49 protein-coding genes (2 of these 49 running past the window's edge) are annotated in these 57,671 nt (G+C 35.8%); 26 read left to right on the top strand and 23 right to left on the bottom strand.

What is annotated here, in order from left to right; translation table 11 throughout:
• A protein-coding gene (locus tag BHE19_RS14910) for a TonB-dependent receptor domain-containing protein (RefSeq protein ID WP_070907960.1) crosses the window boundary here: on the bottom strand, window positions 1-970 show its start. The gene continues 1,445 nt to the left of window position 1, outside the view; only the first 970 of its 2,415 coding nucleotides appear in the window; the start codon lies at window positions 968-970; the stop codon falls past the left edge of the window.
• A gap of 383 nt (window positions 971-1,353) precedes the next feature.
• The gene (locus BHE19_RS14905) at window positions 1,354-3,768 is read right to left on the bottom strand and encodes an outer membrane beta-barrel family protein (protein ID WP_070907800.1); all 2,415 of its coding nucleotides are present in this window, start codon (window positions 3,766-3,768) and stop codon (window positions 1,354-1,356) included.
• Between the two features lie 315 nt (window positions 3,769-4,083).
• Between BHE19_RS14905 and argS the strand changes: the two genes are divergently transcribed.
• Both argS and BHE19_RS14895 read left to right on the top strand, forming a co-directional pair.
• A complete protein-coding gene (gene argS, locus BHE19_RS14900) occupies window positions 4,084-5,862 on the top strand; it encodes an arginine--tRNA ligase (protein WP_070907799.1) in 1,779 nt (592 codons plus the stop codon).
• A 400-nt stretch (window positions 5,863-6,262) separates the two neighbouring features.
• On the top strand, window positions 6,263-6,973 hold the full coding sequence (locus BHE19_RS14895) for a hypothetical protein (RefSeq protein ID WP_123923463.1): 711 nt from the start codon (window positions 6,263-6,265) through the stop codon (window positions 6,971-6,973).
• 507 nt (window positions 6,974-7,480) lie between these two features.
• Here the strand turns inward: BHE19_RS14895 and BHE19_RS14890 are convergent.
• The gene (locus BHE19_RS14890) at window positions 7,481-8,383 is read right to left on the bottom strand and encodes a DUF6607 family protein (RefSeq protein WP_017494888.1); all 903 of its coding nucleotides are present in this window, start codon (window positions 8,381-8,383) and stop codon (window positions 7,481-7,483) included.
• Window positions 8,384-8,487: 104 nt separating this feature from the next.
• Here BHE19_RS14890 and BHE19_RS14885 point away from each other — a divergent pair, with 104 nt between their 5' ends.
• From BHE19_RS14885 to BHE19_RS14835, 11 genes are all read left to right on the top strand, one after another.
• Window positions 8,488-10,599: a TonB-dependent receptor plug domain-containing protein gene (locus BHE19_RS14885; RefSeq protein ID WP_070907798.1), complete on the top strand. Its 2,112-nt coding sequence runs from the start codon at window positions 8,488-8,490 to the stop codon at window positions 10,597-10,599.
• A 20-nt stretch (window positions 10,600-10,619) separates the two neighbouring features.
• Entirely contained in the window at window positions 10,620-11,702 is a 1,083-nt protein-coding gene (locus BHE19_RS14880; protein WP_017494886.1) for an HmuY family protein, read from the top strand.
• A gap of 292 nt (window positions 11,703-11,994) precedes the next feature.
• Complete coding sequence (locus BHE19_RS14875) at window positions 11,995-13,479, top strand: SGNH/GDSL hydrolase family protein (RefSeq protein WP_070907797.1); 1,485 nt, start codon at window positions 11,995-11,997, stop codon at window positions 13,477-13,479.
• 82 nt (window positions 13,480-13,561) lie between these two features.
• On the top strand, window positions 13,562-14,893 hold the full coding sequence (locus BHE19_RS14870; protein WP_233431382.1) for a GDSL-type esterase/lipase family protein: 1,332 nt from the start codon (window positions 13,562-13,564) through the stop codon (window positions 14,891-14,893).
• A 1-nt stretch (window position 14,894) separates the two neighbouring features.
• Window positions 14,895-16,580: an MBOAT family O-acyltransferase gene (locus tag BHE19_RS14865; protein WP_070907795.1), complete on the top strand. Its 1,686-nt coding sequence runs from the start codon at window positions 14,895-14,897 to the stop codon at window positions 16,578-16,580.
• Between the two features lie 322 nt (window positions 16,581-16,902).
• A complete protein-coding gene (gene ffh, locus BHE19_RS14860; RefSeq protein WP_017494882.1) occupies window positions 16,903-18,255 on the top strand; it encodes a signal recognition particle protein in 1,353 nt (450 codons plus the stop codon).
• A gap of 130 nt (window positions 18,256-18,385) precedes the next feature.
• The gene (locus BHE19_RS14855; protein ID WP_017494881.1) at window positions 18,386-19,270 is read left to right on the top strand and encodes a bifunctional 5,10-methylenetetrahydrofolate dehydrogenase/5,10-methenyltetrahydrofolate cyclohydrolase; all 885 of its coding nucleotides are present in this window, start codon (window positions 18,386-18,388) and stop codon (window positions 19,268-19,270) included.
• 668 nt (window positions 19,271-19,938) lie between these two features.
• Window positions 19,939-20,556: a hypothetical protein gene (locus BHE19_RS14850; protein WP_070907794.1), complete on the top strand. Its 618-nt coding sequence runs from the start codon at window positions 19,939-19,941 to the stop codon at window positions 20,554-20,556.
• A gap of 8 nt (window positions 20,557-20,564) precedes the next feature.
• Window positions 20,565-20,855: a winged helix-turn-helix domain-containing protein gene (locus tag BHE19_RS14845; RefSeq protein WP_017494879.1), complete on the top strand. Its 291-nt coding sequence runs from the start codon at window positions 20,565-20,567 to the stop codon at window positions 20,853-20,855.
• A gap of 122 nt (window positions 20,856-20,977) precedes the next feature.
• Window positions 20,978-22,363: a DUF4153 domain-containing protein gene (locus tag BHE19_RS14840; RefSeq protein ID WP_070907793.1), complete on the top strand. Its 1,386-nt coding sequence runs from the start codon at window positions 20,978-20,980 to the stop codon at window positions 22,361-22,363.
• A gap of 211 nt (window positions 22,364-22,574) precedes the next feature.
• Complete coding sequence (locus BHE19_RS14835) at window positions 22,575-23,501, top strand: magnesium transporter CorA family protein (RefSeq protein ID WP_017494877.1); 927 nt, start codon at window positions 22,575-22,577, stop codon at window positions 23,499-23,501.
• 73 nt (window positions 23,502-23,574) lie between these two features.
• On the opposite strand, the gene rluF is transcribed toward BHE19_RS14835, so the two are convergent.
• The 5 genes from rluF to BHE19_RS14810 all read right to left on the bottom strand — a co-directional run bounded on the left by rluF (window position 23,575) and on the right by BHE19_RS14810 (window position 27,835).
• Window positions 23,575-24,387 carry a 23S rRNA pseudouridine(2604) synthase RluF gene (gene rluF, locus BHE19_RS14830; protein WP_017494876.1) on the bottom strand — a complete coding sequence of 271 codons (813 nt, stop codon included), beginning with the start codon at window positions 24,385-24,387 and terminating at the stop codon, window positions 23,575-23,577.
• Window positions 24,388-24,486: 99 nt separating this feature from the next.
• Window positions 24,487-24,834, bottom strand: a complete 348-nt coding sequence (locus BHE19_RS14825; RefSeq protein ID WP_070907792.1) for an antibiotic biosynthesis monooxygenase family protein — start codon at window positions 24,832-24,834, stop codon at window positions 24,487-24,489.
• A gap of 78 nt (window positions 24,835-24,912) precedes the next feature.
• Window positions 24,913-25,767, bottom strand: coding sequence for an alpha/beta fold hydrolase (locus BHE19_RS14820; protein ID WP_070907791.1), 855 nt, complete (start codon window positions 25,765-25,767; stop codon window positions 24,913-24,915).
• A 189-nt stretch (window positions 25,768-25,956) separates the two neighbouring features.
• Window positions 25,957-26,736 (bottom strand): zinc ribbon domain-containing protein, encoded by a 780-nt coding sequence (locus BHE19_RS14815; protein ID WP_070907959.1) that lies wholly within the window; start codon window positions 26,734-26,736, stop codon window positions 25,957-25,959.
• Between the two features lie 4 nt (window positions 26,737-26,740).
• Window positions 26,741-27,835 carry a Nif3-like dinuclear metal center hexameric protein gene (locus BHE19_RS14810; protein WP_017494872.1) on the bottom strand — a complete coding sequence of 365 codons (1,095 nt, stop codon included), beginning with the start codon at window positions 27,833-27,835 and terminating at the stop codon, window positions 26,741-26,743.
• Window positions 27,836-27,919: 84 nt separating this feature from the next.
• Here BHE19_RS14810 and lpxK point away from each other — a divergent pair, with 84 nt between their 5' ends.
• A complete protein-coding gene (lpxK, locus tag BHE19_RS14805; protein ID WP_070907790.1) occupies window positions 27,920-28,942 on the top strand; it encodes a tetraacyldisaccharide 4'-kinase in 1,023 nt (340 codons plus the stop codon).
• Window positions 28,943-28,965: 23 nt separating this feature from the next.
• Here the strand turns inward: lpxK and BHE19_RS14800 are convergent, their stop codons facing one another.
• From BHE19_RS14800 to lipA, 3 genes are all read right to left on the bottom strand, one after another.
• On the bottom strand, window positions 28,966-31,134 hold the full coding sequence (locus tag BHE19_RS14800; protein WP_070907789.1) for a tetratricopeptide repeat-containing hybrid sensor histidine kinase/response regulator: 2,169 nt from the start codon (window positions 31,132-31,134) through the stop codon (window positions 28,966-28,968).
• Window positions 31,135-31,160: 26 nt separating this feature from the next.
• The gene (gene gap, locus BHE19_RS14795; RefSeq protein ID WP_017494869.1) at window positions 31,161-32,159 is read right to left on the bottom strand and encodes a type I glyceraldehyde-3-phosphate dehydrogenase; all 999 of its coding nucleotides are present in this window, start codon (window positions 32,157-32,159) and stop codon (window positions 31,161-31,163) included.
• A 91-nt stretch (window positions 32,160-32,250) separates the two neighbouring features.
• Window positions 32,251-33,117 (bottom strand): lipoyl synthase, encoded by an 867-nt coding sequence (gene lipA, locus BHE19_RS14790; RefSeq protein WP_070907788.1) that lies wholly within the window; start codon window positions 33,115-33,117, stop codon window positions 32,251-32,253.
• A gap of 331 nt (window positions 33,118-33,448) precedes the next feature.
• Here lipA and BHE19_RS14785 point away from each other — a divergent pair, with 331 nt between their 5' ends.
• Window positions 33,449-34,312 (top strand): M48 family metalloprotease, encoded by an 864-nt coding sequence (locus tag BHE19_RS14785; protein ID WP_070907787.1) that lies wholly within the window; start codon window positions 33,449-33,451, stop codon window positions 34,310-34,312.
• A gap of 67 nt (window positions 34,313-34,379) precedes the next feature.
• Here the strand turns inward: BHE19_RS14785 and BHE19_RS14780 are convergent, their stop codons facing one another.
• The 11 genes from BHE19_RS14780 to recF all read right to left on the bottom strand — a co-directional run bounded on the left by BHE19_RS14780 (window position 34,380) and on the right by recF (window position 44,560).
• A complete protein-coding gene (locus BHE19_RS14780) occupies window positions 34,380-34,760 on the bottom strand; it encodes a PH domain-containing protein (RefSeq protein ID WP_070907786.1) in 381 nt (126 codons plus the stop codon).
• Window positions 34,761-34,925: 165 nt separating this feature from the next.
• Window positions 34,926-35,747, bottom strand: a complete 822-nt coding sequence (locus BHE19_RS14775; protein WP_070907785.1) for an energy transducer TonB — start codon at window positions 35,745-35,747, stop codon at window positions 34,926-34,928.
• 155 nt (window positions 35,748-35,902) lie between these two features.
• Complete coding sequence (locus BHE19_RS14770) at window positions 35,903-36,454, bottom strand: RNA polymerase sigma factor (RefSeq protein WP_017494864.1); 552 nt, start codon at window positions 36,452-36,454, stop codon at window positions 35,903-35,905.
• Entirely contained in the window at window positions 36,445-37,551 is a 1,107-nt protein-coding gene (locus BHE19_RS14765; RefSeq protein WP_070907784.1) for a glycosyltransferase, read from the bottom strand. The genes BHE19_RS14770 and BHE19_RS14765 overlap by 10 nt, the downstream gene beginning before the upstream one ends.
• An 83-nt stretch (window positions 37,552-37,634) precedes the next feature.
• The gene (locus BHE19_RS14760) at window positions 37,635-38,249 is read right to left on the bottom strand and encodes an FMN-binding negative transcriptional regulator (protein ID WP_070907783.1); all 615 of its coding nucleotides are present in this window, start codon (window positions 38,247-38,249) and stop codon (window positions 37,635-37,637) included.
• 122 nt (window positions 38,250-38,371) lie between these two features.
• Complete coding sequence (gene murB, locus BHE19_RS14755; protein WP_070907782.1) at window positions 38,372-39,385, bottom strand: UDP-N-acetylmuramate dehydrogenase; 1,014 nt, start codon at window positions 39,383-39,385, stop codon at window positions 38,372-38,374.
• A gap of 130 nt (window positions 39,386-39,515) precedes the next feature.
• A complete protein-coding gene (gene hisC / locus BHE19_RS14750; RefSeq protein WP_070907781.1) occupies window positions 39,516-40,616 on the bottom strand; it encodes a histidinol-phosphate transaminase in 1,101 nt (366 codons plus the stop codon).
• Between the two features lie 107 nt (window positions 40,617-40,723).
• A complete protein-coding gene (locus tag BHE19_RS14745; protein WP_070907780.1) occupies window positions 40,724-41,782 on the bottom strand; it encodes a glycosyltransferase in 1,059 nt (352 codons plus the stop codon).
• 189 nt (window positions 41,783-41,971) lie between these two features.
• Window positions 41,972-42,649: a DUF2461 domain-containing protein gene (locus BHE19_RS14740; RefSeq protein ID WP_070907779.1), complete on the bottom strand. Its 678-nt coding sequence runs from the start codon at window positions 42,647-42,649 to the stop codon at window positions 41,972-41,974.
• Window positions 42,650-42,659: 10 nt separating this feature from the next.
• A complete protein-coding gene (locus BHE19_RS14735; protein ID WP_070907778.1) occupies window positions 42,660-43,358 on the bottom strand; it encodes a thioredoxin domain-containing protein in 699 nt (232 codons plus the stop codon).
• A gap of 107 nt (window positions 43,359-43,465) precedes the next feature.
• Window positions 43,466-44,560 carry a DNA replication/repair protein RecF gene (gene recF / locus BHE19_RS14730; RefSeq protein ID WP_070907777.1) on the bottom strand — a complete coding sequence of 365 codons (1,095 nt, stop codon included), beginning with the start codon at window positions 44,558-44,560 and terminating at the stop codon, window positions 43,466-43,468.
• Window positions 44,561-44,958: 398 nt separating this feature from the next.
• Here recF and BHE19_RS14720 point away from each other — a divergent pair, with 398 nt between their 5' ends.
• The 6 genes from BHE19_RS14720 to BHE19_RS14695 all read left to right on the top strand — a co-directional run bounded on the left by BHE19_RS14720 (window position 44,959) and on the right by BHE19_RS14695 (window position 51,336).
• Window positions 44,959-45,738, top strand: a complete 780-nt coding sequence (locus BHE19_RS14720; RefSeq protein ID WP_017494854.1) for a tetratricopeptide repeat protein — start codon at window positions 44,959-44,961, stop codon at window positions 45,736-45,738.
• Between the two features lie 76 nt (window positions 45,739-45,814).
• Window positions 45,815-46,387 (top strand): 6,7-dimethyl-8-ribityllumazine synthase, encoded by a 573-nt coding sequence (gene ribH, locus BHE19_RS14715; protein ID WP_017494853.1) that lies wholly within the window; start codon window positions 45,815-45,817, stop codon window positions 46,385-46,387.
• Window positions 46,388-46,605: 218 nt separating this feature from the next.
• Window positions 46,606-48,552, top strand: coding sequence for a DNA mismatch repair endonuclease MutL (gene mutL, locus BHE19_RS14710; protein WP_070907775.1), 1,947 nt, complete (start codon window positions 46,606-46,608; stop codon window positions 48,550-48,552).
• Window positions 48,552-49,364 carry a rhomboid family intramembrane serine protease gene (locus tag BHE19_RS14705; RefSeq protein WP_070907958.1) on the top strand — a complete coding sequence of 271 codons (813 nt, stop codon included), beginning with the start codon at window positions 48,552-48,554 and terminating at the stop codon, window positions 49,362-49,364. Before mutL ends, BHE19_RS14705 begins: the two co-directional genes overlap by 1 nt.
• Window positions 49,365-49,407: 43 nt before the next feature.
• Entirely contained in the window at window positions 49,408-50,271 is an 864-nt protein-coding gene (locus BHE19_RS14700; protein WP_017494850.1) for a rhomboid family intramembrane serine protease, read from the top strand.
• Between the two features lie 48 nt (window positions 50,272-50,319).
• Window positions 50,320-51,336: an endonuclease/exonuclease/phosphatase family protein gene (locus tag BHE19_RS14695; RefSeq protein ID WP_089059949.1), complete on the top strand. Its 1,017-nt coding sequence runs from the start codon at window positions 50,320-50,322 to the stop codon at window positions 51,334-51,336.
• A 190-nt stretch (window positions 51,337-51,526) separates the two neighbouring features.
• Here BHE19_RS14695 and BHE19_RS14690 read toward each other — a convergent pair whose 3' ends face one another.
• Window positions 51,527-52,372: an AraC family transcriptional regulator gene (locus BHE19_RS14690; RefSeq protein ID WP_017494848.1), complete on the bottom strand. Its 846-nt coding sequence runs from the start codon at window positions 52,370-52,372 to the stop codon at window positions 51,527-51,529.
• Between the two features lie 178 nt (window positions 52,373-52,550).
• On the opposite strand from BHE19_RS14690, the gene BHE19_RS14685 reads away from it, so the two are divergent.
• The 5 genes from BHE19_RS14685 to BHE19_RS14665 all read left to right on the top strand — a co-directional run.
• Window positions 52,551-53,465, top strand: a complete 915-nt coding sequence (locus BHE19_RS14685) for a dihydrodipicolinate synthase family protein (protein WP_070907957.1) — start codon at window positions 52,551-52,553, stop codon at window positions 53,463-53,465.
• Window positions 53,466-53,550: 85 nt separating this feature from the next.
• The gene (locus BHE19_RS14680) at window positions 53,551-55,137 is read left to right on the top strand and encodes an aldehyde dehydrogenase (NADP(+)) (RefSeq protein WP_070907773.1); all 1,587 of its coding nucleotides are present in this window, start codon (window positions 53,551-53,553) and stop codon (window positions 55,135-55,137) included.
• The gene (locus tag BHE19_RS14675; protein ID WP_017494845.1) at window positions 55,138-56,148 is read left to right on the top strand and encodes a 4-hydroxyproline epimerase; all 1,011 of its coding nucleotides are present in this window, start codon (window positions 55,138-55,140) and stop codon (window positions 56,146-56,148) included.
• Between the two features lie 72 nt (window positions 56,149-56,220).
• Window positions 56,221-57,456, top strand: coding sequence for an NAD(P)/FAD-dependent oxidoreductase (locus BHE19_RS14670; protein ID WP_070907772.1), 1,236 nt, complete (start codon window positions 56,221-56,223; stop codon window positions 57,454-57,456).
• Between the two features lie 3 nt (window positions 57,457-57,459).
• Window positions 57,460-57,671 carry the 5' end (the start) of an aminopeptidase P family protein gene (locus tag BHE19_RS14665; RefSeq protein WP_070907771.1) on the top strand. The gene runs 1,084 nt beyond the window's last position, so the window shows 212 of its 1,296 coding nt (coding positions 1-212); its start codon is at window positions 57,460-57,462; the stop codon falls past the right edge of the window.

Below are 57,671 nucleotides of genomic sequence, written 5' to 3'. Positions count from 1 at the left end.
TGGATTTACTTTGATTCGTGTAAAAAGAAATAGTGTTTTGCGCGTCAATGAAATAATCCATTCCGATTTTATACAGATGAGAGTCGGCAATCGATTTAAAGTCTATTTTTTGATAAAGATCCTGATCGAATCTTTGAAGAGAACTGTCGAAAAAATAGGTTCCTAAATTTTGACCGGCATTTCCATAAAAATTTACTTTTCCGTTTTTATAATTCAAATTCACGGATTGATTGTGTTTGGTAGCTTCCCCAAAAGTGATTCCTCCGCTGTAACTTCCGTTAAAACCTATATTGGTATTTTTAAGTAAAACGATGTTGATGATTCCCGACATTCCTTCCGGATTGTATTTGGAACTTGGATTGGTGATCAGCTCAATTTTTTTAATAGAGGTTGACGGGATTTGTTTCAACAATTGAGCCGGATCAATATTACTGGGTCTTCCGTCAATCAATACTCGGACATTATCATTTCCGCGAAGCGAAATTTTTCCGTTTTGATCTACATTGACAGATGGAATATTATTCATAATTTCAGAAGCTGTAGCTCCGGCGGTGGTCAGGTCTTTACCGACTGTGATTACTTTTCGATCTAGTTTTTGTTCAATAGTTGAGCGTTCGCTAATAACATTAACTCCTTTAAGTTGTGTCGCTTCTTCTTCAAGAGCAATTTTAATACTAGCCTCTTTTTGATCTTCACTTAAAATAACAGATCCCGTGTATTTCTTAAATCCGATATATTGAATTTCAATCGTGTAATTTTTTAGAGCCAGATTTTTAATGGTAAAATCGCCATTGTCGTCAGTGTTAACTCCTACGATAATTTTTCCATTGTCTTTAAGCGAAACTGTAGCATAAGAAATAGGAGTATGGTTTGATTTTTCGGTAACTTTTCCGGAAACAGTTCCGGAAGTTTGTGCCTGCAGAGTTGTCATTGTGGTCACTAAGACCAGTAAAAGTAATTTTAATTTCATGAACATGTGATTGATTTGATTGATGATTGTTTCTTTTGAAATACTTCAAAATGTATCACTAGAGACCGTCTTTTCAATCCGATGTTACAGTAAAAATTAAAATCAGAAATGCCTTTTTTGTGATGTGCTGTTTTAGAGTAAATTAGTTTTTGAATTTTTGATAATTTTAACAATTTGTAGGTTTAGATTCCGGAAATATTTTTAGCTTCTTCAATAGAATAAGGGGGTAACACAGGAGGCATGTCTTATTATTGTAAGTATGACAGGAATAAAAACAGCGATTCAATTTTAACCAAAGTTGTCAAATATCCATAAAAAAAAGCCCGAAGTTGGCAAACTCCGGGCTTTTAAAAAACTATTAAAATCGATTAGCAAAAGTTGGATTAGAACAATCCGCCTCCACCTTTATTGGTATTGTCTTCTCTTTGTTTACGTTGCAGGTTTTTGATTTTAGCACCTCCAAAGTTGTAAGTTAACCCTAGATAAACAGTTTGGCTTTCCCATGTAAATTGCCCTGAATGTGAATAAGGATACTGAGAATCAAAAGCGTATTTCATGGTGTTAAACACGTCGTTAAAACGTAAACTGATGTTCATTTTATTGTTTAACAAAGTATAACGGGATCCCATATCCATTTTATACATTGCATGGCTGTTATTTTGAAGACCTTCAACTTCACCTCTGTAAAATCCGAATAATAAAAAGCTTAAACGTTTGTTTACTTTAAAGTTAGAATTCATACGTCCGTTGAAAGCACCAACAGTAATTTTTCTTTCCAAAGGACTGCTTTTTTGAGTTACAGGATCGTATACAAACACAATACCTTGTTGGTTAATGCTTGAGAAGTCAATCGATGGTGAAATATCCCACCATTTTGCAATTTTATAAGTGAAAGAAGCTTCAAAACCATAAGAGGTGTTACGGTCAAAGTTGGCATACGTCAGGATTTGCTTGTTACCACTTGGATCTGTATCGTCCGGAAGTAAAACTCTGCTGATTTGGTCGTTGATGCTTCTCACAAAAACACCTGTAGTAAAGCTTCCTTTTTCGAAAGTTTTAGTATAATTTACTTCTACAGAATTCGTAAACTGAGGTCTTAATTCAGGATTTCCTAATGCTGTAATTAAAGGAGTAGAAAACTCACGAATAGGTTTTGTTTGTTCTAAACTCGGACGGTCTACACGACGGCTATAGCTAAACTGTAACGTGTTTTTCTCATTCAGATTGTAAGTCAAATATGCCGATGGGTATAACGTGATGTAATCGTCATTGAATTTGTCAAGACCATGATTTAAATTCGCAACCACTTTATAACTTTCGAAACGAGCACCTAACTGATAACTGAATTTTTTGAATTTCTGTCCGAATGTTACATAAGCAGAATAAATATCAGTATCATAAGTATAATTAGAAACTGGAAGTGCAGCTAACGGATTTCCGGTGATATAATCGTTATCTGTTTTTGTAATTCTGGCTTCGGCACCTGCTTCAAGAGTCGTTTTGTCGTTTAATGGATTTACGTAATCAATGTTTAAAGTACTTAGTTTACGAGTACCTGCAATATAATCGTTATAAGACTGATTGTTTAAAGTATTGTCTTTCTTTCTTATTTGCGTATCAAAACCAGCATTTTGGGTTTCTTTATTGTCACTATAGTTTCCTTCAATATCTAAGGTATGACCTTCTTTTTTAAAGATGTGTTTGTAAGCTAAATTATAAGTTCCTACGTTATCCGGACCAGTATATTTTGATTTCTGTAGCATATTGTTAATATCAGAACTGCTTACATTGCTGTAATCAATATTGGTGTCTACAAAAAACTTACCGTTTGATTTGTTCTGGTTGGTATAAAAAGAGATCGTATTGTGATCATTGATGAAATAATCCATCCCGATTTTATACAAGTAAGAATCATTTTCGTTCACAACATCAATTTTCTGACGAATGTCCTGATCGTATCTGTTGATGAAACCATCATTGTAATAAGTTCCAAAATTTTGTCCCACGTTTCCAAAGAAATTTACTTTTCCTGTCTTGTAGTTCAAATCTAAAGACTGATTGTACTTCGCTACTTCTCCAAAAGTAATTCCCCCGCTATAACTTCCGTTGAAACCGGTATTGGTGTTTTTGTGTAAGATGATGTTGATGATACCAGACATTCCTTCCGGATTGTACTTGGCACTTGGGTTGGTAATCAACTCAATTTTTTTGATTGACGTTGATGGAATTTGTTTCAACAACTGAGCAGGATCAATGTTTGAAGGTCTTCCGTCGATCAATACACGAACGTTATCATTTCCGCGAAGCGAAAGTTTTCCGTCCTGATCTACGTTTACAGATGGAATGTTGTTCATGATGTCAGAGGCAGAAGCACCGGCAGTAGTCAAATCTTTTCCGACAGTAATTACTTTTCGGTCAATTTTTTGCTCGATTGTCGAACGCTCACTTACAATGTTCACTCCTTTAAGCTGAGTAGCTTCTTCTTCAAGCGATACATTAATGGTCGCCGTTTTTTTGTTATCACTTAAAAGTAAAGAGCCTACATATTTTCGAAATCCAATATATTGAATTTCGATAGTATAACTTTTTAAAGCCAGGTTTTTGATAGAGAAATCTCCGTGATCATCAGAATTAACTCCTGCGACTACTTTCCCGTTCTCTTTAATCGAGATGGTTGCGTAAGAAATAGGAGCACTGTTTGATTTTTCAGTAATTTTTCCGGAAACACTTCCTGAATTCTGTGCATTTGCTGTTGTTATTACACCCAGTAATACGAACAGAAAGAATTTTAGTTTCATAATGCAATAATGATTTTTTGATGGATTGATGATGATTGCTATTTTGCTTTTGTTTTTTTGCCCTCAAAACTAATTTGAAGTCTCTATTAAGACTCGTTTGCTAAAGATATGTTACAGAAAAAAGTGAAAAAAAATATTTCTTTCGTAAGATCGTCTGTTTTATAATGGGTTAGGGTTTTGGTTTTTGCATAATTTTAACACTTGAAAGGAGAGGTTTTTTAAGAAATTGGAACTGTTTTATTCGATTTAATATGTTTTTGATTTTCTGTAATTGATGAATAAGCAGTATATTTGCACACTTTAAAATAAGTTTACATGTCATTATCACAAATTCTTACACCTTCTATACAAAAAGCAATACAAGCATTATTTGATGTTACTGTTGAGAAAATCGAATTTCAAACTACCCGAAAGGAATTTGAAGGCGATATCACAATGGTGATTTTTCCTTTGTTGAAAGTGATCAAAAGCAATCCTGTCGAACTGGGAAATAAAATTGGAAATTATCTGGTAGAGAACGTTTCTGAAGTAGCACGCTTTAATGTGGTTTCGGGATTTTTGAATATTGTCATTGCAGACAGTTATTATTTGAATTTCTTCAATGTAATAAAAGACAATACCAAGTTCGGATATGTAACACCAAATCCGGAAGATAAAGCAATCATGGTTGAATATTCTTCGCCAAACACTAATAAACCTTTACACTTAGGTCACGTACGTAACAATTTGTTAGGATATTCTGTAGCTGAAATAATCAAAGCATCAGGGAAAAAAGTATACAAAACACAGATTATCAACGACCGTGGAATCCATATTTGCAAATCGATGCTGGCCTGGCAGAAGTTTGGAAATGGTGAAACTCCGGAAAGTTCCAATCTAAAAGGAGATAAATTAGTAGGGAAGTACTATGTTGAGTTTGATAAAGCTTACAAGGCAGAGATCTCTCAGCTAATGGAAGCCGGAAAAACAGAGGAAGAAGCAAAAAAACAGTCTCCAATCATTATTGAAGCACAAGAGATGCTTAAAAAATGGGAGTCAGGAGACGAAGCGGTAATTTCGCTTTGGAAAATGATGAACCAATGGGTTTACGATGGTTTTGCTATCACTTATAAAAATCTGGGTGTTAATTTTGATAAATACTATTATGAGAGCAATACCTATTTATTAGGAAAAGATGTGGTTCAGGTAGGTCTGGACAAAGGGGTTTTTGAAAAAGATCCTGACGGTTCCGTTTGGATTGATCTTACTGATGAAGGTTTAGATCGTAAAATTGTTTTGCGTTCAGATGGAACTGCTGTATATATGACACAGGATATCGGAACAGCAATTCAACGTGTAAAAGACATGCCGGATGTGGGCGGAATGGTATATACAGTAGGTAACGAACAGGATTACCATTTTAAAGTACTGTTTCTTATTCTGAAAAAACTAGGTTTTGACTGGGCTTCAAGCTTGTATCATTTATCATACGGAATGGTTGATTTGCCTTCAGGAAAAATGAAAAGCCGTGAAGGAACCGTTGTAGATGCCGATGATTTGATGCAGGATATGACCGATACAGCGAAACAAATTTCTGAAGATTTAGGAAAACTGGACAGTTATTCAACCGAAGAAAAAGCCAAATTGTACCAAACCATTGGTCTTGGGGCATTGAAATATTATATCTTAAAAGTAGATCCAAAAAAACGTATTTTGTTTAATCCTGAAGAATCTGTTGATTTTGCCGGAAATACAGGTCCGTTTATTCAGTACACTTATGCGAGAATCCAATCGATAATCCGTAAAGCTGATTTTGAATTTTCTGTAAAGACAAATACGGAAGAATTACACGAAAAAGAAAAAGAGCTGGTAAAACAAATTGAGCTTTTCCCGGAAGTAATTCAAAATGCAGCACACAATCATAGTCCGGCTCTGATTGCTAATTATACTTATGATTTGGTAAAAGAATATAATTCTTTTTATCAGTCGGTACACATATTAGGAGAAGTAGATTTAACTAAAAAAGTATTCAGAGTGCAGCTTTCGCAAAAAGTAGCTGAGGTTATCAAAGCCGCTTTTAGTTTGCTGGGAATCGAAGTTCCGGAGCGCATGTAATTGCTGTACAAAAGATAAAATACAAAGGGTCGATAATTATGAATGTAATTATCGACCCTTTTTTTTGTCCACCCGAAATCTAAAAGTCTATTGCTTTTCGAGAGTAGAAAGGGAAATTTTCTAAAGAGTTACGATCGAAGAGAACTATATTTTATTAGAAAATATAAGGTAATTAACACGAAAAACAGGTAAAGGTTTTTGGGGCGAATTTTCGTGTAAAAAACACAATTTAACATTTGTAAATCTCGTTTTTATAGCTATGTTTACGGTAAGAAAATAATTTATAAAAAAAGTTGGTGAAACCAATAAATATAGGCTGTTAGCTAAAAATTTCCTGTTAAAATAATAATCGAGGAAGCCGAAAATCGCAAGAGTAGGCAAAAAATTAACCAAAAAACAAATGATTAAAAATTCCTTTTTACTATTAGTGTTTCTAGTAGTGTGTTGTTCTGCAAATGCGCAAGATTTGATTTCTCCTTCTTATGGATTTTCTCACAGTAAAACTGCTTACATTACTTTAGCTGATGGTACCGAAATAAATGGTACTATTAAAGATATTGACAGAGACAAAGGTTTAATTGAGTTCATCAAATTACAAGATGGAACGGGTAAAAAACACAAACTAAAACCAGAAGATATTAAATTCATGTACTTGCCACCAAGCGGATTGGATAACTTAGGGAAAAGACTAAATTTTCTTGAAGACTTTAAAAAATGGAATGACGATAAGTTAAACCAGGATTTCTTAAACCAAGGATACGCTTATTTTGAAACTGCTGACGTAAAAATCAAAAAAAGAAACAGCAAATTGTTAATGCAATTACTTAATCCTTCATTCAGTAAAGAATTTAAAGTGTATTGTGATCCTTATGCAAAAGAAACAACTTCATTAGGCGTTGGAGGAGTTAAATTTATTGGGGGTGATGCAAAATCTTACTATGTTGCTAAAAAAGATTCTCCTGCATTTTTATTGAAGAAGAAAGATTATAAAAAAGAATTTGTGCCATTATGGGGAAGCTGTGAAAAAGTAATTGCTGCAAATCCTGAGCCTAAATGGACAGATTTAACGAAACATATCGTTTCTTATTCTGAGTGTACAGAAGCTAAATAATAGTTCATGTAAAACGTATTTTTTATACATAGCATAAATTAAAGGGCTGATAGTTTTATAACTATCAGCCCTTTTTGTTTTTTCTAGATTCTTATTATACGGTCTTGAATAATATAGTCAAAATGCTGGATTTTAGTCTTCTGGAAAAAAGTGCAAAAATAGTCTGTTATTTGCTTGTGTGTTATAAAATAATATATTAATTTTCCTACTTTAATAAAGGAAGTACAACAGGGTACTAATATCCTTATTTACAGACTCTAATATCACTTCAAGAGTTTTTTTTAGCATTTCCGCGAGGATTATTCCAAAATATCTATCATAGAGATTAAAAATACCAACCTTTTATTAGTTGATTTATGCTGTTTTGAATTAGTAAGCTAATAGCTTTATTAAACATAGAAGGTAGCAGACCGTTTGGATTTATTTTCAGACGGTTTTTTTTTATGCATAAAAAAGCCGATAGTGACAAACTATCGGCTTTTAGAATATAAGTAGAAAAAGAATTTCTTATTTTACGAACTTATTAATGATTGCATCAGTTTCTGCTTTTGTAGCAGTTGGTTTCAAATCAAACAGAAGAGAGTAAAGTGCTTTTCTGTCTACTTTAGCTTCTAAGTTTAAGTCCTGGTGTCTGTCAAAAAGAGTTTGCCATTTGTCACGAACATTCTTCCAAAGCGCGTTGTTTTCTTTCCACCATTTTTGAGCAGCGATACATTTAATATCCGGAACTTTAGTGTAAACGTCCAGACCTTTTTCTTGCGCTAATAAAACATCTTTTCCGCTGTCGTCACGTACCAATTTGTCATTGTCTTGCTCATGATTCCATCCTGTAGCTGTAATTTCGTGAATGTTTCTTCTTTTTAAAACATTATAGTCATTACGTTTGGTTTGCTCTCTTCTTGGAAGTGGTGCATCTGCAATGTTTGCCCAGTAGTTTTGCCCGTCTACGTGTACCCATGTCGAAGATCCTTCGTAACGTGGACTATCGTCTACCTGAAATACTTTTTGTGTCCATTGGCCTTTTACTGCTTTTTTGTCCAGTTGTTTGTATTTCCATGAAGTCCCTTTATTAAAGGTATATAAATCAGTGTTTTCATACAACCAGTCTTGTCTCCAGTGTTTGATGATCATGTCATCACTCACTATTAATAAGTGTTGCATTACAATTTTGTTAGGAGTGTCTTCTAATAACTCTACCCATTCTAATGCAGATTCGTGTTTTGTTTCTGATGGTTTATAAGTCGCCGAATCTTTAGCGTATTGAAAAGTTTCTGCGAAATTAAACTTCACTTCGTAGCAACCACACATAGATTTGATGGATTTGATGTCTTGTTGCTTTTTATCCTGACTGAAACCAAGGCTACAAGTCAAAGCCATAACAGCTGAAAAATAGAGGCTTTTTGAAATCATAATGTAATATTTTGTTTTTAAATTTTCGCAAATATATGTATTTAATTTAGAACAAATAAAAATAATTTATACATTTGCGCCATTATTAAGATTGAATAAAAATAATGAAAATCAAATTTATCTTTTTTGCAGCTTTTCTTTTTTGTCAAATATCTTTTGCACAAAAGAAAGATACCACGGCTGTAAATAAACTTTCTGAAGTGGTGGTTACCGGGCAGTTTGAGCCACAGTCTATAAAAAAATCAGTGTTTAATGTTCGTGTGATTTCTAATCAGGACATACAAAATTTAGCAGCAAATAACTTAGCAGACGTTTTAAATCAATATTTAAATATCACCGTTAGACCTAGTGGAACAACCGGGCGCTCAACCGTTTCCTTGTTTGGATTAGATGCACAATACTTTAAAATTTTAGTGGATAATATACCATTAGTTAATGAAGCCGGTCTGGGGAACAATACAGATTTGTCTCAGATTAACCTAAATGATGTGGATCATATTGAAATTGTAGAAGGTTCTATGGGAGTTAGCTACGGAGCCAATGCTGTAAGCGGAGTTCTTAATATTATAACTAAAAAATCATCTAAATATAAGTGGGATATTAATGCCGCAGTGCAAGAGGAGACCGTTGGAAAAGAATACGCTCTTTTTGATAAAGGACGCCATATTCAATCTTTACGTGTAGCGCATACTTTTAATGAGAACTGGTTTGTAAGTGTAGGAGCAAATAGAAATGATTTTCAAGGTTTTTTAAATGGTAAAAAGGGTAAGGATTACTTTCAAACTGATTTTATGCGAGGTTACAGTTGGTTGCCAAAAGATCAGTTAAACGGAAACGCAATGCTATCGTATCGAAAAGACGATTTTCGATTCTTCTATAAATTTGAGTACTTAGATGAAGATGTAGATTTTTATAATAGTACAGTGCAGTCTCTTTTTAATCCTACTTTGGGATCCTATCGTGCTGCTGATGATAAAAGATATTTTACCAACAGGTACTTTCATAATTTAAATGCAACCGGATCGCTGTTCTCACAATTAACGTATAATGTTTCTGTTACACATCAGAAGCAACAGCGAGAAATAGAGAATTTCACGTATTATTTGTTTACTAAAACTGAAGGGGCGAACGAGAAGAAGAAAGATCAGTCGATGGAAGTTCTTTCTTCTACAGGGACATTAAATAATTTTTTCTCAGACAAAAGTATTGATTTGCAGGTGGGATATGAATTTGTAAACAATAAAGGATTCGCACTTGTTCAAAAAAAGAATAATGTGATTGAATCGGTTTATAAAACGATAGAGAACTATGATTTTTTTGTTTCTTCAGAAATTATGGCTACCGATCGGTTTTCTATAAAACCGGGATTGAGATTTTCGGCACAGTCTAAATTTAAAAATCAATATGCTTCTTCAGTTGCATTAAGATATTTGTTTGATAAAGGAGTTGAGTTGAGAGGATCGTATGGTAACGGTTTTAGAACTCCAAATTTTGAGGAATTATATGTGAATCAAATTTTCGATGGGCACTTTTTTGCAGGAAATGAAAACTTGATTCCGGAAACAAGTACTTCTTATGAAACAAGTGTTAAAAAGTTTACTTCTTTTCCTTCAGGACTACAAATATCAAATACAATTGGGGGAAGCTACCTGGATGTTAATGATAGAATTGACATGGTATTTATAGGGAACAATCCAAATACCGGTACGCCTGAAAATCAATACATCAACATTAGTAAATACAGAATGTGGAATTTTTCTACAACGAATCAGTTAAGATTAAATAGCTTGACGATTAATGTTGGAGCTGCATTGGTAGGAGTTTCGCAGCGATTAGACAATCAAAAAATTGTTTCAAACGATGATTTTCTCTATTCGTTTAATTTAAATGCAAGTGTATCTTATAACATTCCAAAGTGGAAAACAATTATTTCGGGTTATTACAAGTACAACGGAAAAACGCAACAGTTTGAGGAAGGTGCGTCAGAATACGTGCTGTCTACTATCGCTGCCAGTAATTGGTTTGATGCATCAATCAGAAAGAATTTCTTCAAAGACAGATTTGAAGTAACGGTCGGAGCAAGAAACATTTTTAATGTAACCGATGTAAACCGAAGTAAAACAAGTGGAGGATCGGCACATGCAACATCTTCGAATTTAATGCTCGCATACGGACGTTCTTACTTTTTTAAATTAGCATATAATCTTAATCTTTAAATACTTAATACATAAATACAATGAAAAAACTTTTATTATTATCATTCGCTTTCTTATCACTTGCATCTTGCTCAAGTGACGACGATACTAAGGTCGAGATCCCGACCGTTGGAGCAACTTTACAGCCGACAGTTGGAGGTCCTAATCAGCCAAATCAGGTTTACCTTGATTTAAGTGCTGCAGAATTTAAAGCAGTAAACAGAGAATCATGGGATTTCGGATTCTCATCAGGAGATGATTTTAGAGTTGTTTTGAACGGATCTGTTAAAATGGCTGTTAAAAAATTAGCTACATCAGATATTACAGTATCTCAAACAATCGACACCAATGTTTCAGTTGGAGCTGGTGAGAACCCTTCATCAAACGGATATGTTGATAATCCAACTGGTGTTTTAGCTGGTGCAGGAGCAGGAGTAGGAACTGCTATTGCTGAAGTTTCTGCAACAGATGCAGACAATAAAGTATATTTAGTGAATCTTGGATTTAAAGTTTCAACAGCAGTACCGGCAAAAGGTTCCGTTAGTGTTGATGGTGATTCAAGAGGATGGAAAAAAGTTAGAATCTTAAGAAGTGGTAATGGATACAAAATCCAATACGCTGATTTGACTTCTACTACATTCACAGAAAAAGTAATTTCTAAAGATGCTGATTTTAATTTTACATTTTTCAGTTTAGCGACAGGAAATACAGTTGCAGTTGAACCGCAAAAAGCAAAATGGGACTTAAACTTTACCGTATTTACCAACTATTTTAATATGGGTAGTGGTGATGTGACTTACGGTTTTTCTGATTTTATCACAACAAATGCAAAATCTGGAACTCAGGTTTATCAGGTTTTAGTTACGGCTGATGTAACTTATGCTGCTTTTGCTAAAGCAAATGTAGTAGAGTCAAATTTCACGCTTTCAAAAACAGACCAGAGAGTTATTGGTTCTAACTGGAGAAGTGGTGGTGGACCAACTACTCTACCAAGCATAAGAGCAGATCGTTTTTATGTGGTTAAAGATGCAGCCGGAAATTATTACAAAGTTAAATTCCTGGCGATGACCAATGAAGCAGGAATTAGAGGTTATGTTACTTTAGAGTACGCAATCCTTAAATAAGAAGAAGATAGAAAACCCGAGTAATTAATTTGTTCGGGTTTTTTTACATCTGTAGTCTATCACATTCAACTTATTTCAAATTTTAGTTAATAATTGACTTTGTTTTTTTTATTTTTTTTTGATCAAGAGGCTGGATTCGTTCAGCCTCTTTTTTTTGTATTATTTTAATGTTAAAAAGAACCTAGAAATTAATTGTTTAATTCTATCTTTGCCCGTACTTTTTTATAAGGAATTAGTAGGAATTTTGAAATGAAATTTTTAGTGAATCCTTTCTTCAAATTTATTATTACGAGTGAATACAAAATCTTATTTCTTTCAGTCTTTTGCCATTGTGGCACTGGCATTTATAGCTTTCATCGGATTTAAGCAAATCTTGCCGGACAAGATCTTTTCGGATAGTAAAGTAGATTCTAAAAATGTACTAATCGATAGTCTGCTTTTAGAGTCAGTCGCAAATGATTCTCTGGAACAGGGTGGAGACAGTCTGACCGAAGATGAGAAAAATGAAATGAGGGAAAAGATTGTTTTCGATGCTTCGGAAGGAATCGAATTTCCGTCTGAAACTTTCGATAACTACAAAGGATACCAATACCTGATTTCTTTTTACGAAAAATTATACCAGTTGGAGAATAATCCGCAAGCCAAAGTCAGAATTGCCTATTATGGAGATTCCATGACCGATGGTGATTTAATTGTGCAGGATGTTCGGGCCAATTACCAGGAACGTTTTGGCGGAAGCGGAGTTGGTTTTGTGTCCATCAATTCAGAATCTGCAGCATCACGTGGTTCTGTAAAATCTTCAGCTTCCAAAAACTGGAAAATGCAATCGTATTTGAACGTAAAACATCCAACGAGTCCATTTGGAGTAAACGGGCATGTGTTTTTTGCTAATGATAAATCAAATACGACCTGGGTTCAGTACGAAGCAGGTTTAAACAAACACGCAACAACTTTAGATAGTCCGACTTTGTATTATGGCAGAGGGTCTAAAAAAGGTAATGTAAATTTCATTATCGGCAAAGATACCTTGCGAAAAAGCCTTGTACCAAACAATCTGATCAACACTCTAAAAGTAACTTCGGGAAGCATAAAAGGATTTAAAGCCAATTTTATTCATGCCGATTCTATTCCAATCTATGGTTTTAATTTTGATAGCGGAAACGGGGTTCATGTAGACAACTTCTCGCAAAGAGGGAACTCAGGTTTGCCAATTTCTACCTTTAATTCGAATGTTATGCAGGGGTTCAATAACAGTTTAAAGTACGACTTGGTTATTCTACATTACGGAACCAACGTTCTAAATTATGGGACCAAGAATTACAATTGGTACCAAAGAGGTATGACCAAAGCGGTGAATAAAATTAAAGAATCTTTTCCGGGAGTTTCGATCCTGATCATTTCGACAGCCGATAAATCTACCAAGTACGATTTAGAGATGAAAACCGATTCAGCAGTTGTTCCATTAATGAGAGCGCAAAAAAGATACGCTCTTGAAACCGAATCCGGATTTGTGAATTTGTACACCTTAATGGGAGGTGACGGATCAATGGTGAAATGGGTAGACGAATCTCCGGCCAGAGCCAATAAAGATTATACACACTTTAATCAGCGTGGGGCAAAAGCTATTGGTAAATTAGTATACGATCAATTGAACAAAGGTTACGAGCAATATAAAGTATTACGGGTAAACAGAGAGGCTGATACCAACAAACGGAAAGCAGCCAGGAAGACCAATACAGATTCCGTAGCGGTAAAAACAGATAGCGTAAATGAATAGATTAATTATCTTCTTTTGTTGTCTTTTTTTCTCAACAAATGATAAAATACCAAAGACAGATTCAATTCCAATTACAAAAAATATGATGCATAAAGCCGATACAGCCGCTGTTGATTCTTTTTCAGGAGACAGGATTTATAATGCAGAAGTCTTAGTGCCGTTTTTTTTGAAATTGAAGTCGAACGAAAGTCAAAATAGTCAAAAAATCAATATGGTCCATGTGGGAGATTCGCACATTCAGAGTGATTTAATGACCAATGAGATTAGGAAAAAACTACAGCAAAAGTTTGGTAATGGCGGCCGTGGGTTAGTTTTTCCGTATCAACTGGCTAAAACAAACGGCTCTTATAACGAGCGGTTTCGTTCCAACAGAGGCTGGGAAAGTTATCGAAACATTCATCCTGTCAAAAATGTTCCCGTTGGTTTAAGCGGAATTGCACTTTGGAGAGACAATGGCGGTTTTGCTGTTGAACTGAATGTTAAAGATGCTGCGTATAATTTCAATACCATCAAAATTATTACGCCTCAAAATCAGAACATGTTTGATTTAGCGATATCCTCTCAAACCAAAACGATTCAATCTACAGAGCGAAAAGTGATTACGCACAAAATCAAAAAAGGAGAAGCGATCTCGACAATTGCTGACAAATACAATGTTTCGGTAGCCGATATTAGAAAAGACAATCATCTGAAATCGAATAACATTCGCGCGGGAAGAACGCTTAAAATTCGAACAAATGAGACTAAGCCGAGAAATATTACGAGTTCAGAATTTGTTCCTTTAAATTTGGAATCGGACTCGTTTACTCATTATTACAACTCTGAAAAAACGTTGAGTCGTATTTTCCTGCTTCCCAATAAAGAAGCTTCAAAGTACGAATTGAGCGGAATTGTTTTAGAAAAAGATACCCCCGGTTTAATTTACAGCAGCATTGGGGTAAATGGAGCCAAGTTTTCAGATTATAATAAGTACCCGTTATTTTTTGAACAGCTAAAAGCATTGCATAGCGATCTTATAGTTCTTTCGCTAGGAACAAACGAAAGCTACGATCATATGGAAGCTTCGGCGTATATAAAGGAATTGCGTGATTTTATAAAAAATGTGAAAGAACACAATAGTAAGGTTTCTATCATCGTGATGACTCCGCCTCCTTCATTACTCAAAGCAAGAAGACCTAATGTTTATATTCGCGATTACGCAAAAAGTATTATTGAAATAGCAAAGACAGATGGTTTTGCAGTTTGGGATTTATACGATGAATTGGGAGCGATGGAAGGAATTAGAGGTTTAAAGTCCTCTGGATTAATTGGCCCGGATTGGGTTCATTATTCAAAAAAAGGATATGAAAAACAAGGAAACTTGTTTGCAGAAGCATTTTTAAAAGCATACGATAATTTTAAATTAAAGAATTAAGTTGATTACAATAGATAGCATAAATAATTGGTTCATTCAGAATTTTGGCGCGATTACTCCGGAGCAGGTTCGAAGCTGGTTTATATACAATCCTGAAGAAAAATTACTGTTTAATACCGGTTTGTTCCTCGGATTATTTCTGGTTTTTTATTTTGTGTATGCCTTTTTACGCAAAACATTTTATTTGAGATTAACATACGTTATCCTCTTTTCGCTTTTCTTTTATTACAAGTCAAGTGGAATTTACTTTCTGCTATTATTACTTTCGTCTGTTGTTGATTACGGCCTGAGTCAGATCATTTACAGAGAAGCAAAAGACAGTACAAAGAAAATTTATCTGGTGATCAGTGTAATTCTGAACCTGGGATTGTTGGGGTATTTCAAATACATGAACTTCATGATTGTTACCTTCAATGATATGTTTCATGGAAATTATGAACTGCACGATATTTTTCTGCCGGTTGGAATCTCATTTTACACCTTCCAGTCGATGAGTTATATTATCGAAATCTACCGTGAAGAAATTAAACCAACCAAAAATTACATCGAATATTTGTTCTTCGTTTCTTTCTTCCCGCAGTTGGTGGCAGGACCAATAGTTAGAGCAAAAGATTTTTTACCTCAGATTTATCAGAAATTAAACCTGACCAGAGAAGATGTAAACAACGCTTTGTTTTTGATTATTGGTGGATTGATTAAGAAAACAGTAATTTCAAATTACATCTCTATAAACTTCGTTGATCGTGTTTTTGACACTCCGATGAATTATACCTCGTTCGAAAATTTAATGGCATCTTATGGATATGCGATTCAGATTTACTGTGACTTTTCAGGATATTCAGATATGGCAATCGGAATCGCTTTGCTATTAGGATTCAAACTTCCGGCGAACTTTAGAACGCCTTATAAGTCAACTTCTATTACCGATTTCTGGAGAAGATGGCATATTTCACTATCCACCTGGCTGAAAGACTTTTTGTATATCTCGATCGGTGGAAATCGCGAAGGAACATTCGCAGGGTTTTTATTCCCAAGTTTATTCTTCTTCGGATTATTGCTTTGGGGAATTTCAAACATAAACGAAAGTTTCATTCCACTAGGGATCGCAATTGGGGCATTAGTGCTTTTCTGCCTGACCTTTTTACTTTCGAAAAAGAAAAACCAAACATTGGTGACCAATTTCAATTTGTTTACCACGATGCTTTTAGGAGGATTGTGGCACGGAGCCGGAGCACAGTTTATTGTTTGGGGAGCATTACACGGATTGGCATTAGCCGTTCATAAAATTTTCATGGAATTCTTCCCTCCCAAAAAAGAGGGCAAAGGTTCTGGATTTTTATGGAAATTCTTTTCAATCGTCATTACCTTCCACTTTGTTGTTTTCTGTTGGATATTTTTCCGTGCCAGAGATTTTGAAACAGCACTTCAGGTCATTAATAATATTGGTCAGTTAACTTTTGAGCCGGAACATTGGCAGGCAATCATAATAGGTTACAAAAATGTCTTTTTATTGATGCTTTTCGGATACGTTTGGCACGTCTTGCCGGAAGCTATTACCTCTAAAATGAAATTAGTTTTTGATAAAACACCTCTGATTGGAAAAGCAATTATTCTGGGATTTACGTATTGGATAGTCTATGCAACAGCAGTTGCCGGTTCGCAGCCGTTTATTTACTTCCAGTTTTAATTAAGAAGGGGCAAAGGGACAGAGTTACAAAGGCGCAAAGGTTTATTCCTTGCGTCTTTTTTGTTTTCGCAGATTTAACAGATTAGGCAGATTCCTTTTTTAGATTATGTATGTAAAAAAATCGGCGATATCTGCTAAATCAGCAGGAAAAAATATTGGGACTTCGCATCTTTACAAGCAAAAAAAACCTAGCGAGCTTTGCGTAAAACTTTGCGCTCTTTGCGGTAAAATTAGCGTACACTTCAAGTTTAAATGTGATTAAATAAAAATTGCCTGAAATGCCTAATTAGATTATCTTTGCACTTCAAATAAAGAAAAAAGTATGTTTGATAATTTAAGTGATAAGTTAGATAAAGCCTTCCATATATTAAAAGGACACGGTAAAATTACAGAAGTAAACGTTGCCGATACTTTAAAAGAAGTTCGTCGTGCCTTACTTGATGCCGATGTTAACTTTAAAATTGCTAAAGATTTTACCACTAAAGTAAAAGAAAAAGCAATTGGTCAGGACGTTTTAACAACGCTTCAGCCGGGACAATTACTGGTGAAGTTAGTTAAAGACGAACTAACCGAATTGATGGGTGGTGATGTTGCCGGTGTTAATCTTTCCGGAAATCCTTCTGTTATTTTAATGTCAGGACTTCAGGGATCGGGAAAAACAACCTTCTCAGGGAAACTGGCCAATTTCTTAAAGACAAAGAAAAATAAAAAACCACTTTTAGTAGCGTGTGATATCTACCGTCCTGCGGCGATTAATCAGTTACATGTTGTGGGAGATCAAATAGGTGTTGAGGTTTATTCAGAGCCGGAAAATAAAAACCCTGTTGAAATTGCTCAAAACGCAATCAAACATGCAAAAGCTAACGGTTTTAACGTAGTGATTGTCGATACGGCTGGTCGTTTAGCAGTAGATCAGGAAATGATGGATGAAATTGCTCGTGTTCATAAAGCAATTCAGCCTCAGGAAACCTTGTTTGTTGTAGATTCTATGACAGGACAGGATGCTGTAAATACCGCAAAAGCCTTCAATGACATCCTGAATTTTGATGGAGTTATTTTAACAAAATTAGATGGGGATACACGTGGTGGAGCTGCAATTTCGATCAAATCGGTTGTAAACAAACCAATCAAATTTGTAGGTACGGGGGAGAAGATGGAAGCAATTGATGTTTTCTATCCGGATCGTATGGCTGAGCGTATCTTAGGTATGGGTGACGTTGTGTCGCTTGTAGAGAGAGCACAGGAGCAATTTGATGAAGAAGAAGCGAGAAAACTTCAAAAGAAAATTGCTAAAAACGAATTTGGTTTTGATGATTTTCTTACGCAAATTCAGCAAGTAAAGAAAATGGGTAACATGAAAGACTTGGTCGGAATGATACCGGGTGCTTCAAAAGCCATGAAAGACGTAGAGATAGAAGATGATGCTTTTAAACATATTGAGGCGATCATCCACTCGATGACCCCGATAGAAAGAAGTAAACCTTCGATAATCGACGTGAAAAGAAAAGCCAGAATCGCTAAAGGTTCCGGAACCAAAGTCGAGCAGGTAAATCAGTTAATGAAGCAGTTTGACCAAATGAGCAAGATGATGAAGATGATGCAGGGTCCGGGCGGAAAAAATCTGATGAAGATGATGGGCGGAATGAAAGGAATGCCAGGCGGAATGCCGAGATAAAATAAAAAAGTTTCAAGTTTAAGGTTTCAGGTTATGAAACTACAACTTGAAACTTTTTTGATTAATATAAATAGGTGTTTCGCTTTTAACGTGAAACCGGAAATTTTAAATCAGAAACTAAAATAAAACAATGCAACTACTAGACGGTAAAAAAACAGCTGAAGACATTAAAAACGAAATTGCAGCCGAAGTTCAATCGATAAAAGATGCCGGAGGGAAAGTACCTCATTTGGCAGCAGTAATCGTTGGAACTGACGGAGCAAGTTTAACTTACGTAGGAAGTAAAGTGAGATCTTGCCAGCAAATAGGCTTTGATTCGACTTTGGTGAGTTTACCCGAAACAATTACAGAAACAGAACTACTGGCAAAAATTAAAGAACTGAATGAAGACGATAATCTGGACGGATTTATTGTTCAGTTGCCTTTGCCAAAACACATCAGCGAACAAAAAATTCTAATGGCTATTGATCCGGACAAAGATGTGGACGGCTTTCATCCTGCGAATTTTGGAAAAATGGCTTTAGAGATGGACAGCTTTATTCCTGCAACACCATTTGGAATCATGCAGTTGTTAGAGCGTTACAATATTGAAACTGCAGGAAAACATACTGTTGTTATTGGCAGAAGTCATATCGTGGGCCGACCAATGAGTCTTTTAATGAGCCGTAAAGGAAATCCGGGAGATTCTACAGTTACGCTAACGCACAGCAGAACCCAAAACATTGAGGAGTATACCAGAAGTGCTGATATTATTATCACGGCATTAGGTGTGCCAAATTACTTAAAAGCCGACATGGTAAAAGATGGGGTGGTCGTAATTGACGTTGGAATTACAAGAGTGGAAGATGCTTCGCATCCAAAAGGTTATGTGATTACAGGAGACGTTGATTTCGACGGTGTAAGTAAAAAATCATCATTTATCACACCGGTTCCAGGTGGAGTAGGACCAATGACAATCGCTATGCTGCTTAAAAATACACTTTTAGCGCGTAAAATGCGAAGCGCTAAGAATTAATAGTGTAGAAATAAATTTTAGATTAAAGCCTGTTCGAGAGAACGGGCTTTTTTTTGGATGGGGTGAAGTTAATGTTGGAATCTCAAGGTGTAGTCCCTACGGGACAAGACGAATCAGGTTAGTTGTTGTGTTACCTTTATTTGATCCTTATGGGATAAGCTTTTTCAAGAGTTTAATGTTAGTGTAGAAAAATGCTGTAATGGCTATTATGTTGTAATTACCTATTGTCTACGATATTGACTCCGTTAGGAGTCACATATCTGCAGAAAAAAGGTAAGTTATCTGTTGTTGTTAGCGTTTATTTATTCGCTACAATATAAACTCCGTTAGAAGTCACATTTCGGTAGAAAAAATAAGAAAAAATGTCCTATAGGGACTATCCATGTTTTATAAAGTTGGGATTTGGAATTTTTTTTAGAAAAGAACGCAAAAAAGACTCCGTGCATCTCTGTGCCAGCTTTGTGAGTCTTCGCGGGATTTTTTGGGTTCCGCAGAGGCTCGCAGAGATTACACAAAGCAACACAAAGTAATACGATAAAAATCTTTGTGAATCTTTGTGAATCTTTGTGAATCTTTGTGAATCTCCGCGCATCTTTGCGAAATTTTTCCAAAAATTAGCTTGTCAATTCAAAATAAAACATAACTTTGTATCTCAAAGTACTTTATTTATGAATCAGAAGCACCAAGAAGATTTAGCCCATATTCGTTCCATGATGGAGCGCTCTTCAAGATTTATATCATTAAGCGGCCTTTCAGGAGTATTTGCGGGACTTTCGGCTTTAATTGGAGGACTATATGTTTACCAATTGTTTAAAGCAAATGGGACCGAATATTTTGGTGGAGATTATGAGAAGCAATATTCTGCTGACCTGGTTTCAGAACTGGTCTTTACAGGTTTGATTATTTTAGCAGTAGCTTTTACGTTTGGTTTGCTTTTTACTGTTAGAAAAAGCAAAAAGTATGATTTGCCTATTTGGACATCGGCAACCAAAAACATGCTTTTTAATTTAACCATTCCATTATTGGCTGGAGGTATATTTTGTTTGGCGCTAATCTATCATGAGGTTTATGGTTTAATTGCGCCGGCTACTTTAATTTTTTATGGACTGGCTTTGATAAATGCGGAAAAGTATACCTATTCTGATATCAAATATTTGGGCTTTTGCGAATTAGTTTTAGGATTTATTTCTCTTTTTTTAATTGGATACGGTTTGATTTTTTGGATCATTGGATTTGGTATTTTGCATATCTTGTACGGATTAATAATGTTCAAAAAATATAAATAATCCATTCGATGGGAATTATTGATAAATTAAATAAAGATTTTGAAAGTCGTGTCAGATTGGGTATTATGTCCATTTTGATGGTCAACGAGTGGGTAGATTTTACTGAAATGAAAAATCTGCTGAATATTACGGACGGAAATCTGGCAAGTCATTCCTCAGCTCTTGAAAAAGCGGAATATATCGAAGTGAAGAAAGAATTTGTAGGCAAGAAACCTAAAACATCTTACCAGGTAACTCCCAGAGGGCGTGCGGCTTTCAAAGAGCACCTTTCTTTTCTCGAAAAATTAATGAAATCGTAATTACTCTATTTTTTTATCTTAAAACTTTGAAATACAAAGTACTTTTAAAATTGAAATCAACAAAAAACGCCATTATAGAATGGCAACAATCTATTTAACCATTAATAGTAAATTCAACAACAATGAAAAAACACCAAGTTATCCCAGCCTGCAGTTTGATTTTTATCCTGCTTTTTTACCATGAATCAATGGGAGTAAACCTCGCCATTTTTGGACTATTGTTAATCGGCCTGATTTGTTATTTCTTTCAGGATAAGTTTACTGATCGGTCTCATTTGATTTTGGTGGTTACGTCGGTCTTGTCGTGTATGGCTTTTGCCTGGTACGGAGATTTCCCTTCTTTTTTGGCACTTTCCATGTCTGTTTTGTTCCTGCACTTTAGACTACAGGATCCGGAACTAAAGATTCTTCAGATTTTTCCGCTTGTATTTTTAAACGCTTTCGCCACGTTAGGACGTGTTTTTATGTTCAGCCAATGGCTTCCCGAAAGACAAATTCACAACAATTTTGCGAAGAAATTAGTCGCATATGTTATTATCCCATTCATTTTTCTGGTGGTATTTTTTACAGCCTATTCTTTTGGAAGTGAGCATTTTTCCTCCCTATTAACGGACTATACTTTAGATCTTGATATTTTTGAAGTACTTCTGATAGGGGTTTTAGGGTTTTACATTTCATTTAGTTTTTGGAATTATTGGGTTCCCGAAATTTGTTACGAGAAGAATGGACTTTTAGACAATGAGTTTAGTAATGTCGTCGAAATTAAAAATCAGAAGACATTTTCGTTTTTAGATCTGGATTTTGAAAGAAAAAGTGGTGAGATTACATTAGTCTTATTAAATTTTATGCTCTTGGTTTTTATCATCACCTACAATTATGAGCAATTTTTTGAGGCTGTCGAGACTTCTAAACTTAGCTCAGCTACTCACGAAAGAGTAAATGCTGTAATCTTTTCAATAATTATGGCGGTTGGAGTAATTCTGTTTTATTTTAAAGGAGGATTTAATTTTGATAAAAAAGCAGCTCGTCTAAAAAAGCTGGCTAAAGTATGGATTGTTTTAAATGGTGTGCTGATAGTGAGCACCATTATTAAAAACTCAGAATATGTCGCATTCTTTGGATTAACTTATAAAAGACTGGGGGTTTATGCTTTTCTAATTTTATCGGTAATTGGGCTGATTTTTACTTTCATAAAAATTACTAAACAAAAAACAAATGCTTATCTTTTTAACCAAATGGTCTGGTATTTTTACGGGACGATACTTTTATGCAGTTTTGTAAACTGGGGAAATCTAATTACAAACTACAATGTCTCGGTAAATAAAGGAATTGAGCCGTGGTTTTTAAGAAGCTTGCATTTTAATGATGAAAGTCGGAATGCTTACTTTTCAACAATAAATATTGTTGGGGAAGGGCAAGGTTATCTGGAAGAGAATCGTGTAGAAGACCACAAGGACGATCCTTTTCTTTCAAAAGCACTTTATTACGAATTTGTAGAAAAAAAGTAGTAAATATTTGCAAAAACCGTCCTATAGAATTTATATAGGGCGGTTTTTTAATAATTAATTAGTACTTTAAAGTTTTTCGTTTTAAAAATAAAGGATACTTTTGCAGCACTAAAAAAAACTTCTCCAATGGACGATTATTATTCGTTAGTATTTAATTAAAGTAGCTTTTGAATTTCTTCAAAATGCTACGCTAAACACCTGCAATTTTGAAATGAAAGCCTTTTACAAAAACAACAACGGACTAATCGAGATACAAGAATGGACTCCAAACTGCTGGATCAGCATTGAATCTCCTTCAGAAACAGAAAAAAAGTACTTACTGGAAGAACTTCAGATTCCTGAAGCTTTTTATAACGATATTGAGGATATCGACGAAAGACCCCGTATGGAGTCTGAAGACGGCTGGACTTTGTTTATCATGAGGGTTCCTATAAAAAGTAATGATGTTAAGCTTCCTTTTCAAACCATACCTTTGGGTTTGATTTTTAAAGATGATGTTTGCGTTACGATTAGTTTTTATGAAACCGAGATAGTTTCTGATTTTCTTCAATATACAAGACGAAAAAATATAGTAATCAAAGACAATTTCGATTTAGTGATGAGGTTACTGCTGTCGTCAAGTGTCTGGTATTTGAAATATTTAAAGCAGATCAATCAAAAGATAAAACTGGCCGAAGACAACCTGGAGAAATCGATCAAGAACGAGGAATTACAGGCGCTTTTACAGATTGAAAAATGTCTGGTGTTTTTTATTACTTCCTTAAAAGGGAATGATGTTTTATTTCACAGAATCAAAAATTTAAAAGCTCAAAGAGAGCATTTTGATCCGGATTTGCTGGAAGATGTTGATATTGAATTAAGTCAGGCACAGGACACTGCAAATATTTACAGCAATATCTTGACGGGTATGATGGATGCGTATGCTTCAGTAATTTCCAATAACATGAATAATATTATGAAGCAAATGACTTCGATTTCTATTATTCTGATGATTCCTACTTTAATAGCGAGCTTGTATGGAATGAATGTGCCGAATGGTCTGGAAGAAAGTAAGTACGGTATTTGGATTCTTCTCTTAGTGTCTGTTATCTTATCATCAGTCGGAGTGTTTCTATTCAAAAGAAGAAGATGGTTTTGATAAAAAACACAATTTCTAATATTAAAGAAAATCCCTTTCGTTTTATCGAAAGGGATTTTTTTATGCGAATATTTTAATAGTCTCCTCTTTTCTTAAATCGGGGATCGTGTTTCGATATAAATTCGGTTCTTCGTTTCGGAGCTTCCTCTTTTGGGAGACTGGCTTCCTCTGTTTTACTGGACGGTGCGATCAAATGATTTAGTTCTTTAATTTCAGCATCGGTTAAATCACGATAACGACCCACCGGAACATCCAATGAGATGTTGATGATTCGGATACGTTTTAAAGCAGTTACATCGTATCCTAAATATTCACACATTCTACGGATCTGACGGTTTAGACCTTGTGTCAGAATAATTTTGAAGGTGTATTTACTAATTTGTTCTACTTTGCATTTTCGGGTAACCGTGTCCAAAATTGGAACACCATTTCCCATTCGCTGTATAAAACGATCTGTAATAGGTTTGTTAACCGTAACGGTATATTCTTTTTCGTGATTGTTTCGTGCGCGTAGAATTTTGTTGACAATATCACCGTCATTAGTCATGAAAATCAATCCTTCACTCGCTTTGTCCAAACGTCCAATCGGGAAAATACGTTTAGGATAATTGATATAATCTACAATATTATTTCGAACCTCGAGATTGGTCGTGCATTCAATTCCAACAGGTTTGTTGAATGCTAAATAAACCATTTTTTCGTTTTTCTCGACAATTAGTTTTCCATCAATACGTACTTCATCATCCGGTGAAACTTTTGTTCCCATTTCCGGTACAGCACCATTTATTGTTACGCGTCCTTCTTCAATAAGTTTATCGGCTTCACGACGAGAACAATATCCTGTTTCTCCTATAAATTTATTCAGACGTTTTAAATTCTCTTCCATAGTGCAAAAGTAGTCAAAATTTGGACTTCTTAGATTGTTAGATTCTTAGATTTTAACCTTAGAACCTCAGTATCTCAGTATCTCAGAATCTTAGAGCCTTTACTTCGCATGAAAATCTGAACTGTCTGCAGGGGTTTCATTGCGGTCAAACATTCCGTAATCCCGAACTACGGCGGCAATTCGTAAGTGATAATCTTTAAAAATTTCTTTGCGCCCTCTGGCTTGTGCGTGGCGATGCATTTCTAAATTTCTCCATTGTTGAACACTTTCTTCGTCTTTCCAAAATGACAATGACAAAACTTTCTCAGGATCACTGAAACTCTGAAAGCGTTCGATTGATATAAAACCTTCTATCTTGTCTAATTCCGGTCGTAAACTTGCGGCAATAGACAGATACTCTTCTTTTTTTCCTTCGTTTGGAATTACTTCAAAAATTACAGCGATCATTTTTTTTAGATTTTTAGATGGTTGGACTTCTTGGATTTTTTAACCTTAGGATCTTAGCATCTTAGAACCTTAGCGTCTTTATTTTGCAGAAAACAGAAAATCAATAACCTTTTGATACAACTCATCGTCATGCATTCCGTGCCCCAAACCTTTAGTTTCGATAAACTGACTGTTTTTCCAATTACTGGCGATTTTTTTGCCCTCCTCAAAAGCAACAATCTTGTCTGAAGTGTCGTGTGCAATTAACCCCGAAACATTAAATTCTGAGGCAAATCGCTGTCCTGAAAAATCCTCGAGTTTAAAATTGAAACGATTCATGAATTTACTTTCCAAAAGCGAAAACATTTTGGTGTTCAGGCTTAACATTGAGATGTAATTGTCAATTAGTGTTTTTAGATCGGACGGTGCTCCCAGAATGACCATTTTGTTGATGCTGGTGTTAGGGAACAAATACTGATGATAGACACATGCTGCGCCACCGATGGAATGACCAATAATAATGGCAGGCTGGTATTTTTCGACCGCTTTATTGATAAATTCAGCATACAGAGGAACGTTAAACTCTTTACCGCTGCTTTGCCCGTGTGCCGGAGCATCAATCGCAATAATGGTACTGCCTGATTTTTGAAGGTGCGGTAAGGTTTTTTTCCAACGCGAAGCATTACTTTCCCAGCCGTGAACAAGCAATATTTTGGTTTCGTTACCTTTCCAGATATACGTTTGAAAATGATGTTCATTATGATGAAACGTCTCTGTTTCTGTATTTCTTAATACTTTGGGCAGCGCTTCTTTCTTTAGTCTTCCAATTCTGGGTTGGCTAAAAAGGGCATAAGAAAGTTCCATCGCTTTTTGCGGACGAACATAGCTCAAAAAGTTAATATAAGACCCAACCGATTTTAAAGTGATAAAACGGATTCCTTTTTTAATTCCCAAAACTCAAAATTTATTTTAGTAAAGGTAAAAATATGATTTTAAACTTGCTGAAAAAATGTTTGCCACAGATTTAAAAGATTAATACAGATTTAAAATCACTTAATGGTGAAATAAAATCCCTTTTGAATCTTTTTAATCTGTGGCCAAAATAAATGCAAAAAAAAGTCCCGATCAGATCGGGACAGTTATTTAGATTTTAGAGAACAATTGTTCCATTTTTTCTTTTTCTTCTTCAGCTAACGCGCTGTCAACCAGAATTCTTCCAGAGTGCTCATCAGTGATGATTTTCTTTCTTGAAGCAATTTCCACCTGAGTTTGTGGAGGAATTGTAAAGAATGATCCCGCTGAAGCGCCTCTTTCGATAGATACTACCGCTAAACCATTACGAACACTGCTTCTGATTCTGTTGTAAGCAGCTAATAAACGCTCTTCGATTTGTGAAGCATACTCTGCTGATTTCTCAGTTAAGAAGATTTCTTCTTTTTGAGTTTCAGCCATAATCGCATCCAGTTCAGATTTTTTATGTTTTAAATGCGAACTTTTTGCGTCAAGTTTTTCTTTTAAATTAGAAATAACTTCTTTTTTATGTTCGATAGAAGCTTTCATTTCTTTGATTTGCTTTTCAGCCAATTGAATTTCTAATTCCTGAAATTCAACCTCTTTAGTCAAAGAATTAAATTCTCTGTTATTACGAACTGATTCTTGTTGTTTCGTGTATTTTTTGATCACCTCTTTGTGCTCATCAATGGCAATTTTCTTCCCTTTGATTTGCTCTTCAATCACTTCAAGTTCTCCTTTCAGTTTCTCTGAACGCGTGCTTAAACCAGCAACTTCATCTTCTAAATCTTCTACTTCTAAAGGAAGTTCTCCTCTTACGTTTCTGATTTCGTCAATTCGGGAGTCAATAAGCTGTAAATCGTATATTGCTCTTAACTTGTCCTCAACACTTAATTCTTTCGTATTCGCCATATTCTTATAAGTACTTAACTGGATTTGTATTTTCTTCTGATAAAATGATGGCAAAATTAAGGATTTTTTTTCGAAGATAATCAACAATATAGTTTTTTGTATACCGTTCGCTCTCAAAATGACCAATATCGGCTAAAAGAAGTCGGTTTTCTGCTTCGTAAAATTGATGGTATTTTAAATCGGCAGTTAAAAAAGCATCTGCCCCCGCCTGAATAGCATTTTTTATAGCAAAACTTCCTGAGCCTCCTAAAACAGCGACTTTCTTTATTTTTTTTCCTAAAAAAGCAGAATGACGAATTCCGTCTGCAATCATTTTGTCTTTTACGGAATATAAAAAGTCTTTTTCATCCATTTCAGTTTCAAATTCACCAACCATACCCAATCCAATATTTTGATGGGAATTTTTCAGATCATAAATTTCATAAGCTACTTCCTCGTAAATATGGCTGGCAAATAAAGCTTTTAAAATTTTAGACTGTAAGTGTTTTTCAAATATAACTTCGATTTTTATTTCAGTTCCCGTATGTAGTTTTCCTCTTTCACCAATTACAGGATTGCTGTTTTCATTTCCCTGAAAAGTAAAAAAGCCTTCGGTATTAAAACTACAGTTGTCATAATTTCCAATCGTACCCGCGCCGGCCTGAAACATAGCATTGCGAACTTTTTCTGAATTATCAGGGGTGGTGTAGGTAACCAACTTTTGAATGAAACTTTGTTTAGGGATTAAAACTTTAGTGTTGATCAGGCCTAAGGCATCACAAAATATTTTATTAACTCCCTGAGAATGGTTATCTAATGCAGTATGAACGGCATAAATAGCGATGTCGTTTTTGATAGCCTTTAAAATGGCACGCTCCACGTAGTTTTTACCGGTTATTTTTTTAATTCCCGAAAATAAAATAGGATGAAAGCAAACTACCAGATTACAGTTTTTGGCTATTGCTTCTTCAATTACAGTTTCTAAAGCATCATGGCAAACTAAAACTCCGGTACTTTCCGTTTCGGTATCACCGACTAAGAGTCCAACATTGTCAAAATCTTCGGCATAAGCCAAAGGAGCCATTTCTTCAAGAACAGCTAATATTTCTTTGATTTTCATTTTTTAGTTTTATTTCAGGTTTTAAGTCCTGTCTTGTGGTGTAAACTTGAAACAAATTAACGAAAAATATTATACTTTCGTAGAATGAATGTACTTAGAAAAATACTTTTTCCGTTTGCGATTTTATACGGATGTGTCACTGCAGTGAGAAATTTTCTTTTCGACAAAGGAATTTTAAAATCGACTTCATTTGATATTCCGGTTATTGCGGTTGGAAATCTTAGTGTTGGCGGTACAGGCAAAACACCACAAATAGAATATCTTATCCGATTGTTATCTCAGAAATATAAAGTTGCCACTTTAAGCAGGGGCTACAAAAGAAAATCAGAAGGTTATGTATTGGCGAGTGAGAGTTCTAATGCCGAAATTTTAGGCGATGAACCGTTTCAGTTTTATCAAAAGTTTCCCAATATTCAAGTGGCCGTTGATGCGAACAGAAGAAACGGAATTACACAATTGCTTTCGCAAAAAGAAAAACCCGAAGTGATTTTGTTAGACGACGCCTACCAGCACCGAAAAGTGAAAGCCGGGTTTTATATTCTGTTAAGTTCATATGACGATTTGTATGCAGATGATTTTATGCTGCCAACCGGAAATTTGCGTGAGAGCAGAAGCGGGGCTGATCGTGCCAATATTGTAATTATAACAAAATGTCCAAAAGAACTGTCTGAGGGAAGGCAGGAAGAAATCAGGTCGAAATTAAAGTTAAGGAGCTCCCAGCAGCTGTATTTTACTTTTATTAACTATGATGATTTTGTTTATAATGAAGAAGAGCAACTTGCTGTAAAAGATATTAAATCAGAATCAAAATTGCTTTTAGCCGGAATCGCAAAACCTACACCATTTTTTGATTACTTGAAAAATGAAAAAGAGGACTGTTTGACTTTTCCTGATCATCATCATTTTTCTGATGTAGATGTGGCAAATATTCTGGAAAAAGCCAATCATAGAAAAATCATTACAACAGAAAAAGACTATGTTCGGCTGAAAGATTCCAAATTGATTTCACAATTGTACTATCTACCAATAAAAAGTACCTTTATCAATAACAGTAAAAATTTTGATACCGCGATTCTGGAGTATGTACAAAAAAACTTAGTAACTTAGAGTCTTAGCTCCTTAGTATCTTTCTAAAAAAACCGGGCTATAATACTGTAGAATTCGTCCGGAACAAATGGTTTTGTAATCACATCGTTCATCCCGTATGACAATAGCATGTCTCTGTTTTCGTCTAGCGAAATAGCCGTAAGTGCAATAATTGGAGTGGTTTTGTCAAACTCTCTGATAAGTTTTGTAGCCGTTGTTCCGTTGATTCCCGGTAAGTGAACGTCCATGAGGATCATGTCAAAACGTTTTACTTTTAAAAGCTCAACCGCATCTTCACCATTGTCGATGATTTCGCAGCTGATGTTTTTATTTTCAAGCATTTTTCGAGTAATCATTTGATTGATTTTGTTGTCCTCGATCAACAGAATTGATTTGTTGTTTAATTGTACGTCGTTGTATGGTTTTATTTCTTCAATCGTTTTCAATTGTTCTTTATTGATCTTAAAATTTAGTTTGAATGTAAAAGTTGAACCTTTGCCAACTTCGCTTTTTAGTTTGATTTCTCCTCCTAAGAGCTCAATTAGTTTTTTGACAATCGTAAGTCCAAGGCCGGTTCCGCCATATTTTCTGTTTACTTCTATCGATCCTTGTGAAAAACTTTCAAAAACAGTCTGAAGCTTATCTTCAGGGATGCCAATTCCGGTGTCTACAATCTCGAAGTAGATGGTTGTGTTGTCTTCTTCCAATTCATATAATTTTGCAATTACACTGACATGTCCGTTTTGAGTAAATTTTAAAGCATTATTGATTAAATTCAGGATGATTTGAGACAGTTTTGTAGGGTCCCCAATTATATTGTCCGGAATAGCCTCGTCTATTTCAAGGTTAAAGTAATTTTTGTTGGCGGTAGCCAGTTCCTTTAATGAGCTCTGAATGTTAAAAAGAAGCTCTTTCAGGTTAAAGCTTATGTTTTCTATTTCGACCTTTGTCGAATCAATTTTATTAATTTCCAGAATCTCATTGATAAAAGTAGTCAGGTAATTTCCTGAGAACTTCAAGGACTCTAAATATTTTAGTTGTTTTTTCTTCGGGTTATCTTCCAGTAATAAATGAGTGATTCCGTTAATGGCATTTAAAGGAGTTCGCAGTTCATGACTTACTGTCGATAAAAATTCAGATCGGGCTTTAGATGCCTTTTCAGCTTTGTTTTTGGCCAAAATGAGTTCTTTGTTTTTCTCTCTTAACAGTAAATTATTCTGATTTCTGATAATGTTGTTTTTGTACAATGCTAAACTCAAAAGAGATAAGATCGAAATAAGAGCAATGGCCAGAATGCTTACTAGTTTAGAATATCGGTAGGTTTTTAACTGAATTTTCTCTTCGCTTTCCTTTTTAATACTGGCTTTTAAGGATTCGTTCTTCTTGAATTTTTCGAATTCATCGTGATCCGTTTGAGTGTTTTTTAGCTTTAAGACGTAATTCTCCAGCTGATAATGTTCTTCCAGGTACGAGTAAGCAAGATCAAATTTTTTGTTTTGTCTGTAATACTGACTGATGGCCAGAACGATTTTTGATTTTTGGGCCAGATTATTTATTTTGGCATTATAATTTAAAGCATTTTCAAAATAAACGATAGCCGAATCATTTCGTTTCAGTTGTGTTTCAATTAAGCCTAGTTGATAATATGAATCGGTTTTGGTTTTTAGGATCTCAGTATTGTCTGGCCTTTGTGTTATTTTGTGAAAAGTTTCAGCTGCTAAAGGCAGGTTTTTAGCAGTTTTTAAAGCTATTGCTTTTTGATAGTTTAGTATTTCGGCATGATCCTTAATCTTTAGCTGGTTTAAAAGCTCTTCGGCTTTTCGGTAGTAGATTGCCGCAGTTTCGTAATTGCTTTTTGTGGTATTGGTTAAGCCAATATAGTGCAATGCCAAAACTTTTGTGCAGGTTGGCTTTGTGTTTTCAAACAGAGCAACGCTTTTGTGAAAGTTTTTTAGAGCTTCTGCATAATTTTTTTGCTGGTAATAAATTTTTCCAAGCTTAAAAGTCTGATTGGCCAGGTTTTCTAATTTATTGTTGGCCTCACAAAAGTCAATTGATTTTTCGGTGTAATAAATTGCCTTTTCGTATTTTTTATTGCTGAGATTGGTGTCCGTTAGTTTGTTATAATAGGAAACGCTATCCGTACTCTTTTTAGATTGAGAGTACAAAAACGAATTTAATAGACAAACAACAATAAAAAGATAGTGTTTCATGTATGGCAATGCTTTTACAATGAATCTTAGGTTTTTCTTATTAGTAAAATTAAATCGATCAATCTTGATGAGTATCCAATTTCGTTATCGTACCAACCCACAACCTTTACCATTTTGTCAATAACCGAAGTTAATTGAGCATCAAACAAACACGAATGTGTGTTGCCAATTACATCAACAGAAACGATTGGGTCTTCTGTGTAATCCAGTATTCCTTTTAAATTTGTTTTTGAGGCTTCTTCAAATGCTTTATTTATTTCTTCAATCGTAACAGCACGTTTTACGTTAAACGTTATATCTGTTAAGGAACCATCGGGAACAGGAACACGAATTCCGCATCCTCCGATTTTATGATGCAAGTTAGGGAAAATTTTTGTTAATGCCTTAGCTGCACCTGTAGTTGTTGGAACAATCGACTGGCTTGCACCTCTTGCACGACGTAAGTCCTTATGTGGTTGGTCATGAAGACTTTGGTCTGTGGTGTAAGAGTGTATCGTTGTGATATAAGCCTGCTCAATTCCACACAATTCATCGATGATTTTTATCATTGGAGCCGCATTGTTTGTCGTACAGCTTGCATTCGAAACAATGTTTTCGCTTCCGTCAAGAATGGCTTCGTTAACTCCTAATACTACTGTTTTGATGGTATCAACTTCTGATGGAGCCGAAAGGATTACCTTTTTTGCTCCGGCTTCGATATGGGCGTTTAGTTCTTCGTGCGTTTTAAATTTTCCTGTTGATTCAATTACAAAATCTATCTGGTGACTTTTCCAATCCAGATTAGCGATACTTTTTTCATGGAAAAAGAAAAAATGTTTTCCATCAACAATAATTCCTTCCTCGTCATGACTGACTTTAAAAGGTAAGACTCCATGAATACTGTCGTATTTTATCAAATGCGACATGGTTTTGTTGTCAGCAATGTCGTTAATGGCAATTACTTCAATTTCAGGATGGTTTAAAAGTAAGCGAAATAAATTTCGGCCTATTCTTCCAAAACCGTTTATAGCAATTCTTGTTTTCAAGCTTTTCGATTGTTTGTTACATCGTTTAATCGTCGACTGGTTTAACCGTACTTACGATTAAACGATTGAACAAATAAACGGTTAGACTTTTTTATAAAATGTGTTTTTGTGCTTTGTAAGAAGAACGAACCAGTGGTCCGCTTTCTACGTGACGGAAACCTAATTCAAGACCAAATTTTTCATAACGGGCAAATTGATCAGGTGTTATAAATTCTTTTACAGGCAAATGTTTTTTACTTGGTTGAAGGTATTGCCCAATAGTAACCACATCAACATTTGCATTTCGTAAATCAGTCATCGTTTGAAAAACCTCTTCTTCAGTTTCTCCAAGTCCAAGCATAATTCCGGATTTGGTTCTGTTGATTCCTTTTTCTTTCAGGTAACGTAAGACTTCGAGACTACGATCGTATTTTGCCTGAATACGTACTTCGCGAGTCAAACGACGAACAGTCTCAACATTGTGTGAAACTACTTCAGGATTGGCCTCAACAATACGATCTATATTTCTTTCGATTCCCTGAAAATCAGGAATCAGGGTTTCAAGAGTCGTATTCGGATTCATTCTTCGGATTGCTTTTACCGTTTCAATCCAGATAATTGAGCCGCCGTCTTTTAAATCATCCCTGTCTACGCTTGTAATTACGGCATGTTTAATGTTCATAATTTTTATAGATCGGGCTACTTTTTCAGGTTCATCCCAATCTACCGTTTCAGGGCGTCCGGTTTTTACACCGCAAAAACCACAGGAACGGGTACATACATTCCCCAATATCATAAAAGTAGCGGTACCTTCACCCCAGCATTCTCCCATATTTGGGCAGCTTCCGGAAGTACAAATAGTGTTTAGACTATACTTATCAACCAAACCACGAAGTTCAGTGTATTTTTGTCCAATAGGAAGTTTAACCTTTAACCATTTAGGTTTTCCTGTTGGTATATTTTCAGTGACTGTTTCCATATATCAAAATTCAAAGTACAAAGATAAGCAATGTAGTTTATTTGGAGATTCGTTTAAGATTTAATTTGGTACTGACAGACTTGGAGTTTCTATAACGCACTTTTGGTAATAATCGTGTAAGTGTGTTAAAATTTTATTTTTAAAGCATTGATGCGGAATAAAATGCCTCTTTTTTGTTTGCCAATTCGAGTAAGAGTGACGATTTTGTTTGACTGCTCATTTTTACTCATTTAAAATTTATATCTTTATTTGTTAAAAAATTAGTCGAAATGCAATTCAAACGGAATTGGCTTTGTACTACATTTGTTGTTAAATTGTAATCATATAAAACATGAAAAAGAAATTTATAGTATTGGGAGTTTTGTTTGCCGCTTTTGGTTTTACAAAAATAAATGCGCAGATTAATTTTGGTGAAAAAGCATTGGGTGCTGTTCAAAAAGGAGTTAGCGGTTTTACTTTTAGCAATGCTGATGCCGCTGCTTTATCAAAAGCTGCTGTTGATAAAATGGATACTGAAAATCAGGTTGCAGCTGCGACTGATCCGTATACTCTAAGACTGAACAGAGTTTTTGGAAAGTATACTGCGGGTGATGGTTACACTTTAAATTATAAAGTTTATAAATTAAAAGAGGTTAATGCTTTTGCAACTGCTGATGGAAGCGTACGCGTATATTCAGGATTGATGGATATTATGGATGACAATGAATTACTGGCAGTAATTGGTCACGAAATTGGTCACGTAGCGAATCAGGATTCCAGAGACGCAATTAAAGCGGCTTATAGAAAAGAAGCTTTGTTAGAAGGAGCTGCTTCTCAATCAGCTACGATTGCAAGTGTTACTGATAGTCAGTTGGGTAAAATAGGTAGTGCTATTATCGATAGTAAGTTTAGCCGTAAGCAAGAAGCAGAAGCCGATTTGTTTTCTTATGAATTTTTAAAGAAAAACGGTTATAATGTAAATGCTGAAGAATCGGCATTTAGAATTCTGGCTAAGATGAGTGAAGGTAATGAAGCTTCCTTTATCGATCAGATGATGAGTTCACATCCGGATTCAAAACAAAGAGCTGAAGATGCTAAGAAAAGAGCGGAGAAAGATGGTTTGTATAAACCGTATGTGCAGCAGAAAATTGTAAATACTGCTCCGGCTAAAAAAGGAACTCCTGCGAAGAAAGCTCCCGCTAAAAAGAAAAAATAATTCTATCTTGAGTCGCGTAAACTAAACCCGACAGGTTTTAAAACCTGTCGGGTTTGTTGTATAAGGTTTAACCTAAAACGTGAAATGCCAGTACTTTTTGTACATCGTATACATTTACCGATTTGTTAAATTGTTTTACAATGCTTGGTTGTAATTCACTTGCCACCCAGATTTTTAGTTCGGCATCCAAATCAAAAGTTCCTGCTGTTTCTACACTAAAACGTGTAATACTTTTGTAAGCGATAGATTTGTATTCTGTTTTGCTTCCTGTTAATCCTTGTACATCAACCAGAATTAATCTTTTGTTGGTGAAGATAAAAGTATCACGAAGTAGTTTAAAACCCATCTCGATTTCTTCTCTGTCCGTTAAAAGCTGTCCGTATTTTTTTAATAACTCTTCCTGACTAACAGAGCCGGCGTTGCCTAGAATAGCTGAAAATATTCCCATTTTTTAGTTTTTAATTTTAATAGATTTGATTTTCCTCTTATGGAGCTGTAAAAGTAATTTATTTTGTTAATTTTTTTTACTGCTTCGGGATTTAATTAAGAATGGGGAGGCACTTAATGAAATAAAAAAAGCAGAACCTAAATTCTGCTTTTTCGTTTTTTATTGTTATTCTGTTTTTATTGTGATTGGAAGGTTATAGGCAGTTCGAACAGGTTTTCCGTTTAAAATACCCGGGCTCCATTTTGTTTTTAATGATTTTAATACCCTGATGGCCTCTTTTCCGATTCCGTATCCCGGATCGTTTTTTACCATGATGTCTGTAATGGAACCGTCTTTTTCAATTACAAAAGATACATACACTCTTAAGGTTTTTTCAGCATCCAGTTCCGGTCTGTTGAAATTGTTTCCTACATAAGTGTAAAACTTAGTCATTCCTCCCGGAAATTCAGGTAGTTTGTCTAAGATGGCTACGTTAACAGGGTCTTTACTTTCTCCTGTTAAAGCTGCAGTTTCTACGTTACCGCCACTTGCCGGTAATGCATTTACGGCATTTCCTGTTCCGGTGTTTGCATTGTCAACAACAGGATGATTGTCTGCATTTGTTGCAATAACATCGGGTGTCGCCTGAGTTGCGGCTGTTACAACCGGATTTACCAATTGTGTACTGGTAACGGGTGGTGCAGCTGCAGTTTGCTGAGGTGCTACAGGTGGAGCTGGTGGTTGTGGTTGTACCGGAATTGGTATGTCTGTAGGTCTTATTGGAACCGAAAAAACAGTTGGTTCTGTTTCTACGGGGCCATGTGCTCCAAACTTATTAATCAACACCGACGCACTTCCCAGACCTGCCAATAATAGCAATCCCATAAATAAAGCTGTAACTGTGTTTTTTGAACTCTCCTGGCGTAATTGATAAGCGCCGTACTCTTTGTTCTTGTTTTCGAAAACAAGATCGGTCCAATTGGTTTCGTAGATGTTTGATTTAGTCATGATTTTTGGATTTTAAGGTTAGGTAACGTTAAATCATAGGCAGTACGGTTTTGGTTTTAGCTAACAACGGAGATGTTGTTGTTTTAGTATGTGGATAAATAGGTTTTTTAAGAAAAAATACGTGGATATTTTATTCTTTACCTAAAGATAATAAATTATCTGTTGCGTTCGATGATTTCTGCTAGTAATTTTTTAGCACGAAGTAATTTTACTTTGACATTACTCAAAGGTTCGTTGATTTTCAGTGCTATTTCCTGATAAGTCATTTCCTGGAAATAACGAAGCTGGATGACTTCCTGGTAGTGAGGTTTTAATTCTTTGATGCATTGAAGCAGGCGCGAAAGATTTTGTTCTTTAATTAAAGCATCTTCGGCAGAAGGAGTAGGGTCGGCAATATTGTAGGCCTGTTGGTCTTCGTTGTCTGTGATTTCTATAAAAAGACTGGTTTTCTTTTTACGTAACAAATCAATATAAACGTTTTTTGCTATAGCAATTAACCAGGTGTTGAATTGAAATTCAGAATTGTAACTGGCTATTTTGTCGAAAGCTTTAGAGAAGGTTTCGATGGTAATATCTTCGGCGATGGTTTCATTTTCGGTACGCTTCAGCATAAAGCTGTACACTTCATTCCAGAAATAATCTAATAAAAAAGTAAAGGCGATCTGATCGCCTTTTTTAGCTTTTTCTATTTTAGAATTTATTTCCAATATACCGGTTTTGAAAAGATATTAGTTATAAAGATATTAATTTGCGTGAATATAAGAATGATTTCAACAACAGGAAACCAAACTTTCAGGTCATTTTCTTTTAATTTGCCGGCAGAAAATCCTATAACAATCCATGATACAGTGTAACGTGTTGCTAAAATAGCCAATACAGCGATCCATTGAAACTGAAATGCTAGCAATACAATTGCTGATAAAAAGAAAAATAATTGTGAGGTAAAAAACAGTCCCAATTGCATTTTATCAAAAAATTTGTAATGTTCTGCGGTAGAAACATGTCTTCTTTTTTGAGTAAACCATTCTCTGTAAGTTTCCTTTGGTTTAGAGTAAGTGAAACTTTCAGGGTTGTGAGCAATGGTAGTATTGTTTTTAGTTGCAGCCTGATTGATAAACAAATCATCATCACCCGAACGAATCTGGATGTGCTCGATAAAGCCGTTTACATTAAAAAATTCGTCCTTTTTATAGGCTAAGTTTCGACCAACCCCCATGTAAGGAAGTCCCAGTTTGGCCCATGAAAAATATTGAACAGCCGTTAAAACGGTTTCATAACGTATGATTTTGTTTAATAAAGAACGTTCCACTTTTTCATATCCGCCATAGCCTAAAACAATCGTTTTGTTCATGGTGAATCTTGAAGTCATTGCAGTGATCCATTCTGTTGAGGTTGGATAACAATCAGCATCGGTAAAAAGTAAGTAGTCTTTTTTTGAAGCTTTGATTCCTAAAGTTAACGCATACTTTTTGTTTCCCCAGAAAGCTTCATTGTTTTGCACTTTTACCAGGCGAATATTGCTGTACTGTTGTTCGAATTCTTCAAAAACCTCCAGAGTTTCATCACTTGAGGCGTCATCAATTAAAACAATTTCAAAATCAGGGTAGTTTTGTTCCGCAAGAAGAGGGATGAACTTTTTTACATTTTCTTCTTCATTTTTTGCGCAAACGATAACAGATACCGGAATTTTCTTTGGAGCTATTTCCTGAGGTTTGCCGAAAGCGAACTTTCCAAAAATCCCTAAGTAATAGAAAATCTGAATGAAAACGATAGCAATAAAGAAGTAAAATAAAGTTATAAGCATCTGATTTTAATGTCTTTTAATTTCTGAATCTTGCGAGTGCAAATGTACTCATGAAATCCTAATTTTCAATACTGAAAACGGATTTACTTTCGGCATTTTGCCATTTCTTTTGCAACAGCAATAGCCTGAGGGTTTTCGGTTTTTTCTAACTCCGAAATTATGTTTTTATAATTGTGATCGTCCCTGTTCTGAGAGAGTTTTTTAGTAGCCTGAATTTCGTCAATTTCAATTTCGAAGCCAAAAATACCTCTGGCTTCCCGCATGGTTTTGGCAGATAAATTTTCAACCCGAACCGGATTCATTGAATTCGCTTCGTATTTGTCAACTAATTTTTTTAGCTGTTCTATGGATGTGGCTTCGTCGACAATTTTGATTCGGCCATAAACATGTACCGCTATATAATTCCATGTTGGAACATTTTCATGATCGTACCAGGACGATGAAATGTAGCTGTGCGGACCTGTAAAAACAGCTAATACCTGATCGTTTTCGGCAAAACCTTCTGCTTGCGGATTGAGTTTGGAAAGATGGCCTTGTAAAATTTCTTTTCCATCCGAATTCACTTCAAGTTCTATAGGAATATGTGTCGCACATAATTTTCCGTGTGTCTGATTGATGAGGATACCAAAACTGTTTTCTTTTAGAAAAGTTCGGATCGATTCCGGATCTTCATTTTTGTATAAGTCAGGTGTGTACATTTTTTTCTTTTTTAGGTTCAAAGGGACAAAGAAGCAAAGGCTCAAAGTTTTAAAGGTTTGAAGTTTTCTGATTTTTCAATCCGTTAAAAGTCTAATAATCCAACAATTTAAAGATCCAATTTTTAAATCACATTTACTTCAGCTTCAATCTGAATTCCAAAAGTATCAAAAACAGTTTTTTGAACATCTTTGGAAACTGCCAGAATTTCTTGCCCTGTGGCATTGCCATAATTGACTAAAACCAGGGCCTGATTTTTATGAATTCCGGCATCACCAAAACGTTTTCCTTTAAAACCGGCTTGTTCAATCAGCCAGCCAGCCGGAACTTTTACTTCGGTTTCCGAAACTTCATAATATTTCATTTCAGGAAACTTCTGGTGTATTTTTTCGAAATCAGATTTTAATAAAATTGGATTTTTAAAGAAACTTCCACTATTTCCTAATTCTTTCGGATCAGGTAATTTACTTTGTCTAATCGCAATTACAGCATTGCTGACCTCTTTTAAGGTAGGAACAGTGATGTTGTTTTTAGCCAGTTCAGCGGTAATATCTCCGTATGAAATGTTGATTTTATGATTTCGTTTCGTTAGTTTATAAATTACCGAGGTAATGATATATTGGTCTTTTACTTCATTTTTGAAGACACTTTCTCTGTAGCCAAATTTACAGTCGGCATTGGTGAATGTTTTTATTTCCTGAGTGGCAATATTGATCGCTTCGCAGGAAACAAAAGTATCTTTGATCTCGGTTCCGTAAGCGCCGATATTCTGAACCGGGGTTGTTCCCACATTTCCGGGAATTAGTGACATGTTTTCTAAACCCCCAAAATTATTATCGATCGTCCAGAGTACGAAATCGTGCCAGGTTTCACCGGCCTGACTTTCAACCCAGACAAAATCATCGTCTTCTTTGAGGATTGTTTTTCCTTTTAAATCAATATGAATGACCAGAGCGTCGATGTCTTTGGTTAAAAGCATATTGCTTCCTCCGCCTAAAATAAATTTTTGTTCGTCTTTGTTTTCTTCTAAAATAGTTTTCAGTTCAGCAACCGTATGTACGGCAACAAATTGTCTGGCTTTGGCTTCGATGCCAAAAGTATTGTAGTTTTTTAAAGAAAAATTGGATTGGATTTCCATAAATAAAAGGCTTTTTTTGAAGAATTAATTCTGACTCCAAAAGTAAGGATTATAATTTATTTGAATTGGATTTCTAAAAAATAACCATTATTAATTAGGATACAAAATAGCTAAGATCCTTTCTCTGATCTTATTTTAAGGCTTGAATAAATCGCTGCATTTCTTTCATCGTGCCGATAGTAATTCGGGTCCATTTGCCGTTTTCTTCATAAATTCTTGTTCCTGATATGTTGTGGTCTTTTAATTGCTGGAAATAGTCTTTTTTGTAATTTTCTAATGAGAAGTAAATAAAATTAGAATAGGAAGGGATGCAGGTTAAATTAAGAAGACTCAATTGTGTTATGGTGTATTTTTTTACTTCTTCATTGGAGGTGCGAACCTGACGAATGAAACTTTCATCGTTTAGGGAGGCAATCGCTGCGGCAATAGAGACAACACTGACGGATAAGTTGGGAGACGATTTCAAAATGCTCAATTCCTCAATCGTGGCAGCATGTGCGAGAGCATAGCCAATACGGGCGCCTGCGAGGCCATACATTTTAGAGAAAGTTTTGGTAATAATCAGATTTTTATTGGTGACCACTAAATCACTTAACGATCGTTCGTCTGTAAAATCGATGTACGCTTCATCTACAAAAACAAGTGTTTTTTGAGTTGCCTCTTTGATGAAAGAAATCAGTTCTTCTCTTTGAGATAGCGTTCCCGTCGGATTGTTTGGGTTGCAGATGTAAACCATTTTGGTATCATTATCAATGGCATTTAACATGGCAGGTAAATCATGCTTTTTGTCTTTGGTTAAGGGAACGGCGATTTTTTTTATGCCTAATTTTTCGGCAGGAGCTGTCCAGTAATCAAAGGTTGTTTCGGCGATTATAAAATTACCTCTTTGCAATGCGGTATATTGAAGTATTAAATCTAAGATTTCGGTGGAACCGGCACCCAGAAGAATATTGTTTTCTGAAACCGTATTCTTTTTTGCCAGCAGCGTAATGAGTTCCGGTGAAAGATTCCATCCGTATCGATTGCTGATGTTGATACTTTTGGCCATTGCTTCCCGTGCCTTTGGTGACGGACCATAAGGGTTTTCGTTGGAACGGAGCAATATGGGTGAATTATCGGTATAGGATATTATAGGCTCAGTAGTGCCGTTGGCAAAGGTTTCAAAAGGGTAAAGTCCCAGTCCAATAGTTCCTAGTCCAATTTGTTTTAACCAAATTCTTCTGTTACTCATCTTTTTATCAGATTAAATTAAACAATTCAATGAAATAAGTAGGTCGTTGCGACGGAAGAAAAGTTACGTTTTTTTGTTGAGGGATTTACAGATTTTTCTGAGCAAGCTTAATTTCTTTTTAAATCAAGCAGTTCATGATATTTCTCAGAAATAATTTTCATGTTGGTACTGTAATTTGCATTTTCCTCGACAAATTTTTGGTTTTGAAGAACAGCTTGATTTCTTGATTCCGAATTTTCAAAAGACCAGATCAATTCCTCGGCAAGCATTTCGATATTGTCAATTTCAATCAATTGTCCGTTTTCACGATGTTTGATCCAGCTTTGGTTTCCGGGAATGTCTGAAACTACGGGATAGCAGTTGCAGGCCATGCCTTCAAATAAAGATGCCGATACTCCTTCGGTAATGGGCATGCTAATGTAAATGTTGGATTGCTGTAATAATTTAGGGAGTTCTGTATTGGGGATTCTTCCGGTGAAAATTACTTTATTTTCAATTTGCAATGCTATGGCTAGGTCTTTCAAAGATTGTAGTCGGGTTCCGTCACCCACAATGGTTAATGAAAAGTCAATTCCTTTTTGATGTAAAATGCCAAAAGCTTTTAAAATGGAATCATGACGGTATTCGGGTTGCAAAGAACGCGTAACAATCGCTTCGATTTTTGTTGAGCTACTGATTGATGGCGTGAAAAGGGATAAATCAATTCCTTTTGGGAGCACTAAAACTTTGCTCATATCTACGCCAATTGCTTTCATCGAAATGGTCATAACAGGCCCCCAGGCGTGTATTAAATCTGCTTTTTTGAAGGCGTGTTTCTGAATAAATTTTTTAAAGGGAAGTAGTATTGATCCTTCCGGCCACAAATCAGTTCGGCCTTGTTGTGCAATTGCGATAGGATGCATTCCGGAAATCGCTGCCAGAAAACCATAACTGGTGGTTCTTTCGGCAATAATCATGTCTGGTTTTTCCTGTTTGATTTTTTTTCGAATCGAAAGAGGAGAGAAAAGATATTCTAAAATACGTCTGAATCGGCTGAGTTTGGAATGGTTGGGTGTTTGAAGTTCCCAGGTGCAAATTTCAAAATCGCCAAATTCTTCAAGGCCTTTCATCCATGTAATGGCGTCAGCACGATAGGACTCTCCCAGAAAAAGTATTTTTCTTTTCATTTGGCAAACTTAATTTTTTTGCCACAGATTAAAAGATTTTTAAAGGATTTTTTAATGTATGTCAATCTTTGAAATCTGTCGCCAAACTTTATCTCGCATTTCTGGGGCGGAGCATATCCTTTTTGAAGTTTTTTGGCCACGAATTCACGAATTAATTTAAAAAATTTGTGAATTCGTGGCGGTTTTTCTCTAAAATTCCTCAGTGTCTAAGGCGCGATTAAAGAATTCGTTTAAAGGTTTTAAAGCGATGAGTTTTTGACTCATTTTCGAAACGAAGTCTTTTTGAGTCACTTCGTCGATGTTATATTTTTGGGTAGCGGTAAAGCTTTTTAATTTTAAAAACGCAATGGCAGGATGGTCTTTTTCATACCCTCTTGGCGGGTTTTTGAGAGTGCTGTTTTCGTTGATATCCAGGCTGCCAAATTCCTTTTTGAAGTTTTTATCTGCCAGTATCGCTTCCAGGTCTTCATGGAAAAAAGCAATTTCTTTGCGTATTTTTTTTAGATCTTCGGCTTCAGGCGAATAAAATCCTCCCGCAATAAAACTGGCTCCTTTTTCAATATGTACATAATATCCGGCTCGGTTGAGGCCTTTGACGGCTGAAGACATCCAGATTCCTAAATGTGCTTTGTATGGTGATTTGTCTTTAGAAAACCGAATATCACGATTGATCCTGAAAGTACAGTTTTTGACTTCTAATAGTTCCAGTGCCGGATCCAGAGGTTTCATTACATCCAGTAAATCACTAACTAATTGGTGATAATCTTTTTTGAAAACTTCATATCGTTTCTTGTTGTCCAGAAACCAATCCCGATTGTTGTTGTTCTTTAAATCGTCTAAAAATTGCAATGATTCTCTCGTTAACATATTTTCTCTGTTATTGCAGTTGTTTTTTTAAGTCTTCTTCTTTGATGAAGCCGATGTTTTTCCATTTTTCGGCTTTGTTTTCATATAAAATCATAGTAGGGAGCTGTTCGATTTTCATCTGAGTTGCTAAAGTTTCGTTTTTGTCCACATCAATACGAATGATAACCACTTTGTCTGCCATTTCTTTTTGCATTTTCAAAAGGTACGGTTCCATTTGTTTGCAGGGACCACACCATTCTGCATAAAAATCTACCAGAACTTTTTTATCCGTCTTTAGTAAATTGTTAAATTCATCGATTGTTATTCCTGCGTGAGCTGTTGAAGGTTTAGAAAAACCTTCTGCGTTCCATTTCATGATGCCGCCTTCTAATTCATAGATGGTGGTAAAGCCCAATTCGTTAAGTTTCGAAGCTGCTTTTTTACTTCTTCCGCCGCTTAAACAATATACAAAAACGGGTTTTGATTTGTCGTAAGCCGCGACTTTGGTTTCAAAATCATCACCGTTCCAGTTTACATTCACCGCATTGTCAATATGATTGGATTCAAATTCTTCCGGAGTTCGAACATCCAGTATTTGAGCATTTTCGGTTGTTTTAATTTTTTCGGCAAAATCCTTCGGAGTAATTTCTTCAATAATACCGGATTTTTTTTCGTTGCAGGAAATGAATACGACCGAAAGTATAAGGAATAGAATTTTAGTGAACTTCATAAGGTTGTGTTTAAAAAATAGAATTGCTAAAATAATGATTTTTAATTAGTCAATTAGTTAATGAGATAAATCAAAATCATTATTTAATTATCTCATTGACACATTATCTAATTGGCGTAATTGTCTAATTTAAATATTTTGTAACTCTGATGCGTCGATTTTACAATAGCTTCGGTACGTTCAGGATGCGTGTCTGAGATAAAAAGCTGTCCGAAAGTTTCGCTGTTAACCATTTCGATAATTTTAGCCACACGGGTTTCATCTAATTTGTCAAAAATATCATCAAACAACAGCAGCGGTTTTACGCCGCTTTGTTTTTTTAAAAACTCAAATTGAGCCAGTTTCAAAGCAATCAGGAAAGATTTTTGCTGCCCTTGAGATCCGAATTTTTTAATAGGATGTGAATCAATTTCAAAGGAGAGGTCATCTTTGTGGATGCCTACGCTTGTGTATTGTAATGCCCGGTCTTTGTTGATGTTCTCCTTAAGCAGAGTCAATAAGTCTTTTTCAAACAAATTACTTTCGTAAACCAACTGTACGGTTTCTTCCGATCCGGTTATGGCCTGATGGTGTACATTAAATATAGGTATAAATTGTTCCAGGAAATTTTTTCGTTTCTCGAATATCGATTGACCAAAAGTATTCAGCTGTTCGTTGTATATGGATAAAGTATCATTATCAAAAGTATGGTTCAGTGCAAAATATTTCAACAGTGCGTTACGCTGTACAATTACTTTCTGATATTGAATGAGCTGATGCAAGTAAGTGGAGTCCAATTGCGAAATCACACTGTCCATAAACTTACGGCGCGTTTCGCTTCCTTCCACAATTAAATCACGGTCGGCCGGAGAAATAATAACGAGCGGAATAAATCCGATATGATCAGAGAATTTATCGTAAGCTTTGCCGTTTCTTTTTAAAACCTTTTTCTGTCCTTTTTTTAAACTGCAGACAATCTGTTCGGTCCTGTCGTTTTTTTCTAATTCGGCATCGATTACAAAAAACTCTTCTCCGTGTTTGATATTTTGAACGGCTAAAGGATTGAAGTAGCTTTTCCCGTAGGCCAGATGATAAATCGCATCAAGCACATTGGTTTTTCCAATTCCGTTTTTGCCGACAAAACAATTGATCTTGCGGTCGAAATCAAAATTGATTTCGGAGAAGTTTTTATAATTGAATAAAGAAATTTTGTTTAAATACATTTTTTTGGAAACTCTAAGGGAAAAATAGGATGTTTATTAATTAGACCTCGCGTTACTGGTTTCTTTTGCCGCAGATTAAATGATTTTTAAAAGATTTCTTTGTTAAATCCAGCATGATAATTTTGTAATCTGTGAGAATCTGTGAAATCTGTGGCAAAAAATCTAGTTAATAGCCAAGGAAAATCCTGTTTTGAACAGCAAAAATTTGAGGGTGCAAATTATCGAAAATTATCGATATAAAAGGCTTTTGATCGGTTTGAAGCGGAATTATTTTCAGCTTGAGAAGGAAGGACTTGCTGTTGATGAAATTATTTTTTTTAAAATAGTGATAAAATTGATTTTTTTTACGTCGGTTTCAATAAAAATTTTATTTTTGCCGTTCACTAAATTAATTTTAAATGGCAACTTACAATAAAAGAGGATATAAAGCACCAAAAGAGAAAGAAGTTAAAGAAGTAAATGAGGAAACACAAGTAGTTATTGACGAGAAAGACAGTACAACGGCAGGTGTTTTTTCAAAGTTAGATGAAACTGCTTCAAAAACTGAGGATTGGGTAGCTAAAAATCAAAAAATCATTATTGGTTTAGTTGCTGGTATTGCAATTGCTACTATAGGATATTTAGCGTATCAGAAATTTGTTGAAAATCCTAAGCAGGATGAGGCTGCAAGCGAAATGTTTGTTGCTCAGCAAAACTTCGAGAAAGCGACTAATGGTGTAGCAAGTGATTCTCTGTACAAATTGGCTTTAAATGGTTCTGAAGGTAAATTCGGTTTCGTTAAAATCGCTGATGAATATTCAGGGACTGACGCCGGAAATTTAGCGAACTATTACGCAGGTATTGCTTCTTTGAACATTGGTAAATACGATGATGCAATTAAATATTTAGGAGAATTTAAATCAAAAGAAGCTATTGTAGGAGCTTTGGCAATTGGTGCTATTGGAGATGCTTATTCTCAAAAGAACCAACAAAAAGAAGCTTTAGACTATTACGTGAAAGCAGCTGAATCTAATAAAAATGATTTCACTACTCCTCGTTTCTTGTTAAAAGCAGGTAAAACAGCTTTGGCTTTAGGTCAAAAAGAAGATGCTTTGAAGTACTTAACAGATATCAAAGACAACTACGACGCAACTCCGGAAGCTGCTGCTGTTGATGTATTGATCGGATTAGCACAATAAATTTAATTGCAGAGTTCAGATTTAGATTTTAGATTCGTATTTTAGCAATCTAAAATTTATACTCTAAAATATACAGATGGCTACTCAAAATAAAAATTTATCAGAATACGATAAAAACACAATCCCAAATGCGAAAGATTTTCGATTTGGGATTGTTGTTTCTGAATGGAATGAAACGGTTACCGAAGGACTTTATAATGGCGCTTTTGACGCTCTAACAGATTGTGAAGTTCCGGCTCATCAAATTATCCGCTGGAATGTTCCGGGGAGTTTTGAGCTTGTTTATGGTGCCAAGAAAATGCTGCAAACGCAAAACGTTGATGCGGTAATTGTAATTGGATGTGTGATTCAGGGAGAAACAAAACACTTTGATTTTGTATGTGAAGGTGTTACTCAGGGCATAAAAGATTTGAATGTTCAGACTGATATTCCGGTTATTTTTTGTGTTTTAACAGACAATAACATGCAGCAGTCCATTGACAGAAGTGGAGGAATTCACGGAAACAAAGGAACTGAAGCGGCAATCGCAGCAATCAAAATGGCTTATATTCGCCAACAGGCTTCTATGTCACACCCGTTCAATCAACCATTGTTGTCTTCAGGAGCACTTCAGATCGAAGATAAGCCAAGAAAAATTGAGAACGAATAAAACACAATTGTTTTAATAATACTAAAACCTATACTGTGTAAAATAGTATAGGTTTTTTGTTTTTTTTATGATAGCTGTTGTTTAAAAAGCCAACAGAAATTCATTAAATTTGTACACCTTGGTTTCAAAAACCAGAATTGAAATAATAATATTACCCTGAGATTTTACGGATTATTTTCGATAAAAATCGATGGACAACCTTTAACCCAAATTTTTTAATGTCGAGTATCATTCAATTACTTCCTGATCACGTTGCGAATCAAATTGCTGCCGGAGAGGTGGTTCAAAGACCTGCTTCGGTTGTAAAAGAGCTGTTAGAAAATGCTGTTGATGCGAAAGCAACTGACATTAAATTGATTATTAAAGATGCCGGAAAATCATTAGTTCAGGTTATCGATAATGGAATGGGGATGAGTGTAACTGATGCACGTTTGTGTTTTGCACGTCATGCTACCTCAAAAATACGCCAGGCCGAAGATCTTTTTTCGCTTCATACTAAAGGGTTTCGTGGAGAAGCATTGGCTTCTATTGCTGCGATTGCGCACATGGAAATGAAAACGAAACAGGATCAGGAAGAACTGGGGACGCATATTGTAATTGAAGGAAGTAAATTTGTGTCGCAGGAAGAAGCTGTTTTGCCTAAAGGAACTTCTTTTGCGGTTAAAAATTTATTTTTTAATATTCCTGCACGTCGTAATTTCTTAAAATCGGATACGGTGGAATTTCGCCATGTTATGGACGAGTTTCAGCGTGTGGCAATGGCGCATCCTAATATTCATTTTACCTTTTACCACAATGGAAGCGAATTGTATAATTTGCCTGCGGCAGGTTATCGTCAGCGAATTGTGGGAATCATGTCCGGGAAAACCAATGAAAAATTAGTTCCGGTCAGTGAAGATACAGAGATCATTAACGTTCAGGGATTTGTTTGCAAGCCAGAGTTTGCAAAGAAAAGCAGAGGAGAACAATTCTTTTTTGTAAACGATCGTTTCATTAAAAGCGGTTATCTGCATCATGCAGTAATGGCGGCTTATGACGGACTATTGAAAGACGGTTCGCAGCCAAGTTACTTTTTATATTTGAAAGTTCCGCCCAATACGATTGATATCAATATTCATCCTACCAAAACAGAAATTAAGTTTGATGATGAGCAGGCCTTGTACGCTATTTTAAGAGCCTCTATAAAACACAGTTTGGGGCAGTTTAATGTCGCACCGGTTTTAGATTTTGAGCGTGACGCCAATTTAGATACTCCATATCATTATAAAGATTTAGAAGCCGAAACTCCAACGATTCAGGTTGACGGGACTTTTAACCCGTTTACAGATGATAAAACCAATCAGCATTATGCAAAATCGGGATCAGGTTCCGGTTTTAGCTCAGGATCTGGTTCGGGGTCAAATTCAGGTTCAGGTTCAGGCTCAAGTTATAGCTCAGGAGCAAATTCTTATTCCGGTTATTCTAAAAGAGTCGAGCCAACGGCAAGCTGGGAAAGTTTGTATACTGGTTTAGAGACAGAAAGTATCGAAAGTTCACCGTTTACCTTCGAAAACGAAGAAGTGACCTCTTCCTTATTTAACGATAATGAAATTGAACAAGCGAGTCAGGGAACGTATCAGATTCATAAAAAATATATAGTCTCACCAATTAAATCCGGAATGGTGATTGTCGATCAGCAAAGAGCACATCAGCGTATTTTGTACGAGCAGTTTTTGTTGAATATGACCGTTAATCAGGCCTCTAGTCAGCAATTATTGTTTCCGTTGAACTTATTTTATTCTTCGGCTGAAATGAAACTGATCGAAGAACTGAAACCTTCTTTAGAAACAACCGGTTTCGTTTTTGATGAAGCTCAAACTGATCATATTGTGATTTCCGGAATTCCGGTAAACATTACCGAAAGCGAAGTCTCTCTGGTTATCGAACAATTATTAAGTGATTTGCAGGACGGAATTCCGGCCAACAGTTACAGTCAGAATGATACCATTGCTAAATCAATGGCTAAAAGTTTAGCGGTTAAAACCGGATCGTATTTAACCGAAAAAGAACAGGACAATCTGGTTAACGGATTATTTGCCTGCAAAGATCCAAACATTTCACCTTTTCAAAAACCTACCTTCATCACGATGCGTGTAGAAGATATAGATAAAAAGTTTGCCTTATGATGAACAACATGACTCCTGTCGTAAAACAACTGCTTATAATTAATATCATATTTTTTATTGGTGCGCAGTTAGTGCCTGTTTCCGAGCAGTTTTTTGCACTATTTTTTCCGGAAAGCGATTTTTTTAAACTTTGGCAGCCCATAACACACATGTTTATGCATGGCGGTATTTTGCATATTGCCTTTAATATGTTTGCGATGGTTTCTTTCGGATCGGCCTTGGAACATTTTTGGGGAGGAAAGAAGTTTATTTTCTTTTACATTTCCTGTGGATTAGGTGCCGCTTTATTGCAAATAGGGGTAAATTATTTGCAATTCCAGGCAGCTTTAGAGCCGGTAAGAAGCTTAGGGTTATCAGATGCCACATTACATCAGATCTTAAATGTAAATTTTAGTGACGGGTCGGGTTTTAGATCCGATTTGTTTTTTGATCAAATTAAGCCAATATTGGAAGGGGTTGGAAAGACCAATCTTACTGAAGAAGGATTTAAAGGATTATTTAATGCTTCTATAATTACTCAGGTACCAATGGTAGGAGCTTCAGGTGCTATTTACGGACTTTTGGTGGCTTTTGCTTTTATGTTTCCAAATGCTGAGCTTGCATTGATGTTTATACCAATTCCGATTAAGGCGAAATATTTTGTACCAGGAATTTTAGCCATTGATTTGTTTTTAGGTTTCAAAGGAGATTCTATATTTGGAGGAGGAGGTACAGGGGTCGCTCACTTCGCTCATATTGGAGGTGCGGTCATTGGGTACTTTATGATGTGGTACTGGAAAAAAAATCAGTTTAATAACAATCGTTGGAATTAATTTTTAACTTTAATATTGCAAATAAAAACTAAAGAAAGCTTTTATGAACATTCTGGATGATTTAAAATTACAATATCGATTAGGCGGAATAGCCATGCGTGTTATTTTTTGGAACATTGGTTGTTTCCTGATTTCATTAGTGCTATTCTATAACTTTTCTACAGCTCAGTTTGCTTTTCCGAACTGGCTGGCATTGTCATCAGATCCTGCCGTTTTTATGTTCAAGCCCTGGACATTTTTAACGTATGCTTTCTTTCATTATGGCTTTCTGCATTTATTGTTTAATATGATGGTGTTGAATTTTGCGAGTCAGTTGTTCCTGACTTTCTTTACTCAAAAACAATATCTCGGACTGTATATTTTAGGAGCCATTTTTTCAGGGATTGTTTTTGCACTCAGTTTTTATTTTTTAAATATTTCGGCGCCTATAGTAGGAGCTTCGGCTGCAATTATGGCAATCCTGATGGGTGTTACCACCTATCAGCCATTGATGAATGTGCGTTTACTGCTTATAGGCAATGTAAAGCTTTGGCACATTACAGCTGTGATTCTGGTTCTTGATTTAATGCAGTTTCGTTTAGACAATACCGGAGGACATATCTCGCATTTGGCAGGAGCTTTCTTTGGATTCCTTTTTATCAAGCTGCTTCAAAACGGTACAGATCTTAGTAAAATTGTTTCCAGAACATTAGATTTCTTTGCCAATCTGTTTAAAAAATCCCCATCGACCCCATTCACAAAAGTTCATAAAAATTACAAAAAACCTACTGAAAAAGTGACGTCAAGAATTGTTACGAAAGACAAAACGCAACAACAAATTGATGAAATTTTAGACAAAATCAGCCAGTCCGGCTATGATTGTCTGACAAAAGAAGAAAAAGAGTTTTTATTTAAAGCTGGAAAATAATCGTTTTAGGCCCGCAATATGAAAAACCTTTCATGGTTTAATAAAATAATGTTCTTTTTGAATATAGTGCTAACTGTACTGACCTTTAGTATTTATATTTTACCATTTCTGGCACCAAAGAGTTTTCCGCTTCTATCGGTCTTAACGCTCTTTATGCCGGCTTTCTTCGTTCTCAATGGTTTGTTCTTTGTCTATTGGGGAATTCAGTTTAAAAAACGTCTTATTTTATCCGGTTTGGTATTGTTAACCGGAATTACTTTTATCAGTAAATTTTATAAATTCTCGACAAAAGAATATGTTAGGGACGAGAGAGATTTCTCGGTAATGAGCTATAATGTGCGTCTTTTTAATGTCTTTAAATGGCTCGACCGCGACGATATTCCTTCCAATATAAAAGCTTTTATCGACGAAAAAGATCCAGATATTCTGTGTATTCAGGAGTATTCCAACTCGGCTCATCTGGATTTGAAAGTGTATCCGCATCGTTACATTTTCATCGAGGGAAATAAAATTAAAACCGGTCAGGCGATCTTTTCAAAATTTCCTATTATTAATCAGGGAAATATCATCTTTCCAAACTCAGATAATAACGTAATCTATGCCGATATTAAAAGAGGTAAAGAGGTTATTCGGGTGTACAACATGCACCTGCAGTCTATAAAAATTTCGCCGGATGTAAGTGATATTTCAGATAATATTGATCATGTCAATCAGGAAAAATCGCAGTTAATTTATACCCGAATCAGTAAAGGATTTAGACAACAGCAAGAACAAGCCGAGATATTTAAAGAAAATATCAAACAATGCAAAAACCCGATTATTATTTGTGGAGATATGAATAATAGTCCGTTTTCATATGTTTACCGAAATATCAAAGGAAAACTCAAGGATGCCTTTGAAGAAGCCGGAGAAGGATTTGGAGCTACCTATAAGTTTCGTTATTATCCGGCACGTATTGATTATATTTTTACGGATAGTAAAATGAAAGTCAAACAATTTGAAAGTTTTTCCGACTTCGAAAACTCAGATCATTATCCTATTATGACGAGGCTTTCAATTGAGTAGCGTTTTTAGGATCGCGTAAGGAGCGAGAATGTTTAACCGCAAAGGACGCAAGGAATTTTTACTTATTAGATTTTATATAAACGCAAGGTTCGCAAAGCTTTATCTTATTGCTTTGCGAACCTTGCGTTTATATGTGTAAACTTAGACAAAAAAACTTTGCGTCCCTTGCGGTTAAGCCACAGTAAACTACTTATAGATTCAGTTTTCGGTATTGCAATGGAGAGGTTTGTTTGAGTTCTTTAAACTTTCTGTTGAAATTGGAGATGTTGTTAAAGCCGCATAATTCGGCAATTTCGAGAACCGAAAGTTCGCTGTTGTTGGCCAGCAGTTTGGAAGCGTGTTCGATTCTCACTTCGATTAAAAACTGGAAAAAGGACTTGTTGGTCCGGACTTTAAAATACCGGCAGAACGCATTTTTAGTCATATTGGCAATCGAAGCAATCTCATCCAGGTTAATGTTTTTTTGGTAGTTGGTCATTACATGTTCAAATACCGTCTGCATTCGTTTACCTTCATTATCTGTGATTTTTTTATCGTACAAATGGTTGGAGAGCTGTTCTCTCTCGCTGTTAGAAAGCCACTTTATGATTTCCAGAAACAAAATGAAGCGTTCGTAGTTGTCTGATTTGTTTAGTTTTTTAAAAGATTTGACGATTTTTTTAGGGGGATTGTGGGTGATAAATCCATTTTTGCTGTTTTCTAAAAAAGGCTGGATGTTTTTGAAAGTGGTTAGCGAGAAAAAATCTTTTCCAAATGAGTTTGTGGTAAAGAATAAGGTACGCATAATGGAAGATTCATTATCATATACTTCACTTCTGAAAACATGAGGTAAATTGCTTCCAATCATTAAGATATCGCCTTCGCGGTAATGCGAGATGGTATCTCCGGCAAATATGGCACCCTGTCCTTTTTCGATAAAACTAATTTGTATTTCTTCGTGCTGATGGAGTTTGTCGTAAAAAACGATCTCTCTATCCTCTTGATATATAAGAGGATCTTCTCCCGATTTAGGGATTTTAAATGGAAAAACTTTCATGGTTGGTCAAGGTTAGTTCATTCAAATATATTTTATTTTGTCAAAAAAATAGCAATATATTAATTGGTTTTTTGTGTAATCAGTTTATATAGGGTAATATAGTATTGTTTTGAGGTAATTTTTAAGCCTCTTGCTTTGTTCAATATAAATAATTTTGGTTTTAATTAAAATCGATATTATGAGTATTCAATGGAAAGGCGTTATGCCGGCAGTAACAACCAAATTTACTGCAGATGATAAATTAGACTTCGGAATGTTTGAAGTTAACTTAAAAGCACAATTAGAAGCAGGTGTTGAAGGAATAATTCTGGGCGGAACATTAGGAGAAGCCAGTACTCTTTTGGAAGAGGAGAGAAGAGAATTGGTAAAAAATACGGTTAGCCTGGTAAACAATCAGGTACCGGTAATTATGAATATTGCAGAGCAAACTACACGTGCCGCAATTTTAGCAGCCAATAAAGCCGAACAAGATGGAGCAAAAGGATTGATGATGCTGCCTCCAATGCGTTACAAAGCTTCTGATTTTGAAACGGTAACGTATTTTTCTGAAGTCGCAAAAAATACATCACTTCCAATAATGATATACAATAATCCGGTAGATTATAAAATTGAAGTTACATTGGATATGTTTGAAGAACTGTTGAAGTTTGATAACATTCAGGCAGTAAAAGAATCAACAAGAGATATTTCAAATGTAACGAGAATGATTAACCGTTTCGGTGATCGATTAAAGATTTTATCAGGAGTAGATACACTGGCTTTAGAGAGTTTGCTGATGGGGTCTGACGGATGGGTTTCAGGTCTGGTGTGTGCTTTTCCAAAAGAAACTGTTGCGATATACAAATTAGCCAAAGCCGGAAGAATTGATGAGGCTTTGAAAATATACAGATGGTTTCTTCCTTTATTAGAATTAGACATTAATTCATTTTTAGTACAAAATATTAAGCTTGCAGAAGTAGCAACAGGTATCGGGACAGAATATGTTCGCGCACCAAGATTACCGCTTCAAGGAGCTGAAAGAGAAAAAGTTTTAGATATTATTGCCAAATCCTTAGCATCAAGACCAACTTTGCCTGATTATAAAAACTTGTAACAGTAAGTAAGCTGATACAATTGGTTTTACAAATTTCTTCTTTTAAGAATTGTAAAGTATTTATTCAAACAACAAAAAAAGAAATATGATTACAGGAAAAAATTACGTGGGAAGTACACTAAAAGCTGGGGGCAATAAAACATTTAAAACATTTAATCCGCAGCAGAATGTCGAAAATCCCTGGGTTTTTACAGAAGCAACTCATGAAGAAATTGAAGAAGCAGTTGCTTTGGCTCATCAGGCATTTGGAACGTATAAAAAATGTTCCGGTTTAGAAAGAGCCGGTTTTTTAAATGCTATCGCTGACGAAATCGTAGCTTTAGGAAATGATTTGTTAGTTCAGTATTGCAGTGAATCCGGCTTTCCAATGGGCAGAGCGGAGGGGGAGCGCGGAAGAATGGTTGGTCAACTACGCGCGTTTGCCCAAATGCTCATTGAAGGGAGCTGGGTTCAGGCTGCAATTGATACGGCAATAACAGACAGGGTTCCTGCACCAAAAGAAGATTTGCGTAAAATTTTGGTACCCCTTGGCCCGGTGGTGGTTTTTGGGTCCAGTAATTTTCCGTTTGCATTTTCAACAGCTGGTGGAGATACCGCTTCAGCATTAGCGGCGGGTTGTCCTGTGATTGTAAAAAGTCATTCGATGCATGTGGGAACAGGCGAAATGGTTGCTTCGGCTATTATAAAAGCAGCACAAAAAACAAATATGCCAGAGGGTGTTTTCTCCAATCTTATTGGTGGGGGAACAACTCTTGGAACTGCATTGGTGAAACATCCGTTGGTAAAAGCAGTTGGTTTTACCGGAAGTATCCGTGCCGGAAGAGCCTTGTTTGATTTGGCAGCACAGCGACCGGAGCCAATTCCGGTTTTTGCCGAGATGGGAAGTGTAAATCCTGTGGTGCTTTTGCCAAATGCTGTAAAGGTAAACAGTCAAAAATGGGCTACAGCTTATGCAGGATCTATCACGCTTGGAGCAGGTCAGTTTTGTACCAATCCAGGATTACTGTTTGGAATTAAAGGAGCTGAGTTAGATAAATTCTCAGAAGAATTAACTCAGGCCATTGAAAAAATAGAACCATTTTGTATGTTGCATCCTTCAATGAAAGAAGGTTTTGAAGAAGGATCAGCAACTATGTTGGCACAGAAAGGTGTTGCAAAAATTGCAGAATACAAAGGTGACGCGGCATCTAATTACGGAGTACAGAAAGTTTTAACCGTGGACGGTAAAACTTTTTTAGAGAATAAAATCTTAAGTCATGAGGTTTTCGGACCTGTTTCGGTACTGGTGCAATGCGATGATGAACAACAATTGCTGACGATTATCAATCAATTGGACGGGCAGTTGACAGGTACTATTATTGGAGAGCCTGAGGAATTGAAAAATCAGGACGAATTAATTGCAGCGATGCAGAGTAGAGTGGGACGATTGATTTTTAACGGTGTTCCTACAGGAGTTGAAGTTTGTCCTTCAATGATTCACGGAGGGCCTTACCCTGCTTCTTCTGATTCGAGATTTACTGCCGTTGGAATTCATGCGGTTTATCGCTGGGTTCGACCGTTTAGTTATCAGAATTGGCCCAATGAATTATTACCTGCAGAATTGCAAAACGAGAATCCATTACAGATTTTAAGAACCTTAAATAATATTCAAACAAAATCCCAGATAGCATAAATGGTAAAGAAGACTTTTTTTTGTGTAGATGCACACACTTGCGGGAATCCTGTAAGAGTGGTGGCAGGCGGTGGGCCTAATTTGACTGGCGCTAACATGAGCGAAAAACGTCAGCATTTTTTAAAAGAATTTGACTGGATCCGCAAAGGACTAATGTTTGAACCCCGCGGACATGATATGATGAGCGGAAGTATTTTATATCCGCCAAGCGATCCTGCCAATGATTTTGGAATTTTGTTTATCGAAACTTCCGGTTGCCTGCCAATGTGCGGCCACGGAACCATTGGTACCATTACCATTGCCATTGAAGAAGGTTTGATAACCCCAAAAATACCGGGAAAAATAAGAATGGAAGCTCCTGCCGGTCTTGTGAATATTGAGTACCAGCAAACCGGAAACAAAGTCGACTGGGTACGTCTGACCAATGTAAAGTCCTATTTGGCAGCAGAAGGATTAACTATTGATTGTCCTGAACTGGGAGAAATTACTTTTGATGTGGCATACGGAGGGAATTATTATGCGATTGTGGATCCACAGGAAAACTTTTCAGGTATTCAGAATTTTTCGGCAGGTAAAATTATCCAGTTGAGTCAGGAAGTTCGAAAGAGAATTAATGCCAAATATCCGGACTATTTTATCCATCCGGAAAATGATACCATTCGTGATGTGAGTCATATGCTTTGGACGGGAGAGCCTTTAGATCCGACATCGTCAGGTCGAAATGCTGTTTTCTATGGAGACAAAGCCATCGATCGTTCTCCTTGTGGTACCGGAACATCAGCAAGAATTGCACAGCTGCATGCCAAAGGGAAACTTAAAGTAGGAGAAGATTTTATTCACGAAAGTTATATTGGCAGTAAGTTCATTGGAAAAGTGGTGGAGGAAACTTCAATTGGAGAGATTCCTGCGATTGTACCAAGTATTCAGGGCTGGGCAAAAGTATACGGTTACAACACCATCATCATCGATGAAGCAAATGATCCGTATGCTCATGGTTTTCAGGTAATTTAAAAAATATTAAAAATTTAGATTCATTGAAGGAGGATAAGATTCTTCTTCAATGAATTTTTTAATTTCGTACAAATGAAAAGAATAAGTATAGTTGGAGGAGGTATAATAGGCTTGTGTACCGCTTATTATCTGGCTAAAGAAGGATATGAGGTAACTATTTTTGATCAGTCTCCTATGGATGACGGTTGTTCTTATGGAAATGCCGGAATGATTGTTCCGTCGCATATTATTCCGTTGGCACAGCCCGGTATGATTGCTCAGGGAATCAAATGGATGTTCGACAGTCAGAGTCCGTTTTATGTAAAACCGAGATTAGATGCCAATCTGATGAAATGGGGGCTGCAGTTTTACAAACATGCCAATGAAAGACATGTTGCAAATGCGATGCCGGCATTGCGTGATTTGTCACTGCTGAGTAAAGAATTGTATCAGGATTTTGCCAGAGAAAACAATTCGTTTTTCTACGAAGAAAAAGGACTTCTGATGTTGTATAAAACCGATAAAGTAGCACATGAAATGTTTCATGAAGGACGAGAAGCCGAAAAACTGGGTTTAAAAGTAGATTATCTTTCTGCGGCAGCAGTTGCAAAATTAGAGAACGGTACTAAAACCGATATTTTAGGAGGGATACACTATAAAGGCGATGCCCATTTGTACCCGCAGAAATTCATGCAGTTTATCAAAGAAGAATTAAAGCGTTTAAAAGTAGAAATTCACTCCGGCACAACAGTACAGGATTTTACTTTCGATCATCATAAAATTACAAAGGTCGTAACAGATAAAGGTGCATTTAGCACAGATGAAGTTGTGCTGGCGGCTGGTTCCTGGAGTCCTTCATTGGCTAAAAAACTCGGGATATCGGTTTCTATTTTACCGGGAAAAGGATACAGTTTTACACTGAAGGATCAAGATCACAAACCTTCGATTCCTTCGATTCTATGTGAAGGAAAGGTAGCCGTAACCCCTATGAACAATGATATTCGTTTTGGGGGAACGATGGAGATTACCCATACTGGAGATACCAAAATCAATAAGAACAGATTACAGGGAATCATCAACAGTATCAATGAGTTTTATCCCGATATGCAGGTAGGAATGCCTGAAAATAAGGATACCTGGTTTGGTTTCAGACCTTGTACACCTTCGGGAATGCCAATCATTACGCGTGCCAAAAAAGTTGTAAATTTGACTTTCGCCACCGGACATGCGATGATGGGTTTAAGCCTTGCACCAGCCACCGGAAAAATAATCACAGAGATTATTTCAGGCAAAAAAACTTCGGTTGATACTAAAATGTTTCAATTATAAATTATGAGATACGATTCAATTCCGGCTTCTTTATTCGAAAATAACCGTAAGAGGTTTATCGAAAAAATGCAGACTAACAGTTTGGCTATTCTTACTTCAAACGATGTGATGCCCAATAATACAGATGATGTTATGGGGTTTGCGCAAAATAATGATTTGTTTTATCTGTCCGGAATTGAGCAGGACGAAACCATTTTGGTACTTTATCCCGATGC

Origin of the sequence: Flavobacterium tructae, from assembly GCF_001853485.1 — a bacterium.
GTDB lineage: Bacteria > Bacteroidota > Bacteroidia > Flavobacteriales > Flavobacteriaceae > Flavobacterium > Flavobacterium tructae.
Note: the sequence above shows the minus strand (reverse complement) of the source record. Positions and strands in the feature narration are given on the sequence as shown.

Bases quoted from the DNA above. Each gene is read 5' to 3' on its own strand.
- BHE19_RS14845 (WP_017494879.1), top strand. From the start codon at position 20,565: ATGGGAATTATTGATAAATTAAATAAAGATTTTGAAAGTCGTGTCAGA.
- BHE19_RS14740 (WP_070907779.1), bottom strand. From the start codon at position 42,649: ATGTTAACGAGAGAATCATTGCAATTTTTAGACGATTTAAAGAACAAC.
- BHE19_RS14825 (WP_070907792.1), bottom strand. From the start codon at position 24,834: ATGATCGCTGTAATTTTTGAAGTAATTCCAAACGAAGGAAAAAAAGAA.
- BHE19_RS14745 (WP_070907780.1), bottom strand. From the start codon at position 41,782: ATGAAAAGAAAAATACTTTTTCTGGGAGAGTCCTATCGTGCTGACGCC.
- BHE19_RS14690 (WP_017494848.1), bottom strand. From the start codon at position 52,372: ATGAAAGTTTTTCCATTTAAAATCCCTAAATCGGGAGAAGATCCTCTT.
- BHE19_RS14680 (WP_070907773.1), top strand. From the start codon at position 53,551: ATGATTACAGGAAAAAATTACGTGGGAAGTACACTAAAAGCTGGGGGC.
- BHE19_RS14705 (WP_070907958.1), top strand. From the start codon at position 48,552: ATGAACAACATGACTCCTGTCGTAAAACAACTGCTTATAATTAATATC.
- BHE19_RS14765 (WP_070907784.1), bottom strand. From the start codon at position 37,551: ATGCTTATAACTTTATTTTACTTCTTTATTGCTATCGTTTTCATTCAG.
- BHE19_RS14835 (WP_017494877.1), top strand. From the start codon at position 22,575: ATGAAAGCCTTTTACAAAAACAACAACGGACTAATCGAGATACAAGAA.
- hisC (WP_070907781.1), bottom strand. From the start codon at position 40,616: ATGAGTAACAGAAGAATTTGGTTAAAACAAATTGGACTAGGAACTATT.
- ffh (WP_017494882.1), top strand. From the start codon at position 16,903: ATGTTTGATAATTTAAGTGATAAGTTAGATAAAGCCTTCCATATATTA.
- BHE19_RS14815 (WP_070907959.1), bottom strand. From the start codon at position 26,736: ATGGCGAATACGAAAGAATTAAGTGTTGAGGACAAGTTAAGAGCAATA.
- BHE19_RS14840 (WP_070907793.1), top strand. From the start codon at position 20,978: ATGAAAAAACACCAAGTTATCCCAGCCTGCAGTTTGATTTTTATCCTG.
- lpxK (WP_070907790.1), top strand. From the start codon at position 27,920: ATGAATGTACTTAGAAAAATACTTTTTCCGTTTGCGATTTTATACGGA.
- BHE19_RS14780 (WP_070907786.1), bottom strand. From the start codon at position 34,760: ATGGGAATATTTTCAGCTATTCTAGGCAACGCCGGCTCTGTTAGTCAG.
- mutL (WP_070907775.1), top strand. From the start codon at position 46,606: ATGTCGAGTATCATTCAATTACTTCCTGATCACGTTGCGAATCAAATT.
- BHE19_RS14735 (WP_070907778.1), bottom strand. From the start codon at position 43,358: ATGAAGTTCACTAAAATTCTATTCCTTATACTTTCGGTCGTATTCATT.
- BHE19_RS14880 (WP_017494886.1), top strand. From the start codon at position 10,620: ATGAAAAAACTTTTATTATTATCATTCGCTTTCTTATCACTTGCATCT.
- BHE19_RS14885 (WP_070907798.1), top strand. From the start codon at position 8,488: ATGAAAATCAAATTTATCTTTTTTGCAGCTTTTCTTTTTTGTCAAATA.
- murB (WP_070907782.1), bottom strand. From the start codon at position 39,385: ATGGAAATCCAATCCAATTTTTCTTTAAAAAACTACAATACTTTTGGC.
- BHE19_RS14810 (WP_017494872.1), bottom strand. From the start codon at position 27,835: ATGAAAATCAAAGAAATATTAGCTGTTCTTGAAGAAATGGCTCCTTTG.
- BHE19_RS14850 (WP_070907794.1), top strand. From the start codon at position 19,939: ATGAATCAGAAGCACCAAGAAGATTTAGCCCATATTCGTTCCATGATG.
- BHE19_RS14685 (WP_070907957.1), top strand. From the start codon at position 52,551: ATGAGTATTCAATGGAAAGGCGTTATGCCGGCAGTAACAACCAAATTT.
- lipA (WP_070907788.1), bottom strand. From the start codon at position 33,117: ATGGAAACAGTCACTGAAAATATACCAACAGGAAAACCTAAATGGTTA.
- BHE19_RS14890 (WP_017494888.1), bottom strand. From the start codon at position 8,383: ATGATTTCAAAAAGCCTCTATTTTTCAGCTGTTATGGCTTTGACTTGT.
- BHE19_RS14800 (WP_070907789.1), bottom strand. From the start codon at position 31,134: ATGAAACACTATCTTTTTATTGTTGTTTGTCTATTAAATTCGTTTTTG.
- rluF (WP_017494876.1), bottom strand. From the start codon at position 24,387: ATGGAAGAGAATTTAAAACGTCTGAATAAATTTATAGGAGAAACAGGA.
- BHE19_RS14905 (WP_070907800.1), bottom strand. From the start codon at position 3,768: ATGAAACTAAAATTCTTTCTGTTCGTATTACTGGGTGTAATAACAACA.
- BHE19_RS14870 (WP_233431382.1), top strand. From the start codon at position 13,562: ATGATGCATAAAGCCGATACAGCCGCTGTTGATTCTTTTTCAGGAGAC.
- recF (WP_070907777.1), bottom strand. From the start codon at position 44,560: ATGTATTTAAACAAAATTTCTTTATTCAATTATAAAAACTTCTCCGAA.
- BHE19_RS14670 (WP_070907772.1), top strand. From the start codon at position 56,221: ATGAAAAGAATAAGTATAGTTGGAGGAGGTATAATAGGCTTGTGTACC.
- BHE19_RS14775 (WP_070907785.1), bottom strand. From the start codon at position 35,747: ATGACTAAATCAAACATCTACGAAACCAATTGGACCGATCTTGTTTTC.
- BHE19_RS14700 (WP_017494850.1), top strand. From the start codon at position 49,408: ATGAACATTCTGGATGATTTAAAATTACAATATCGATTAGGCGGAATA.
- BHE19_RS14695 (WP_089059949.1), top strand. From the start codon at position 50,320: ATGTTCTTTTTGAATATAGTGCTAACTGTACTGACCTTTAGTATTTAT.
- BHE19_RS14895 (WP_123923463.1), top strand. From the start codon at position 6,263: ATGATTAAAAATTCCTTTTTACTATTAGTGTTTCTAGTAGTGTGTTGT.
- BHE19_RS14760 (WP_070907783.1), bottom strand. From the start codon at position 38,249: ATGTACACACCTGACTTATACAAAAATGAAGATCCGGAATCGATCCGA.
- argS (WP_070907799.1), top strand. From the start codon at position 4,084: ATGTCATTATCACAAATTCTTACACCTTCTATACAAAAAGCAATACAA.
- ribH (WP_017494853.1), top strand. From the start codon at position 45,815: ATGGCTACTCAAAATAAAAATTTATCAGAATACGATAAAAACACAATC.
- BHE19_RS14675 (WP_017494845.1), top strand. From the start codon at position 55,138: ATGGTAAAGAAGACTTTTTTTTGTGTAGATGCACACACTTGCGGGAAT.
- BHE19_RS14785 (WP_070907787.1), top strand. From the start codon at position 33,449: ATGAAAAAGAAATTTATAGTATTGGGAGTTTTGTTTGCCGCTTTTGGT.
- BHE19_RS14720 (WP_017494854.1), top strand. From the start codon at position 44,959: ATGGCAACTTACAATAAAAGAGGATATAAAGCACCAAAAGAGAAAGAA.
- BHE19_RS14855 (WP_017494881.1), top strand. From the start codon at position 18,386: ATGCAACTACTAGACGGTAAAAAAACAGCTGAAGACATTAAAAACGAA.